The organism is Amycolatopsis sp. ATCC 39116 (genome assembly GCF_000231075.2).
Lineage (GTDB): Bacteria > Actinomycetota > Actinomycetes > Mycobacteriales > Pseudonocardiaceae > Amycolatopsis_E > Amycolatopsis_E tucumanensis.
The window spans coordinates 1-54,672 of the sequence record NZ_AFWY03000036.1 but is presented as its reverse complement, the minus strand read 5'-3'; the positions used below and the strand labels follow the sequence as shown (position 1 = coordinate 54,672).

Here is a 54,672-nt window from a genome sequence, read left to right as displayed (position 1 = left end):
CCTCTGCGGTCTGACCGGGACCATCGGCGTGACGTCGCTCAACATCACGCTGCCGCTGCTCCCGCTGCCTGCGACCGAGCTCCCGGAGAGGTGCAAGCCGTCATGAAGGCGCTCAAGGACCGCAACCAGGCCGCCGTCGGCGCGGTGACGCTCGTGCTCGTCGTGCTGGTGACCCTGGTGTCCTACTTCTCCGACGAGCTGCCGCTGCTCGGCACCGGGACCACCTACCAGGCCTACTTCGCCGAGTCCGCGGGCCTCGCGGCGGACAACGAGGTGCAGGTGGCCGGTGTGAAGGTCGGCCAGGTCACCGACGTGTCGCTGGCCGGCAGGAAGGTGCTCGTCAAGTTCAAGGTGGAGAACACCCGCGTCGGCGACGAGTCGACGGCCTCCATCGAGATCAAGACGCTGCTGGGGGAGAAGTACCTCGCGCTCAAACCCAAGGGCGAGGGCGCGCAGGACCCGGACGAGCCGATCCCGGTCGAGCGCACCACCACCCCGTTCCAGCTGCAGGACGCCTTCCAGCAGCTGAACACGACGGTCGGCCAGATCGACACGAACCAGCTCGCGCAGAGCTTCGACGCGGTCGCCGACGCGCTCAAGGACACCCCGCAACCGTTGCGGGACACGCTGTCCGGCCTGTCCGCGTTGTCGCGCACGGTGTCCTCGCGGGACCAGGAGCTGGCGAACCTGCTGGCGAACACCAGCCAGGTGTCGCGGACGCTCGCCGACCGCAACGCCCAGCTCACCGCGATCATCAACGACGGCAACCTGCTGCTCGGCGAGCTGCAGCGGCGCCGGGACGCGATCAAGGCGCTGCTCACCGGCACCCAGCAGCTCGCGGCCCAGCTGTCCGGACTGGTCGCCGACAACCGCGCGCAGCTGCGGCCGACGCTGGAACGGCTCGGCGAGGTCACCACCATCCTGCAGAACAACCAGGACAACCTGAACCGCAGCCTCGAGCTGCTCGCGCCGTTCACCCGCGTCGGCGCGAACGCGACCGGCAACGGCCGCTGGTTCGAGGGCTACATCTGCGGGCTGCTGCCGCCGGTGATCAAGGCGGGCGGGCTGTCCATCAACCCCGAGGGTTGCACGCCGCCGATCTCCGCGCCGGACCAGGGATTGGGGGGCGGATGACGCTCGACAGCCGTGCCTCGCGCGGCGTGTACCGCTGGATCGCGACCGGATGCGTGCTCGCGCTGCTGGTGACGGCCGGCCTGTATCTGGTGCTCCGGGACAGCGGCGGCACCCGGATCTCCGCGTTGTTCGACCGGACCGTCGGCCTCTACGCCGGATCGTCGGTGCGCGTCCTCGGCGTGCCGGTCGGCGAGATCACCGGCGTCACGCCGGAAGGCGCCGTGGTGCGCGTGGACATGCGCGTCGACGACGACGTGCGGATCCCCGCCGACGCCGGCGCCGTGGTGGTCGCGCCGAGCCTGGTCAGCGACCGGTACGTGCAGCTCACCCCGGCCTACGACAGCGGGCCGGTGATGGCGTCCGGCACGCTCATCCCCCAGGACCGCACCGCGACGCCGATGGAGCTGGACGACCTCTACGGCACGCTCGACAAGCTGTCGACCAGCCTCGGGCCCACCGGCGCCAACGCGAACGGCGCGCTGTCGAACCTGCTGGACACCGCCGCGGCCAACCTCGACGGCAACGGGCTGAACCTCAACAGCACCGTCACCGAGCTGGCGAACCTGTCGCGCACGCTGGACAACTCGAAGGACGACCTGTTCGGCACCGTGCGGAACCTGCAGTCGTTCACCACCGCGCTCGCGGACAGCGACGCGCAGCTCAACGAGTTCTACCAGCGGCTGGGGAACGTGACGGGCTTCCTCGCCGAGGACTCCGACGACGTCAGCGCCGCGCTGGCCGCGCTCGGCTCCTCGCTCGGCGATGTGCAGAGCTTCGTCGCCGAGAACAAGGACCTGCTCACGTCCAATGTGGACCGGCTGGCCGGCATCACGCAGGTGCTCGTCGACCAGCGCGCCGCGCTCGCCGAGGTGCTCGACGTCGGGCCGACCGGCATGACCAACTTCATCAACTCCTACGACGCGGCGTCCGGCAGCATCGCGATCCGCTACAACGCCAACGAGTTCACCAACCCGCTGATCACCACGCTGTGCCGGCTGATCAAGGCGTCCACGCCGGTCGGCCTGCCGACGACGGTCAGCGACGTGTGCGAGGCGATCGCCCCGGTGGTCGAGGGCATCGCGAAGGTCCCCTCGATCCCGCAGCTGCTCGCCGACATCAACAGCGGCAAGCTCCCGCCGCTGCCGTTGCTGCCGCTGGTCGACATCCCGGAGGCCGGATCGTGAGGCGGCTGACCGGGGCGCTGTGCGGGGTGCTGCTGCTCGTGGCCGGCTGCGGCACGGCCGGGTTCTCCGGGCTCTACAACACGCCGCTGCCGGGCGGGGCGGACCTCGGCGACCACCCGTACCGCATCACCGCGCAGTTCGCCGACGTGCTCGACCTGGTGCCGCAGGCCGCGGTGAAGGTCAACGACGTGCCGATCGGCCGGGTCGACAGCGTCGAACTGGCGCCGGACACCAGGTCCGCGATCGTGCACATGAGCCTCAACGGCGACCTGAAGATGCCGGAGAACTCCTTCGCCCAGCTGCGCCAGTCGAGCCTGCTGGGGGAGAAGTTCGTGCAGCTCGCCGAGCCCGCCGGGGAACCGGCCGCGGCGCCGCTGCGTGAGGGCTCGGTGATCCCGCTGGCGCGCACCAACCGCAACCCCGAGGTCGAGGAGGTGCTGGGCGCGCTGTCGCTGCTGCTCAACGGCGGCGGGGTGAACCAGCTGGCCGACATCACCCGCGAGCTGAACCACGCGCTCACCGGCAACGAGGCGGAGATCCGCGCGCTGCTGGCGCGGGTGGACCGGATCGCGACCGAGCTGGACGGGCAGAAGTCGGAGATCATCCGGGCCATCGACGGGCTCAACCGGCTGTCCGGCACGCTCGTCGCCCAGACCGCGAACCTGACCACCGCGCTGGAGGACCTCGCGCCCGGCATGGCCGTGGTGACCCAGCAGCGGGACCAGCTCGTCGGGATGCTGCAGTCGCTCGACCGCTTGTCCGGCGTGGCCGTGGACACGATCGACGCGAGCCGGGAGTCGCTGCTGGCGGACCTGCGGGCGCTGGCGCCCACACTGTCCAAACTGGCCGAAGCGGGCACGAACCTGCCGGAGGCGCTGAAGATCCTGCCGACCTACCCGCTGCCCGACGTCGCCGGGGACGTGGTGAAGGGCGACTACGCGAACGTGACCGCGCGGATCGACCTGAACCTGGACGCGATCTTCCAGAACATCGCCAACTCCGGGAAGTTCCCGTCGATCGAGCTGCCGAGCAACAACCAGACCAGCACGCAGGTCGCAGCGCCGCCACTGCCGATCCCGCAGCCCGCGACGCCGCAGGCGCAGACCCAGCCGGACCCGGTGACCGGTCTGCTGCCCGGACTGAGCGACCTGCTCGGCAACCTGCTGGGAGGGACGCCGTGATCACCCGCAAGCACCGGATCCAGCTGATCGCGTTCCTGCTGATCGCGCTCGCGTCCGTCGGTTACGCCGGTGGCCGGTACGCCGGGCTGGACCGGCTGTTCGGCACCAGCGGGTACCTGGTCACCGCGAACCTGACCGAGTCGGGCGGGATCTTCGAGGGCGCCGAGGTGACCTACCGCGGCGTCGCGGTCGGGCGGGTGTCCAAGCTGCACCTGACCGACGAGGGGGTCGCGGTCGACCTGGACATCACCTCCGACGAGAAGATCCCGGCCGACACCGAAGCCGTGGTGGCGACCCGGTCGGCGGTCGGCGAGCAGTACGTCGACCTGCGGCCCAAGCACCAGGACGGGCCCTACCTCGCGGACGGGTCGGTGATCACCAGCGACCGCACGGCGATCCCGCTCTCGCCGGACACCGTGCTGGCCAACCTGGACCGCCTGGTGTCCAGTGTGGACACCCAGTCGCTGAAGACCGTGGTGGACGAGACCTACGACGCGTTCGCGGGCAGCGGCCACGACCTGCAGCAGCTGCTCGACACGGCGAACTCGTTCACCACGGCGGCGACGGAGAACCTGCCGCAGACCACGCGGCTGCTGGCCGACGGCCGGGTCGTGCTGGACACCCAGCAGCGGCAGGCCGACACGATCACCTCGATGGCCACCGGGCTGCGCACGATCGCCGAGCAGCTCAAGGGCGCCGACCCGGACCTGCGGAAGGTCATCGACACCACGCCCGGACTGGCCCGGGACCTGGACACGATCCTCGCGACCTCCGGCACCGACCTCGGCGTGCTGATCGCGAACCTGCTCACCACCGCGCAGATCACCTCGGTGCGCACGGACGCGATCGAGCAGCTGCTGGTCGCCTACCCGGTGATCTCGGCCTTCACGCGGTCGGTGTGGTCCAACGGCGAAGGCCACCTCGGGCTGGTGCTGAACTTCTTCGACCCGCACTCGTGCACCAAGGGCTACGAGACGACGCAGCAGCGCCCGGCGAACGACACCCGCGAGGTGCCCGCCAACCGGCAGGCCTACTGCGCGGAGCCGCCGGGCAGCGCGACCGGGGTGCGTGGCGCGCAGAACGCGCCGTACGCGGGCAAGCCGGTCAACCCGGCGAAGCCGAACGACCCCACGCCGGCGCCCGCGCAGTCCACGTCGGCGCAGATGCCCGGCGTGCTGGGGCTGGTCACCGGTACCGCGAGTTCCCTGGGGCAGCTGCTGGGGCTGCCGGGATGACACGGGTGCTGGGCGCGCTGGCCGCGGTGGCGGTGCTGGCGGCGGCGTGGTTCGGGTGGAGCTGGTGGAGCGCGGCGCACGACGACGGGCTGGTCCGCGCCCGCGACCGGGACGCGGTGATCGCCGCCGCTGGTGACGCGCTGGTCGCGTTGAACACGATCGACTACCGCGAGGCCGGGGCCGCGCTGGACCGGTGGATCGCGGTGACGAGCGGCCAGCTGGGCTCGTCGTTGAGCGGGGACCGGCAGGGGCAGGTGGACCGGGCCACCGCGGGGAAGCTCGTCGCCACGGCGTCGTTGCGGCAGATCGCCGTGACCGAGCTGAACGGCGACGCGGCGCGGGTGATCGCGGTGCTGGACGTGTCGATCGCGTCCGGTGGCGGTGAGCCGAAGCCGGGCCGCAGCCACCTGACCGCGGACGTGGCGCGGGCGGACGGGACGTGGAAGATCACGGCCGTGCAGGGGGCTTCGTGACTTCCCGTGTGGCGACGTGGGTTTCGGTGCTCACGGCGGTGATCGTGCTGGCGGGCGGGTTCGCCGGGTGGGCCGCGGTGCAGGCCGGCCAGTGGCGCACCTCGAACGCCACGCTGGCGGACCCGGCGGCGACCGCCGAGGCCTCGGAGCAGATCAGCGCGGCCCTGAAAGCGGTCTTTTCCTACGACTACGGCAACCTGGCGCGCACCGAGCGGGCGGCCGCGTCGGTCCTGGTGGACGACGCGGTGACCCAGTATCGCGACACCTTCGCCGCGGCGCAGGAGCAGGCGGTGTCGCAGAAACTGATCCGCACCACGACGGTGGCGTCGCTCGGGCTGCAGGACCTCGACGGCGATTCCGCGCGGGCACTGGCGTTCCTGGAACAGCAGACGCTCAACACGACGAGCGGACAGCAGACGTCGTCCTCGGCGGCTCTGTCGGTGGTGGCGCGCAAGGTGGACGGGGCGTGGAAGATAGCGGCGCTGACGACGCTGTGATCACAGGCGCAGCAGCGCGTACTGCGTCGTCCGGCCCGGTTGCGTGTACGTGCGCACCAGGTCGGCCAGCTGGTGCACCAGCAGCAGCCCGCGCCCGCCCAGCGCGCCCGGCGGCTGCGGGCGCCGCCCGGCCAGCGGGTCCGCCAGGAAACCGTCGTCGTGCACGGCGCAGCACAGGTGGCCGTCCGCGGGCCACAGCTCGACCCGGCACGAGCCGCCGGCGTGGCGCAGGCTGTTGGTCACCAGCTCCGTGACGATCAGCTCCAGATCGGGCACCCGGACCTCGCTCAGGCCGAACACCCGCGCCTGCTCCGCCGCCCAGTGGCGGGCCTCGCGGACGCCCCAGTCACCGGTCACCGCGAAGTCCACCGGGGCCGCGGCCGGCACCGGCTGGTTGTAGCGCGCCACCACGTCGTCCGGCGCGTACTGCTCGCTGGCGTACCGCCGCGACGCCTCCCACACCTCCGGGTGCGTCTCGCGGGCGTCGGCGACCACGGACGGCTCCAGTGCCGCCGTGTCGTAGGGGCACACGATCGTCACGTCCCGGCCGTCGAACGCGTGGTTGATCAGCGCCTCGTGCTGCGCGCACGCCGGGTACTCGGTGGCCGAGCGGCCCGCCCAGATCGGCTCGCCGATGATGCGCACGTGCCGGTCCGGGTGCGCGTCGGCGAACCTGCGCAGCACCGTCGGGATGATCCGGCCCGGGTTGCGGCCCGCCTCGGTCATGTCCAGCCACAGCACGTCGTCCGAGCCGACCGCGGGCCGCAGCACGGACAGCCGGTCACCGGGCACGGCGACCGCGACCGGTTCCCGCCGCGCGAGGCCGTCCGTGACGAAGGGCACGAGGGCGTCCAGGTACTCGTCGTCGGAGCTGTAGAACAGCGCGGGGTGCACGAAGGCGGTCACGCAGCCCCCTCCACCCGCACCGTCGGCAGCCCCAGCACTTCGACCAGGCGGGAGACGGCCGGCGAGGGATCACGCAACACCAGTGTCGCACCACGGTTCGCGGCGTGCTCGGCCAGCCGTGTCAGGCTGCGGTGGTCGGCGAACCGCAGGCCACGCACGTCGAGCACGATGTTGCCGTCCACCGGCCGCGGATCCGCCCGCCGCAGCGCCTCGACGAGCAGCTCCTCGGTCGACAGGTCCAGCTCCCCGGCGAGCGCGGCCGACGCCGACGCCGAGCCGAACAGCCGGAACCCGGGGTCGGCGTTCGTCGCCGGATGCATGGACGCCACCCTCGCCACCACCTCGTCACCCACCTGCCCGCGGTCGTACCCGCACATCGCGGAGAACGGCCGCACGGCCGCGTACCGGTCCACCCTGTGCTCGTAGCGCGCGAACGCGTCGAGTTGTTCGGCCGTGCTCACCAGGGACGTGCAGTCCGCGGCGACCCGCAGGCCCGTGTAGCCCGCGGCGAGCGCCGCCTCGGTCGCCTCGGCGTAGTTGCGCACCTGCTCGTCCGGATCGACCACGGCGCCCACCGGGTACGTGTCGTCCAGCGACACCGCTCGCGCCGCGCCGGTGCGCAACGCGTCGTCCAGCCCGTCGAGCGCGGGGTCGCCGGGCGCGACGTACCAGACCTGTCTGCCGCGGGCGAGCCCGTCGCGCAGGAACTCCCGCGCGCGGGCCCGGAAATCCGCCGTGGACTCGAAGGCCCAGCACCGGTGATCGTGAAGCACCGACACAGCGTAGTTGCCTCGTTACTTCTGGTACAGACCTTCGATGAAGGTCGCGTAGTTCTTCGTCACCACGTTGCGCTTGAGCTTCAGGCTCGGCGTGATCTCGCCGCCCGCTTCGGTGAAGTCGTTGCCCAGGATGACGAACTTCTTGATCGACTCGGCCTGCGAGACCTGCTTGTTCGCCTCGTCGACCGCGCCCTGCACGGCCGCGATCAGGTCCGGGTCCTGCGCCAGGTCGGCGACCGTGGCGTCGGCCGGCTTGCCGTTCTGCGACTTCCAGGCCGGGAAGAACTCCTCGTCGATCGTGATCAGCGCGGCGATGAACGGGCGCTGGTCGCCGACCACCATGGCCTGGGAGATCAGCGGGTGGGCGCGCATGGTGTCCTCGAGACCGGACGGGGCGACGTTCTTGCCGCCCGCGGTCACGATGATCTCCTTCTTGCGCCCGGTGATCTTCAGGAAGCCGTCGTCGTCGAGCTCGCCGAGGTCGCCGGTGTGGAACCAGCCGTCCTCCAGCGCCTCCTTGGTGGCGGTCTCGTTGTTGAAGTACGCGCCGAACACGACGTCGCCCTTGAGCAGGACCTCGCCGTCTTCGGCGATCCGCACGGACGTGCCCGCCACCGGGCGGCCCACGGTGCCGACGCGGAACGCGTCCTGCGTGTTCACGTTCGCCGCGGCCGAGGTCTCGGTCAGGCCGTAGCCCTCGAACACCGGCACGCCGATGCCGCGGAAGAAGTGCGCCAGCCGGGCGCCCAGCGGCGCGCCGCCGGAGACCGCGGCGATGCAGCGGCCGCCGAGCGCGGCCCGCAGCTTGCCGTAGACCAGCTTGTCGAACAGCAGGTGCTGCGCCTTCAGGCCCAGCCCGGCGCCGCCGGTGTCCTGCGCCTCGCTGTAGGACACCGCGACCTGCTCGGCCCGGTCGAAGATCTTGCCCTTGCCCTCGGAGTGCGCCTTCTGCTTCGCGCCGTTGTAGACCTTCTCGAACACGCGCGGCACGGCCACCACGAACGTCGGCCGGAAGGTGCCCAGGTCGGCCACCAGGTTCTTGACGTCCGGGGTGTGGCCGAGCGTCACGCGCGCGGTGACGGCGGTGACGGCGATCGCGCGGGCCAGCACGTGCGCCAGCGGCAGGAAGCACAGCAGCGAGTTGCCCTGCTCCATCAGCTGCGGGAAGGCGTTGATGTCGGCCCGGATCTCGGCCAGCAGGTTGCGGTGGGTCAGCTCGACGCCCTTGGGACGGCCGGTGGTGCCCGAGGTGTACACGATGGTGGCCAGGTCGCCCGCCTGCACGATGCGGCGCCGCTCGTGCACGGTGTCGTCGGCCACGTCGGCGCCCAGCGTGGTCAGCTCGTCCACCGCGGGGCGGGCCGCCTCGATCTGCCAGGTGTACTGCAGGCCGGGCAGCCGGTCGCGGACCTCGTCGACCGCGGCCAGGTGCTCGCTCGTCTCCACGAAGACGCCCTTGGCGCCGGAGTCGGACAGGATCCAGGCGACCTGCTCGGGCGAGGACGTGTCGTAGATCGGCACGGTGACGGCGCCCGCCGCCCAGATGGCGAAGTCGATCAGCGTCCACTCGTACCGGGTCTTGGACATCAGGCCGACCCGGTCGCCGCGCTCGATCCCGGCCTCGACCAGGCCCTTCGCGACGCCGATGACCTGGGCGGCGAACTCGCGGGCCGTGACGTCCAGCCACGAGCCGTCCACCTGGCGGCGGAAGCTGATCGCGTCGGGGAACCGCTCGGCGTTCGCCCACACGATGTCGGCGAGGTTCTCGTCATCGGCAACCGGCTGCACTGCCGGGGCGCTGTACTCGCGCACGGTGGACCTCCGTGGTTCAAGGGTGTTACTCGCCAGTCACAACTTAGCGTCGGTGACACCTTACGACCAAGGGGGCGGACCGCCGGTAACACGGGCATGACATTCTCACTCGCGTGAGCACGCTCAACGGTGCGCCGCCCAGCATCGACATCGTCGACGAGACCTTCCTCGCGGTGCCGCCCGGCACCGTGGCGGCGGTGTTCGCCGACCCGGCCGCGTGGCGGCGGTACTGGCCCGACCTGGTGCTCGAGGTCTACACCGACCGCGGCGAGGAGGGCCTGCGCTGGACCGTCCGGGGCGCGCTGGTCGGCACGATGGAGGTCTGGCTCGAGCGCACGCTGGACGGCACGCTGCTGCACTACTTCCTGCGCGCGAGCCCGGCCGGGGAAATGAGCCCCCGGCAGCTGCGCCGCGAATTCGACCGCAGGGCCCGCGCGGCCAAGGCCGTGGCGCTGGGCCTGAAGGAGATCCTGGAGGACGGTCGGGAGCCCGGGATTCCCCCGCGCACTTCTTAGCGTCGCTAAACTAGGCAATCATGCGCGTTCATGTCGTGTCGGACGTCCACGGGAACACGGAAGCCCTGGCCAAGGCCGGTGATGGGGCGGACGCGCTGATCGTCCTCGGCGACCTGCTCGACTTCGTCGACTACCACCAGCACGACCAGGGCATCCTCGGCACGCTGTTCGGCCCGGAGAAGGTCGCCACGTTCGCCCGGCTGCGCCGCGAGGGCACCCGCGAGGAGTCGATCGCCTTCTCGAAGTCGCTGTGGTCGAGCCTGGACGACCCGGCCGCCGCCGTCGAGGAGGCCGTCCGCGAGCAGTACGCGGCGATGTTCGCGGCGATGACAGCGCCGACCTACGCGATCGCGGGCAACGTCGACTCGCCGGACCTGTGGCCCGAGTTCGCCGGTGACGACGTGCGGCTGGTCGAGGGCGAGGTCGTCGAGATCGGCGGCCTGCGGTTCGGCTTCGCGGGCGGCGTGGTGCTGCCGGCCGGGGCCACGATCCGCCGGTCCAACCCGGTGTGGCGGCCCTACCTGCGCACGCAGGAGGAGTTCGACGAGGCGGTGGGCAAGCTCACCGACATCGACGTGCTGTGCACCCACCAGCCGCCCGCGCTGCCGGAGCTGACCTACGACGTGGTCGCCCGGCGGCACGAGCTGGGCTCGTCGGCCCTGCGCGGGCTGGTCTACGCGGAGCAGCCGCGGTGGTCGCTGTTCGGCCACGTGCACCAGCCGCTGTCGGCCCGGCTGCGGGTGGGCCGCACCGAGTGCCGCAACGTCGGCCACTTCAAGGTCACCGGGCGCCCGTACGTCCTGCGGTGGTGACGCGGGCCAGGCGGTAACCTCTCCGCCATGGCCGACCAGTCCACGCAGTCCATCGAGGTCGACGCGCCGCCGGAGAAGGTCATGGCGGTGATCGCGGACTTCGCGTCGTACCCGGAATGGGCCAAGCAGGTCCGGGAGACCGAGGTGCTCGCGACCGACGACGCGGGCCGTCCCAAGCAGGTCAAGCTGACCCTGGACGCCGGCCCGATCAAGGACGTCTACACGCTGGAGTACGACTGGGCCGCCGACGGCCGGTCGGTCAGCTGGCACCTGGTGCGCGGCCAGATGCAGAAGGCGCAGGACGGCCGCTACGAGCTGGAGGCGGTCGGGAACCGCACGCGGGTCACCTACACGCTGTCGGTCGAGCTGGTGCTGCCGATGATCGGGCTGCTGCGCCGCAAGGCGGAGAAGATGGTCATGGACACCGCGCTCAAGGAGCTCAAGCGCCGCGTGGAGGACCTCGCCTGAGGGCGGGACGGCCCATGACCCGGCTGCTGCTGTTCACCGGCAAGGGAGGCGTCGGCAAGACGACGCTCGCCGCGGCGACGGCGGCGGGCCTGGCCGCCCGCGGGTACAAGACGCTGGTCGTGTCCACCGACCCCGCGCACTCGCTGGCCGACGCGTTCGGCAAGCGCCTCGGCCGCGAACCGTCCGACGTGGACACCCGGCTGCACGGCGCGCAGGTCGACTCGCGCGGCCTCGTCGACGACATCTGGCAGGACCTGCGCGGCAGGCTCAAGGGCGCGCTCGCGGGCGCCGGGGTGGACGCGCTGGACGCCGAGGAGCTGAGCGTCCTGCCGGGCGTGGACGAGCTGCTCGCGCTGACCGAGGTGCAGCGGCTGGCCGAGGCAGGCCGCTGGGACGTCGTGGTGGTCGACTGCGGGCCGACGGCGGAAACGCTGCGGCTGCTCGCGCTTCCCGAGGCCGTGGCCGGGTACCTGGACAAGGTGTTCGGCTGGCAGCTCACGCTCACCGGCTCGCGGGGACTGGCCCGGTCGGTGCGCGACCTCGCGGCGCACGTCTCGGCGCTGCGTGACCTGCTGACCGATCCGGCCGTCACCACCGTGCGGCTGGTGCTGACGCCGGAGCGGGTCGTGGTCGCCGAGGCGCGCCGCACGCTGAGCTCGCTCGCGCTGCGCGGGATCCGGGTCGACGGGCTGATCGTGAACCGGCTGATGCCCGCGCCCGGCATGTGGCGCGGGGCGGCCGCGAACTGGATGCGCACCCGCCGCCGCCAGCAGGACGAGGTGCTGAACGAGCTGACCTGGGAGCTGGCCAGGGTGGAGCACCGCGCCGCCGAGCCGGTCGGGCTGCCCGCGCTGCGGGAGATCGCCACCGAGCTGTACGGCGAGCGGGATCCGCTGGAGGGCAAGGGATCCACTTCCGCGCCGCTGCTGCACGTGACCGAAGTGGACGGTGGGTACCGGCTGCGGCTGGCGCTGCCGCTGGACCGCGGGGCCGAGCTGGACCTGGCGCGGGTGGACGACGACCTGGCCGTCACCGTCGACGGGTTCCGCCGCCTGGTGGCTCTGCCGGAGTCGTTGCGGCCATGCCGGATCACCGGCGCCCAGTCCGATGCGGACGGTCTCGTCGTCTCGCTCACCAAGCCGGGGGAGGACCGATGACGACCGAAGGCGTGACCGCGGCGAGCCTGGCCGAGGAGATCCGGCTGCTCGTCGAGATGGTCGTCGAACGCGCGGCCCCCTGGCTGGACGGCGTGGTCGCCGCCGGGCACGGCACGGCCGAGAAGCCCGATGGCGACAGCGACTGCGGCTGGTGCCCGCTGTGCGCCGTGGTCGCCGTGGTGCGCGGTGAGAAGCCCGAGTTCGTCGCCCGCGTGCTGGAGCAGGCGGCGCAGATCATCGCGTTGCTGCGGGCCGTGCTGGCCGACCGGTGGGAGCCGCAGGAGGGCGTGCACATGCCCGGGTTCCAGCCGCCGCCGCGGCCGCAGCCGGACTCCGGCCGGGTGCAGCGCATCCCGGTGCAGTGGCGGGAGGGCTAGTGCACGCGATCGGCCTGGACGTCGGCGGCACGAGCGTCCGTGCCGGAGTGGTGGACGAGCACGGCTCGATCCTGGACACCGCGCGGGCGGGCACGCCGGCCGCCGAGGACGCGCTCGAAGACGCCATCACCGCCGTGATCGACGAGCTGCGCAACCGGCACGAAGACGTCGCCGGGGTCGGGCTGGCGGTCGCCGGGTTCGTCGCCAACGACCGGCGCACCGTGATGTTCGCGCCGCACCTGGCCTGGCGGCACGCGCCGGTGGCGGACCGGATCGCCAAACGCGTCGGCCTGCCGGTGACGCTGGAGCACGACGCGAACGCCGCCGCGGTCGGCGAGCACCGCTTCGGCGCCGCGCGCGGAGCCGGGGTCGCGGCGCTGGTGGCGATCGGCACCGGGATCGGCGCGGGGCTGCTGCTGGACGGCGAGCTGTACCGGGGCGCGAACGGGGTCGCGCCGGAGCTGGGGCACCTGACGGTGGTGCCGGACGGGCGGGCGTGCCCGTGCGGCAAGTACGGCTGCTGGGAGCGCTATTGCAGCGGCACCGCGCTGGCCGCGACCGCGATCGAGCTGCTGGCCAGGTACCCGGGCACGTCGACGGTCCTGTCCAGGGACATCGCGCTGGACCCGGGCGCGCTGACCGGGCGGCGGGTGGCCGGGGCGGCGCGCGACGGCGACCCCATCGCGCAGCGGGCGGTGGCCGAGCTGGCGAAGTGGCTCGGCGAGGGGCTGGCGCTGGTCGCGGACGTGTTCGACCCGGAGATCGTGGTGATCGCCGGCGGGGTGTCGGAGTCGGCGCCGCTGTTCCTCGACGAGGCCCGCGAGCACTACGCGGCGGCGATCACCGGCGGCAGGCACCGGCCGCTCGCGCGCATCCGCACCGCGCAGCTGGGCGACGACGCCGCGCTGGTGGGGGCCGCCGCGCTCGCGCTCGAAGCCACGGCGGTATGACAAGCTGGAACGATGACCCCTGATGACGGCGACGGCTTCGTGTACTGCGAGCGCGGCCACCGGCATTGGGGCCTCTTCGGCGCCGCGGGCCTGCTGCTGACCGATCCCGAGCGGGGTGTGCTGCTGCAGCACCGGGCCTGGTGGACGCACCACGGCGAGACGTGGGCGCTGCCCGGCGGCGCGCGCCGCGGTCACGAGTCCGCGCGCGAGGCCGCGACCCGTGAGGCGGAGGAGGAGGCCGCGGTGCCGTCCGCCGCCCTGCGGCTCACCGCGGAGTCGGTGGTCGACCACGGCGGCTGGAGCTACACGACGGTCCTGGCGAACACCCGGCACCCGGTGCGGGAGCGGGTGGTCAACGAGGAGAGCGCCGAGCTGCGGTGGGTGCCGCCGGACGAGGTCGGCTCGTTCCCGCTGCACGCGGACTTCGCGGCCGCCTGGCCCGCGCTGCACGCCGAACTCGGCCGGGAGCTGGTGCTGGTGGTCGACGCGGCCAACGTGGTCGGCTCCCGCCCGGACGGCTGGTGGCGGGACCGGGCAGGCGCGGCGGAGCGGCTGCGGGACCGGTTGTCCGGGCTGGCGCGCGACGGGGTGCGCAGCGCGGACGTCGGGCTCGGCGGGGCGGACTGGTCGTGGTGGCCGCGGGTGCAGATGGTCGTCGAAGGCCAGGCGAGGGACGTGCCACCGGCCGACGAGGTCGAGGTGATCGCCGCGGTCCGCGACGGCGACTCCCAGATCGTGGAAAGCGTCCGCAAAACGCGCGACGCCCGCCCGGACGACCACGTGGTGGTGGTGACGGCCGACCGCGAGCTGCGAGCACGCGTGACGGCGGAGGGCGCGAAAGTCCTCGGCCCGGCGACGCTGCTGAACCTGGTGGCCGACTGAGGAACCGGCGCGAGAGCGCGGAACTCGCGCGCTGCCGCCGAGTCCGCTTTCGCGGGTGAATTCCGCGCTCGTGCCGCGCGCGTGAGCGTGGAACTCGCGCGCTGCCGCCGAGTTCTGCCGTTCGGGTCCGCGAGTGGCGCGGTCGTGGGCAGTCCCCTCAGGTCAGCGCTTCCGTCAGTTCGTCCACCCCGGCGGCCATCAGCTCGGCGAGGTCGGCGCGCGGGTCGCGCAGCCACTGCTCGTACGCGGCCAGCGCGATGCCCAGCGCGGTGTAGGCCACGGTCTGCGGGGCGAGCGCCGACGCGGGCACCCCGAGGCGTCCCCCGACGAACTCCGCGATCACCTGCCGCCAGTCCGCGTAGCGCAGCGTCGAGTGTGCCTGCAGCGCCGGCGTGGTCAGGATCAGCTCCATCCGCTGCCGGTGCCACACCGCCTCGGACGGGTCCACCCGGTTGAAGTCCACCAGCGCCTCCCGCAGCACGCCGGGCAGCGGGCGGTCCGGCGGGTACGACGCGAGGCGCTTGCGCATCTTGTCCAGCTGGCCGTCGAAGTCGCCCCAGGCGATGTCGTTCTTCGACGGGAAGTAGCGGAAGAACGTGCGCCGCCCGATGCCGGCTGCCTTCGCGATGTCGTCGATCGTCGTGCGGTCGAACCCGCGGCTGGCGAACAGTTCGAACGCCACGTGCTCGACCTCCGCCCGCGACGTGATCGGCTTGCGTCCCGCACGGGGCGCCGGATCCGCCTTTTCGGTCATCCCTCTTCCATTCGGCACTCGGTGCCATTATTGTCCGAGAAGCGCGGCCGCACCGGAGCGGCCCATCGCCGAAGGGAGCATCCCATGTCCGAGGCCAAGAGCGTCGCCCCCGCCGTGGAAGACTCGCTCGTCGAGGAGGACCTGCTCGTGGAAGAGGTCTCCATCGACGGCATGTGCGGCGTCTACTGACCGTGTTCGATCCGGACCAGGCCTACCGGTGCTCCCCGCGGGTCGCGTTGCGACCGGAACCGTTCGGGGCGCTCGCCTACGACTTCGGCACCCGGAGGCTTTCGTTCCTGAAGACGAAGATCCTGGTCGAGGTGGTGCGCACGCTCGGGGAGCAGCCCGACGTGCACACCACCCTCGACGCCGCCGGCGTCCCCGGCGACCAGCGCCCGGCCTACCTGAAGGCGCTGGCCGGACTCGCCGAGAACGGCACGATCGAACCGCGCTGAACCACTGAGAAGGGCGTGCGATGAAGCTCGTCGAACACTTCAAGCAGGGGCTGAACTCGCCCATCTGCCTGACCTGGGAACTGACCTACGCCTGCAACCTCTCGTGCGTGCACTGCCTGTCCTCGTCGGGCCGCCGCGACCCGCGGGAGCTGAGCACCGCGGAGTGCAAGGCCGTCATCGACGAGCTGCAGCGCATGCAGGTCTTCTACGTCAACATCGGCGGTGGCGAGCCCACCGTCCGCGCCGACTTCTGGGAGCTCGTCGAGTACGCCGTGGACCACCAGGTGGGCGTCAAGTTCTCCACCAACGGCGTCAAGCTCACCCCGGAGCGGGCGCGGTGGCTCGCCGCCACCGACTACGTGGACGTGCAGATCTCCTTGGACGGCGCCACCGCCGAGGTCAACGACTACGTCCGCGGCCCGGGTTCCTACGACACGGCGATGCGGGCGATGCGGAACCTGAAGGACGCCGGGTTCCGCGACTTCAAGCTCTCCGTCGTGATGACCCGGCACAACGTCGGCCAGCTCGACGAGTTCAAGGCCATCGCCGACACCTACGGCGCCCAGCTGCGCATCACGCGGCTGCGCCCGTCCGGCCGCGGCGCGGACACCTGGGACGAGCTGCACCCGACGGCCGAGCAGCAGCTGCAGCTCTACGACTGGCTGATCGCCAACGGCGAGAAGGTCCTCACCGGCGACTCGTTCTTCCACCTCAACGCGCTCGGATCGGACCCGCTGCCCGGCCTGAACCTCTGCGGCGCGGGCCGGGTGGTGTGCCTGATCGACCCGGTCGGCGACGTCTACGCCTGCCCGTTCGCGATCCACGAGGAGTTCCTCGCAGGCAACGTCCGCGACGAGGGCGGGTTCGCGGGCGTGTGGAACACCTCCGAGCTGTTCGAGCGCCTGCGCGGCCCGCAGACCGGCGGCGCGTGCACGTCGTGTTCGGCCTACGACGCCTGCCAGGGCGGGTGCATGGCGGCGAAGTTCTTCACCGGCCTTCCGCTGGACGGTCCCGATCCGGAATGCGTCAAGGGGCACGGGGAACTGGCGCTGGCCGGGGTCAGCGGGGCGCCGCGGTCGCACATCGACCACTCGCACCGCAAGACCCGCCAGAGCCGCAAGGCGGGCAAGGTGCCGGTCAGCATCGGGTTCGGCCCGCCCGAGGGCAGCGCCCGGCCGGATCGGGCCTGCGACACCAGCCCGCTCGCGGGGTTCCAGCCAGGACGATGACCAGGCTCGCCGGCCCCGTCCGGGTCGGCGGCCGCACCGCCCCCAGCCGGGTCCTCTTCGGTCCGCACGAAACGAACCTGGCTCGGGGGCGGGCGCTCGCCGACCGGCACGTCGCCTACTACCGGCGGCGAGCCGAGGGCGGCGCCGGGATCGTCGTCACCGAGACGGCGAGCGTGCACCCCTCCGACTGGCCGTACGAGCGCGCGCCGCTGGCCGCGGAATGCGGTCCGGGGTGGACGTCCATCGTGGACGCCTGCCGTCCACACGGGACGCTCGTGGTCGCGTCGCTCGGGCACGCCGGCGGGCAGGGTTCGTCGGCCTACCACCAGTCGGCGTTGTGGGCGCCGTCGCGGGTGCCGGATCCGGTGAGCCGCGAGCTGCCGATGGAGGTGGACGGCCCGGAGATCGCGGAGCTGATCGCCGGGTTCCGCGCCGCCGCCGCGCTCGCTGCCGAGTCCGGTGTGGACGGTGTGGAGATCGACGCCGGGCAGTACTCGCTGCTGCGGCAGTTCTGTTCTGGGCTGACCAACCGGCGCACGGACGCCTACGGGGACCGGGGTCTGCTGCTGCGTGAGGTCGTCGCGGCGGTCCGGGAGGCGATCGGGGACCGCATCCTCGGGCTGCGCCTGGCGTGCGACGAAGGCGCGCCGTGGGGCGGGATCACGCCGGAGACCGCGCCCGTGCCCGGCGGGATCGACTACCTGGTGCCGGTGCGGGGTTCGGCGTTCGCCGACTCCCGGCCGGACGCACGCACCGAACCGGGCTTCAACGTCGATCTGTGCCGGGCGTTCTCCGGGCGCGCCTTGACGGTGTTGCAGGGCAGTGTGGTGGATCCTGAGCTCGCGGAGCGGGCACTGGACTTCGCCGGGCTGGTCGAGATGACCCGCGCGCAGATCGCCGATCCGGACCTGGTGCGTCACGTGCGGGCCGGGACGCGGCCGCGGCCGTGTGTGCTGTGCAACCAGAAGTGCCGGGTGCGGGACCCGCGGAACCCGCTGGTCAGCTGCATCGGCGAGCCACGCAGCGGGCACGAGACCGAGGATCCGCTGCCGCGCCCGGGCGCCGGGGAGGTGCTGGTGGCCGGCGGTGGCCCGGCCGGGCTGGAAGCCGCGCGGGTGCTCGCCCTGCGGGGTTTCGACGTCGAGCTGACCGAGCGCGACGCCCGGCTCGGCGGGATGGCGCGTGTCGCGGCGCGGCTGCCCGGCCGGGACCGGCTGGGGCGGCTCGTGGACTGGCTGGAGGCCGAGGTCCGGCGGCTGGGCGTGCGGATCTCGACCGGGGTGGAGACCGTCGCGGCGGACGGGCGGCCGGTGGTCGTGGCGACCGGCAGCAGGCCCGGCCCGCGGGACTACTCCGTCGAGGGCGGCCGGGTGCTCGACGTGGCCGCGGTCTTGGGCGGCGCGGAGCTGCCGGACGGGCCGGTCGTGGTGCACGACCCGCTCGGCGACTGGACCGGCGCGGCTGTCGCGGAGCTGCTGACCGCCGGACGCGCGGTGACGATCGTCAGCCCTGATCCGGTGATCGCGACCCAGGTCCGGGACGTCGCCGCGGTGAACGCGCGCCTGCAGCGGGCCGGGGTGGAGCTGGCGAAGCGGTCGCGCCTGCGGGTGGCGCGGCGGGACCACGTGGTGGTGGAGGACGTGCTCACCGGGGAGTGCCGGGAGCTGTCGTGCGCGGTGCTGATCCACTGTGGACACCGGCTCCCCGAGGTCGCGCTGCCGGGGGTCGCGGTCGGCGACGCGGTGGCGCCCCGGACGATTCACGAGGCCGTCCTGGACGGTCGTCGCGCGGCGGTGGCGTTGTGAGCCTGCTGTTCGAACCGTTGCGGCTGGGGCCGGTCGAGGTGCGCAACCGGATCGTGTTCGCCGCCCACCTGACCAACTACGCCACCGGCAACCTGCCCACCGAGCAGCACGCGGCCTACTACGCCGCGCGGGCGGCGGGCGGCGCCGGGCTGATCATCTCCGAGGAGCACGTCGTGCACCCCTCGGACTGGCCCTACGAGAAGGTGATCCACGGGTACAGGCCGGAGGTCGTGCCCGGCTACCGCCGCATCACCGCCGCCGTGCACGCGCACGGCGTGCCGATCTTCGCGCAGCTCAACCACAACGGCGGGCAGGCGTCGTCGATGTACTCGCGGCGGGCGGTGTGGGCGCCGTCCCCGGTGCCGGACCCGCTGTTCCGCGAGGTGCCCAAGGCGATGACCGTCGCGGAGATCGCCGAGGTGGTCGCCGGGTACGGGCGCGTCGCGCGGCACTGCGCCGAAGGCGGCTTCGACGGCGTGGAGATCCAGTGCTCCCAGTCGTCGCTGCTGCGCGGGTTCCTGGCGCCCGCGGCGAACCTGCGGACCGACGACTACGGCGGCCCGCTGCCCAACCGCGCGCGGTTCCTGCGGGAGGTCGTCGCGGAGGTGCGGGCGGCGATCGGGCCGGACCGGGCGCTGGGGGTGCGGCTCTCCGGCGACGACCTGGTCGAGGGCGGCATCACGCCGGCCGAGGCGGCCGAGGTGGCGCGGCTGATCTCGCCGGACATCGACTACCTGAACACCTCGATCGGGGTCGCGACCTCGACGCTGTACATGGTCGAACCGTCGATGGCGGTCCCGCGCGGGTACGCGCTGCCGGTGTCCGAAGCGTTGCGGCGCGCGGTGTCCGTGCCGGTCGTGGGCATCGGACGGATCAAATCGCCGGAGGAGGCCGAGCGGGCGCTGGCCGAGGGGCGGTGCGATCTCGTCGGTGTGGTGCGCGGGCAGATCGCCGACCCGTCGTTCGCGGCGAAGGCGCGGGCCGGACGGGAGGTGCGGACCTGCCTGTCCTGCAACCAGGAGTGCGTCGGGCGGATGGGTCTCAACCGGTGGCTCGGGTGCGTGGAGAACCCGAGCGCCGGGCGGGAAGCGGTGCCGCTGCCGCCGCCCGGGCCGCGCCCCAAGCGAGTGCTGGTCGTCGGCGCGGGCCCGGCCGGGCTGCAGGCGGCGGCGACGGCGGCCGGGCGGGGACACCGGGTCACGGTGTTCGAGCGCTGCGAGGTGGGCGGGCAGATCGCGCTGGCCGCGACCGCGCCGGGCCGGGGCGAGCTGGGTGACCTGGTGCGCAACCTGCTGACCGAGTGCCGTCAGGCCGGTGTCGACTTGGCGACCGGTGTCGCGGTGACGGCTTCGTTCCTGCTGGACGAGGCGCCGGACGCCGTGGTGCTGGCGACGGGCGCCCGGCCGGTGCTGCCGGAGTGGGCGGTCCCGCCGCGGGTGGTGCACGCGCGGGAGGTGCTGGGCGGTGTCTCGCCGTCCGGCGCGGTGGTGGTGATCGACGAGGTCGGCTTCCACCCGGCGACGTCGGTGGCGGAGCTGCTGGCGCGGCGGGGCTGCCGGGTGACGTTGTCGACGCCCGGGATGGTCGTCGGGCAGGACCTGGGGCTGACCCTGGACCGGGAGCTGTTCGGGCGGCGGGCGCACGAGCTCGGGATCGCGGAGCGGACGGACGAGATGGTGCTCGGCGCCGCGGCGACGGAGGATGGGGGCGTGGCGTTGCGGATGTTGAAGCACACGACCGGCGAGACCACGGAGGTCCGCTGCGACTGGGTGGTGTGCGCGACGCACCAGGAGCCGGAGGACGAGTTGTGGCACGCGCTGCGGGAGGCGCCGTTCCCGGTGCTGCGCGCGGGGGATTGCGTGACCCCGCGGCGCGCGCACGCCGCGGTGGTGGAGGGGCATCGAGCGGGGGTGTCGTTGTGAGCGACGCGGCTGGACGCGGGGCAGCGGCCGGGCGGTCGGTCACCCCGCCTCCGGCGGGACCATGGCAGCTGCCGGTCGGGAGTCCCGCGACCGCTCGCTGCGGCACCGGGTGGGTGATGGGTTCGGCGCTGGTGGTTGCGCTCCCGCGGCTGGGCGGTGTGCGAGCGGGGGGTGGCGGGAGCTGGTTGGCGAGTCGTGTGGCTGCCCGCGGCCAAGTTGTCACCGGGTGGGTGGTGTCGTCGTGAGCGGGCAGCTGGCACGCTCCGCTCGTGGAGATGATCACGTGACCCCGCGCGTCGCCGTGGTGACGGGGGCCGGGCGGGGCATCGGGGCGGCCGTCGTGCACCGGCTCGCTGGGGAGGGGTGGCGCGTCGTCGCCGTGGACGTCGCCGCGGATTCCCCGGGGCTGGGTTATCCGCTGGCGCGGCGGGAGCAGCTCGCCGAGGTCGCCGCGAAGTGGCCGGGCCAGGTGCTCGACTTCGTGGCCGACGTGCGGGACCAGCAGGCCCTCGACGAGGCCGTCGCCATCGCCGAGCGTGAGTTCGGTGGGCTGGACGCCGCTGTCGCCGCAGCGGCGGTCATGGCGGGTGGGCGGCCGCTCTGGGAGACCACCGATTCCGAGTGGGAATCGTTGTTCGGCGCCGGCGTGGACGGCGTCTTCCACCTCGCCCGCGCCGCGGTGCCCGCCCTGCTGCGGCGCCCGCAGCCGCGCACCGGGCGGTTCGTCGCCCTCGCCTCGGCCGCCGCCCACACCGGGCTCTGGCGGCTGGCCGGCTACAACGCCGCCAAGCACGCCGTCGTGGGGCTGATCCGCGGCCTCGCGACGGACCTGCGCGGCACCGGCGTCACCGCGACGGCCGTCTCACCCGGCTCCACCCGCACCCCGATGCTGCAGGCCACCGCGGAGCTCTACGACCTGGACGACGTCGAGGAGTTCGCCCAGCACCAGCTCACCGAGCGCCTGCTCGAACCCGAGGAGGTGGCGGCCGCGGTCTGCTGGCTGTGCGGCCCGGACGCGAGCGCCGTCACCGGCACCGTCGTCCACGCGGACGGAGGCTTCACAGCATGACTGTGCTGCGCCTGGACCCCTCCACCAAGGCCGTCGCCTGCGGGCGCGTCCTCGTCGGCGGCTCGCCCTTGCGGATCATCAAGCTGTCCGCCACCGGGGCGCGCCTGTTCGCCCAGTGGGCAAGCGGCACACCCGTCGGCGACAAGCCCCACCACCGCCGCCTGGCGGAAAAGCTCACCCTGGCCGGGATGGTCCACCCCACCCACCCCGACTCGAGGCTGACGCCGCAGGACGTCACCGTCGTGGTCCCGGTCCGCGACCACGCCGACCGCTTGGCCGGGCTCCTGCCCCGCCTGACCGACGTGCGCGAGACGCTCGTCGTCGACGATGGGTCGGCGGTGCCCGTGCCGCACGCCGTCGACCGGCACCCCGTCGCCCGCGGACCGGCCGCCGCCCGCAACACCGGCTGGCGCAAGGTGACCACCGAGCTGGTCGCCTTCCTCGACGCCGACACCCGCCCCGAACCGGGCTGGCTCGGGCCGCTGCTGGCGCAGTTCGAGGACTCGGCCGTGGTGGCCGTCGCGCCACGGGTGCGCAGCGCGCCCGGCGACGGCACGCTCTCCCGGTACGAACGGCTGCGGTCCTCTTTGGACATGGGCACCACCCCGGCGCAGGTGCGGCCGCGCGGCCGCATCACCTACCTGCCCACCGCCGCGCTCGTCGTGCGAACCTCGGCGCTGCAGGCGATCCACGGCTTCGACGAGGACCTGCGGTTCGGCGAGGACGTCGACCTGATCTGGCGCCTCGTCGACGCCGGCGGCTCGGTGCGGTACGAGCCGGAGTCCGAAGTGGTGCACGAACCACGCACGACGTGGCGCGCCTGGCTGAAGCAGCGGTACAGCTACGGCACGTCCGCCGCGCCGCTCGCGAAACGCCACGGGCGGCAGGCGCTCGCGCCGGTCCGGGTGTCCGGCTGGACCGCGCTGGCCTGGCTCGCGGTGGCCGCCGGACGGCCGAAGACCGGTGTGGCGATCGCGCTCGGCACCGCGGCCCTGTTGCCACGCAAGCTGAAACCCCTTGACGTCCCGGCGAAGGAGGCGCTCGGCATCGCGCTGGGCGGGCACGTCGCGGCGGGCCGGTTCCTGGCCGACGCGCTCACCGGCGCGTGGGGCCCGGCCGCGGTCCCGGTGCTGGCGCTGTCCCGGCGTGGCCGCCGCGTGCTGGCGCTGGCCTATGCCCGGCACCTCGCCGACTGGGCCCGCACCCGGCCGGACATCGACCCGCTGCGGTGGCTGCTGGCTCGTGCCGCGGACGATTTCGCTTATGGCACCGGGGTTTGGCGTGGCTGCCTGCGCGAGGAGGAACCGGGGCCGCTGATCCCCGACCTCTCAAGTTGGCCCACCCGTCGCCCACCAGCACCCTCAACGGAGCCGCTGCGCGGCACTGCCTCGATCCGGAAAAGGTCATGAACCTCGCCGACCTCGCCTGGCCCGAACTCGGCGAGCGCCGCCTGCTGGCCGTGCCGCTGGGCGCCACCGAGCAGCACGGTCCGCACCTGCCGTACACGGTGGACACCGAAATCGCCGTCGAGTTGTGCCGCCGCCTCGCCGAGGCTCGTCCGGAGGTGGTCGTCGCGCCCCCGCTGCCCTATGGCTCCAGCGGGGAGCACGCCGGTTTTCCCGGCACGCTGTCGATCGGTCAGGAAGTCACGGAACTCCTCGTGGTCGAGCTGGTGCGCTCCGCCGACGCGTTCGCCGGGGTGCTGCTGGTGTGCGCGCACGGCGGCAACGCGGCCCCGCTGCGCCGGGCGGTCGCGAAACTGCGTTACGAGGGCCGGAACGTGCGCGCCTGGTGCCCGGACGGTCCGGCCGACGACACGCACGCCGGACGGCTGGAGACCTCGGTGATGCTCGCGCTGCGGCCGGAAGCCGTGCGGGTGGACCGGTTCGAGGCCGGCGCGACGCGGCCGATGCCCGAGCTGATCGGCCGGTTGCGTGACGAAGGTGTGCGCGGGGTGAGCCCGAACGGGGTGCTGGGTGACCCCGCGGGGGCGACCGCGGAAGCGGGGCGCGCCACCCTCCGTCGATGGGCGGACGCTCTACTTGAAGCTGCCGCGGCGGTGGCCAAAGATGGCATCATGTAGCAGTCCGTGCATGAGACCCCTGTCACAAAGAGGTGATCGGTGTGAAGACCAAGGCCGCTGTCCTGCACTCCGCGGGCAAGCCGTTCGAGATCGAGGAACTCGAGCTCGACGGTCCCCGCGACGGTGAGGTCCTGATCAAGTACACGGCCGCCGGGCTGTGCCACTCGGACCTGCACCTGATCGACAACGACCTCGTGCCGCGGTTCCCGATCGTGGGCGGGCACGAGGGCGCGGGCATCATCGAAGAGGTCGGGCCGGGCGTCACCAAGGTCAAGCCCGGTGACCACGTGGTCTGCTCGTTCATCCCGAACTGCGGCACGTGCCGCTACTGCGCCACCGGCCGGTCGAACCTGTGCGACATGGGCGCCACGATCCTGGACGGGCACATGCCCGACGGCAGCTTCCGCTTCCACCGCGGCGGCACCGACTACGGCGCCATGTGCATGCTCGGCACGTTCTCCGAGCGCGCCACGATCTCCCAGCACTCCGTGGTCAAGGTGGACGACTGGCTGCCGCTGGAGACCGCGGTGCTCGTGGGCTGCGGTGTGCCGACCGGGTGGGCGACGGCCAACTACGCCGGCGGCGTGCGCGCGGGCGACACGTGCGTCGTGTACGGCATCGGCGGGATCGGCATCAACGCGGTCCAGGGCGCGGCGCATGCGGGTGCGGCGAACGTGATCGCGGTCGACCCGGTCGCGTTCAAGCGCGAGAAGGCGCTGGAACTGGGCGCCACGCACGCGTTCGCCTCGGCGGACGAGGCCGCGGCGAAGGTGGCGGAGCTGACCTGGGGCCAGATGGCCGACCAGGCGCTGATCACCGTCGGCACGGTGGACGAGCAGGTCGTGACCGACGCGTTCAACGTGATCGGCAAGGGCGGCACGGTCGTCATCACCGGCCTGGCCAACCCGGAGAAGCTGACGGTGCACCTGTCCGGCGGCGTGATGACCCTGTTCGAGAAGACGGTCAAGGGCACGCTGTTCGGCTCGGCCAACCCGCAGTACGACATCGTCCGCCTGCTGCGCCTCTACCAGGCCGGGCACGTGAAGCTCGACGAGCTGGTGACCAAGCGGTACTCGCTCGAAGAGGTCAACGAGGGCTACCAGGACCTGCGCGACGGCAAGAACATCCGTGGCGTGATCATGCACTCGGCGGACTGAGCGCGCACCCGTGAGGGCGGGGGCTGCCCGCCCTCACGGGTCGATCAGCGGCTGGAACGCCGCGCGCACGTCGGCGTCCGACGGCGTCACGTACACCTGGCTCGGCGGGATGTCCACGGCCAGGTCGACGTAGGTGGTGTAGTGCAGCACCGGCGGGCAGGACGCGCCGCCGATCTCCACGCGGGTGTCGGTGACCAGCCGCCCCGTCTTCACCTCGTACACGCGCACCGGGATCGCGATCTTCCGGAAGGACACGTCCTGGTAGCCGTACAGGCTCAGGCCCGACTCGTAGGGACACGACCGGACTTCGGCGCCGTAGTCCGTGGTGCCCGCGCAGATCACCGCCATCGCGTCGGCCGGGCCGCCCGCCCGCCACTCCGCGGGGAACCGGCCGAGGTGCTCGTCGTCGCCGAAGACCAGCGCCCGGTTCGGCCCGTCCCCGTAGGGCGCCGCGCCGCTGTAGGGCGCCGGGTGGTCGCAGTACTCCGGTTCCGCGCCCGGGTAGGAGACTTCCAGCAGGTCACGCACGTTCGCCAGCTCGATCGCCTGGGTCGCCCTGGTCGCGCCGTCGCCGGCGCGCGCGGTGAGTTCGTGGCCGGGGTACTGGTCGAGGATCTGCTGGTACCGGTCGCGGGCGCGGGGCCAGTCGTCCGCCGCCATCAGCCGGTCCGCGCACCCGGCGAGCGCGGCGGGCGCGACCCGTGGCACCACACGGGCGGCGTGGTCCAGCACCGGGCCGCGCGCGCCCTGCCGGAGCCAGTCGGTGATCGCCGCGGTGCCGCACGGGTCGGGGACGGGCAGCCGGCCGGTGAAGCGGTCCAGCACCTCCCGGATCCGCTGGTCCTGGCCGGGGATCGCGCGCACGTCGGCCAGTGTCGCGAACGCGCGCTCCAGGTTCGCGGGGTCGCCGCCGAGGGCCTTGCCGAGCTGCGCTTCGGCCGCCAGCAGCAGACGGCAGGCGCGGACGGTGTCGCCGGTGTGCGCGGTCAGCGGCGCGTCGGCCACCGCGTGCCCCGCCCACAGCCCGTCCAGCGCGGCCAGCGCCCCCGGGCAGTCGCCGCGGCCGTGGGCTTCGATGGCGTCACCCTCGATGCGGGCGGCGTCGAAGCGCAGCAGCCCGACGGCCAGCAGCACCGGGAGCGCGACGGCGAGACCGGTCAGCCGTTGCCTGCCGGTGTGCGCCGGGCGCTCGGTGTGCCGGGCCAGGTGCCAGCCGTGTGCGGCCAGAGCCGCCCACCAGACGAGCACGACGATCTCGAACCACAGCGTCCGCACCGCCAGGGCGAGCACCGTGACCAGTGCGATCGTGACCAGGCCGGTGAGGACCGCGAGCCGTCGGCGACCGAGCAGCAGGTAGCCGGCGCCGAGCAGCGAGGCGTTGCCGAGCGCCGCGGCCAGTGGGTCGGCGGCCTTCGTGTGGGGCTGGACCATGATCGTCAGTGTCGGGGCGGGAACCGGTCCCGGGGGCTGCCGCGGCATCAACCTGCCAGCCGCCCGATTGATCGACTGTCGCGATCAGTGGGCCGTCCGGCGCAACCAGATACGACGTTCGGCTGTGTCCGCGTCACAGTTGTGTGGCATGAGACTGTCACCCCGTCACAGAGATGCCCCGGCACGGCTACGGATCGTTGACCACCGCCGAACCCGATTCCTATCGTGACCGCGATCAACGTGGATCTCGGAAGGACACTCTCGATGGCGCATCAACGGCGATCGCCCGCGCCCGGGGACGGTGCTCCGTCCCTGGAACGGCGCCGGTTCCTCGGCTACCTCCTCGCGGCGCCCACCCTCGCGGTGGCGGCGAAGCTCGGTGGTGATCTGGCGTCCCCGTCCCCGGCCGAAGCCGCGATCCCCACCCTCCCCGGCGCCGCCGACATCCTGGACCTCGGCGACGCGCTGACGCTCGCCGCGATGCCGACCTCCAACCTCATCGCGATCCAGCTCAACCGCGACGGCACGGTCTCCTTCGCGGTGCCGCGCGCCGAGGTCGGCCAGGGCATCACCACCACCATCGCGATGCTCATCGCCGAGGAGATGGACCTGCCGTTGAGCAAGGTGGGCGTCAACCTCGCCGACGCCCGCCCCGAGCTGGTCTTCAACCAGCTCACCGGCGGCTCCAACTCGGTGCGCTCGCTCTACACCCCGGTCCGCACCGCGGCCGCCATCGCACGCGCCCGTCTGCTGGCCACCGCCGCCGAGCAGTGGAAGGTCGACGCCGCCACGCTCACCACCCGCGACGGCGTCATCCGCAGCGCCACCGGCCGCACCGCGACCTACGGCTCGCTCGCCGAGGCCGCCGCCAGCGCCCGCACCGCGGAAACCAGCGCGACGCTGAAGAAGACCTCCGAGTTCCGCATCATCGGCAAGCCCACCGGCCGCATCGACGCGCTCGAGGCGGTCACCGGGCGCAAGCAGTTCACGATGGACCTCCAGGTCCCGAACGCCAAGCCGACGATGGTCTGCCGCCCGCCGACGATCAACGGCACGGTCAAGGCCGTCCGCAATCTGGCGGAGGTGAAGGGGATGCCGGGCGTCACCGACGTCGCCACCGTCTCCACCGGTGTCGCCGTGCGGGCCGAGACCTTCGGCCAGTGCATCGACGCGATCCGGGCGCTGAAGGTGGACTGGGGACCGGGCACAGTGGACGGTGAGACCGACGCCTCGGTCGAGCGGAAGCTGCGCGCCGCCGCGCTGCCGATGACCGTGCCGCCGGTGCTGACCCAGTCGATCGACGCCGAGTTCGTGTTCGCCTTCGCCAGCAACAGCGCGCTGGAGACCAACTGCGCCATCGCCGACGTGCGCGCCGACCGCGCCGAGATCTGGTCCGGTCTCAAGTCGCCGATCACCACGCAGGAGCAGATCGCGCTCAAGCTCGGCCTGCCGATCCCGGCGGTCAAGGTGCACGTCGTCACCGGCGGTGGTTCCTTCGGCCGCAAGCTGTTCGGCGACGCCGCGCTCGAAGCGGCGGAGATCTCGAAGAAGATGGGCAAGCCGGTCAAGCTCATGTGGCACCGCGCCGACGACGCCCGCCACGGCCGCACGCACCCGATGTGCATCTCCCGCGTCCGGGTCAACCACGCGCTCGGCAACGTCGTCAGCTACGAGCAGCGGCACACCAGCGTCACCACCGACTTCGGCCACGGCCTCGGCGAGATCCTCACCGCCGTCGCCGCGAAGCTCCCGGTCGGCGACATCGGGTTCTCCCAGACGGTGTTCATGCTGTCCACGCAGATGCCGTACAACTTCGGCGCCGCCACGCAACTGCTCAACGAGGTGCCGCTGAAGTTCCACACCTCCAGCATGCGCAACGTCTACTCGCCCAACGTGGTCTGCGCGCGCGAGCTGATCGTCGACCAGCTGGCCGCGAAGATGGGGCAGGACCCGCTGACGTTCCGGCGGAACTTCCTCAAGGACGACCGCATCCGCAAGGTCCTGGACAAGGCCGCCGAGGTCGGAAACTGGGGCCGCAAGATGCCCGCAGGCACCGCGCAGGGCATCGCGCTGCACTACGAGTACAAGAGCGTCAGCGCGGTCCTGATGGAGATCGACTGCCGCCCGGAGACGGTCAACCGCAAGATCCGCAACGGGGTCGCCGGCCCACGCGTCACCAAGGCCGTCGCGGTCGTGGACGCCGGACTGCCGATCAACCCGAAGGGCCTGGAGGCGCAGACCATCGGCTGCGTCAACGACGGCATCGCGATGGCGCTCACCTCCAGCCTGCACATCGACAACGGCCTGCCGCTGGAAGCGAGCTGGGACAACTACTTCTACACCCGGCAGTGGAACACGCCGCCGGAGATGGAGGTCGTGGTCATGCCCGCGACCACCGGCGAGCCCGGTGGCGCCGGGGAGCTCGCCGTCGCCAGCTCGTTCGCCGCGGCCGCCTGCGCCTACGGCCGCGCGGTGGGGAAGATGCCGACCCGCTTCCCGATCAACCACGGCACGCTGAGCTTCGAGCCGAAGCCGAAGGTGCCGCCGGTGCCCGAATCGCCGGTCGACGGCCTGGCCTACACGTTCTGAGGAGCCTTCGTTGTCCCAACACACATTCCTGGTCAACGGCACGCGGGTCACGGTCGACGCCGACGACAAGGTCCGGTTGCTCTGGGTGCTGCGCGACCTGCTCGGCATCACCGGTCCGAAGTACGGCTGCGGCATCAACGTGTGCAAGGCGTGCACGAGTCACATCAACGGCAAGGCGTTCAACCCGTGCTCGGTGCCGGTGTCGGCGATCGGCCCGGACGACGAGATCACCACGATCGAAGGCCTGGCCGACCCGGCCACCGGTGAGCTGCACCCGATGCAGCAGGCCTGGATCGACCGGGACGTCGCGCAGTGCGGCTACTGCCAGCCGGGCCAGATCATGGCGGCCATCGCCAAGGTCAAGCAGGCCCGCGCCGAGGGACGGGAGATCAGCGACTCCGACTTCGAGGAGATCCGCAACATCTGCCGCTGCGGCACCTACTCCCGCATCCGGGAGGCGGTGAAGTCCGCGGCCAGCCAGATGTGAACCGCACTTGCGGCACCAGAGCCCCGCAACCCGCCGCGGTTGCGGGGCTCTGTCATGCCAATGCGCAACGTTGGACACTTTCGTGTTAGATGTCCACTCGCGAGCCCTCGACGGGGAGGACGGACATCTCATGAGGTACACGGGCGCCGAACCCGCGGTGGCCGGTCTGGCCGGCCGGGCACTGACGCGGTTGCCGGAGATGACCAAGGCGACCTACGAGCAGATCGTCGAGGAGATGGCCGTCTACCGCGAGGAGCGGTTCGTCTCGCACGCCGACCTGTTCGCCTCGTGCCGGGACAACTTGCAGTTCCTCGTCCGCGCACTGGCCGAGCCCGGCGCGCCCGACCTGTCCAAGGCGCGGGCGACCGGGCGCGAGCGCGCGCTGGCGGGGGCGCCGTTGCCGGAGATGCTGCGCGCGTTCCGCATCGGGTTCACCGAGGTGTGGCAGTGCTTCGTCGAGCTGACCGCGCCCGCGCAGGACGTCGCGACCCTGGTCTCGGCGACCACCGCCATCTGGGACCTGATGGACGACTACATCGAGGAGCTCACCTCGACCTACCGCGCGACGGTCGCCGAGATCAGCCGCACCAGGCAGAACCGCAGGCTGGCGCTCGTCGAGGCCCTGTTCACCGGCGGCAGCACGACCGAGGGCACGCTGTGGGACATCGCGCGGATGCTCGACCTGCCGCTGGAGGGCTCGTTCGTCGTCGTCGCCGCGGAAACCCCCGGGCTCGGTCAGGAAGCGCTGCCGCTGATCGAGGTCCGGCTGCGGGAGCGGCACCACGCGTCGGCGTGGCGGCTCACGCCGGAGCTGCAGATCGGGGTCGTGTCGGTGCGCGATCCGGACCAGGTGCTGGAGCTGCTGCGGGAGAACCCGCGCGGCCGGGTCGGGATGAGCCCGGTGTTCACCGGCCTCGGCGACACCGCGCGTGCCCTGCACCTGGCGCGGGTCGCGTTGTCCAGCCTGCCCGCGGGGACGAAGGAGGTGGCGCGGTTCCACGAGTCGCCGCTGGCCGGGCTGGTGGCGAGCGACCCGGAGGCGTCGGCGCAGCTGGCCGGCCAGGTGCTGCGGCCGATCCTGGAGCTGCCCGGCGAGGAGAGCAACGTGCTGCTGCTGACGCTGCGCGCCTGGTTCGACTGCGGCGGGTCGACCAAGCAGATCGCCGAGCGGGTCTACTGCCACCCGAACACGGTGCGGCACCGGTTGAAGCGGATCACCGACGTGCTGGGCCGGTCATTGAGCGACCCGTCGGACATCGCGGAACTCGGCACGGCCCTGCGGGCACTCGCCATGTTCGGCGACTCAGCCCGCAGAGCCGTGCGGAGCTAGTCCAGCTTCTTGCCGGTGGCCTTGGTGTACGCCTTGGCGCCGGCCCGGTCGACGGCCGCCTTGACGCCGCCGAAGATCGCTCCCTGCAGCACCGCCGCGAGGAGCACCTCCTTGGTGGAGTAGTCGGACGACGTGGCCTCCGGCGCGTCGTCCTCGCCGGTCGCCGCCTTCCAGGCCTGCTTGAACAGCATCCCGGCGAGCACCCCGCCGAGCGCGCTCACGGCCAGGCTCAGCGGTTTGTACAGCAGTTTCATCCCGTCACCTCTCCACAGTGGACCCGGCTCCACCCGTCCGGGTACCCGGAGTTCCGTTCCGTGACACTTGCACGTTGTGCAGGCGCGGCCAGGGGCGTACTTTGGCGCGATACTTCGCCGGGAGGGTGGCTGGTGGTAAGGGGCAAGGTCGTCCGCTTCGACGACATGCGCGGGTACGGTTTCGTGGCGCCGGAGGGGGGTGGCGAGGACGTCTTCATGCACGTCAACGACCTCGACGTGGACAAACGCCTGATCGCCCCCGGCGTGGTCGTGGAGTTCACGGTCGAGGACGGCGAGCGCGGGCTCAAGGCGTCGGGCATCCGGCTGGTGCGCCAGGCCGGCGACGACGACGGCGAGGACCCGTACGTGACCCGCGACTTCCGCGGCGAGCTGACGGAGGCGCTGCTCACCGGCGTCCCGACGCTCACCGCCGAGGAGGTCCTGCGGGTCCGCCGCGTCGTCCTCGAACTCGTCCACGACCACGGCTGGCTCGGCGGCTAGATGTTTTCCCGCCCGTCGTGCGGGCACACGAACGGGCATGAAGGCTGTTACCTGGCACGGCAAGCGTGACGTCCGCGTCGACGAGGTCCCGGACCCGCGGATCGAGGAGCCCACGGACGCCATCGTCCGCATCACCTCGACCGGCATCTGCGGCTCCGACCTGCACCTGTACGAGGTGCTCGGGCCGTTCATGGGGGAGGGCGACATCCTCGGCCACGAGCCGATGGGCATCGTCGAGGAGGTCGGCTCCGGTGTCACGAACATCAAGCCGGGCGACCGCGTCGTGGTGCCGTTCAACATCTCCTGCGGCCACTGCTTCATGTGCGACCAGGGCCTGCAGTCGCAGTGCGAGACCACCCAGGTGACCGAGAAGGGCAAGGGCGCCGCGCTGTTCGGCTACACCAAGCTCTACGGGCAGGTGCCCGGCGGCCAGGCCGAGTACCTGCGCGTGCCGCAGGCCCACTACGGGCCGGTCAAGGTGCCCGAGGGCCCCTCCGACGAGCGGTTCGTCTACCTCTCCGACGTCGTGCCCACCGCCTGGCAGGCCGTCGAATACGCGGGGATCCCGGACGGCGGCAGCGTGGTGGTGTTCGGCCTCGGCCCGATCGGGCAGATGTGCTGCCGCATCGCCGCGCACCGCGGCGCGGGCAAGGTGATCGGCGTCGACCTGGTGCCCGAGCGGCTGGCGCTGGCCGAGCGGTACGGCTTCACCACGGTGGACGCCAAGGCGGTGAAGGACGTGCCGGGCGTGGTGCGGGAGATGACCGGCGGCCGCGGCGCGGACTCGGTGATCGACGCGGTGGGCATGGAGGCCCACGGCGCGCCGCTGGGCAAGCTGACCCACCAGATGGTGGGGCTGCTGCCGGACCAGATCGCCGCGCCGCTGATGGAGAAGGGCGGCGTGGACCGGCTCGCGGTGCTGCACCAGGCCATCGCCACGGTGCGCCGCGGCGGCACGATCTCGCTGTCCGGCGTCTACGGCGGCATGCTCGACCCGCTGCCGATGATGGACCTGTTCGACAAGCAGATCCAGCTGCGAATGGGCCAGGCGAACGTGCGGCGGTGGATCGACGACGTGCTGCCGCTGGTGAGCGACGACGCCGACCCGCTCGGCGTCGAGGACCTCGCCACCCACAAGCTGCCGCTGGAGGACGCGCCGCGCGCCTACCGGATGTTCCAGCAGAAGCAGGACGGCGCGATCAAGATCCTTCTGCAGCCTTCGGCGTGACGAACGCGGCACGCGAGGATTTCCGGACAGCGGAGCGTAGCCCCGGATGATCACCCGGCTATGATCTGGCTCCCTGGGATTGTCCAGCAGCGTGGCACCCGTGTTCGATCAACTCCACTGCAGGAGCCGTACACGCATGTCCACGCCCCGGAAGCCGGACCCCTTGTCCGACCTGCCCGCAGGCCAGAGCGCCGATCAGGTCGGGATGTACCACTGGGACATCCGCGCCGCGAAGTGGACCTGGTCCTCGGAGATCCACCTGATGTACGGCTACCAGCCCGGCTCGGTCGAACCGGGGCTGGACCTGGTCACCAAGCACGGCCACCCGACCGACCGGCGCCAGCTGGCCGAGGTGTTCGACGAGGCCCGCCGCACCGGTCAGCCGTTCAGCGCGCAGCAGCGCATCCTGGCCGCGGACGAGAGCACCCGCGCGGTGGTCGTGGTCGGCGACGTCGAGGAGGAGGACGGCGAGGTCGTCGGCGTGCACGGGTACTACGTCGACCTGACCACGGCCCGGATCCGCGAGGCCGAGCAGCTGTCCGAGCTGGCGGGCGAGGCGGCCGGGCTGCAGCGGGCGATGGCCTCGCGCGCCACGATCGAGCAGGCCAAGGGCATGATCATGCTCGCGTACGGGCACGACTCGGCGGGCGCTTTCGAGCTGCTCATCCGCGTGTCGCAGCAGAGCAACGTCAAGCTGCGCGACCTGGCCGACCGGCTCGTGGAGGCCGTGCACGCGTCCGGCCAGCCGCCCGCGCAGGCCCGTGCCCACCTTGAAACGATTCTGGCGCGCTTGTCGGCCGCGGAGGACGTGTAACCGGCGAGTCTCGAGGTACCCGGAACGTGACACGGGTGAAAGGAGACATGCCGAAATGAGCACGATCACCGAGTCCGTTGACGTGAACGTCGACGTCCGCACCGCCTACAACCAGTGGACCCAGTTCGAGTCCTTCCCTGAGTTCATGGAGGGCGTCGAGGAGATCCGCCAGCTCGACGACACGCACACGCACTGGGTGACCAAGATCGGTGGCGCGAAGCGCGAGTTCGACGCGACGATCACCGAGCAGCACCCCGACGAGCGGGTCGCCTGGCGGTCCGACTCCGGCCCGAGCCACGCCGGCGTCATCACGTTCCACCGGCTCGACGACCACAAGACGCGGGTGACCGCGCAGATGGACATCGACCCCGAGGGCTTCGTCGAGCAGGCCGCCGACAAGCTCGGCATCCTGGACCGCCGCGTGCACGGCGACATGGAGCGCTTCAAGGCGTTCATCGAGAAGCGCGGCGGTCAGGAGACCGGCGCGTGGCGTGGTGACGTGGACCGTCCCGGCAGCTGATGGCCACCAAGACGCAGCGGACCGCCGCCGAGTTCGTGCCGGACAGCCGATCGCTGGACCGGCTCCGCTCGGCGGCGCTCGGCTGTCAGGGATGCGACCTGTACCGAGACGCCACCCAGACCGTGTTCGGGGACGGGCCCGCGCCGGCGAAGGTCATGATGCTCGGCGAGCAGCCCGGGGACCGCGAGGACGTCGCGGGGGAGCCGTTCGTCGGGCCGGCGGGCCGGTTGCTGGACCGGGCGCTGGAGGAGGCCGGGGTCGACCGGTCGCAGGTCTACGTCACCAACGCGGTCAAGCACTTCAAGTTCGTGCGGGCCGAGCGGGGGAAGCAGCGGATCCACAAGAAGCCCTCACGCGGGGAGATCGTGGCGTGCCGGCCCTGGCTGGTCGCGGAACTGGAGGCCGTGCAGCCGTCGGTGGTGGTCCTGCTGGGGGCGACCGCGGCTTCGTCGCTGATGGGCCCGTCGTTCCGGGTCACCGCGCATCGTGGGGAGTTGCTGCCGGCGCCGGAGGAGTTCTCCGGGCGGCCGGAGCGGGTGCTGCCTACCGTGCATCCGTCGTCGGTGCTGCGGGCTCCGGATCGGGACGAGGCGTTCGCCGCGTTGGTGAAGGATTTGCGGGCTGTGCCGTCGGTGATGTGACCTGGGGTGGGCTGGGGTCGCCTCGCTTCGCATCGGCGGGGATTTTGGCTGGGCGGGCCCTTCGTTTTTCAGCGTCTTACGGTGCGGTGGGCGCGTCAAGGGCGCCTTCGGCGTCGCTGCGCGATGGGGCTTCGCCCCACCCTTGACCCGCCCACCGCACCGCAAGGGATGGCGGGGACGAAGGGGCAGGGAGGGGTTTAAGGGTCTTGGTGGGCGTTGGGTGCCTTGGGTCGCTGTTGCTTGCTCAGAAGCAAGGCCCCTCGCCTGTTGGTGAGGGGCCTCTTCGTTCGGCTGTCAGGTGTTGCGCTTGCTCAGGCCGTCGCGGATCTTGTCGATGAAACCGGCCCCGGGGTCGAGGATGAGGTTCATCGGCGGGCGGTCCGGCGCGGCCGGGTGCGGGCGGGTCGGCGCCATCTTCTTCGCCTTCGCCACCTTGTCACCCAGGTCGCGCAGCTCGTCCGGCGAGCAGGCGGACTGCAGCTTCGGCAGCAGGTCCTTCTCCTCGTCCTCGATGTGGTGCCGGATGTCGTCCATCAACTGGCGCATCAGCTCGTCGAACCGGGGGTCGGTCGCCGGCACGTCCTCCAGCTGCTTCATGACCTCCTCGGCCTCCGCGTGCTCCTCCAGCTCGTGGTCGGCCAGCTCGTCGCCGTTCTCCAGGTACTTCCGCGCCGCCGGGTACATGAACTGCTCCTCGGCGACCGAGTGGCGCACCAGCTCGGCGATGACGTGGTCGGCCAGGTCCCGGCGGTGCTCGGGAGTGCCCGCGCCCGCCTCCAGTTCGGTGAAGACGCGTTCGATATGGCGGTGATCGGAGATGATCAGCGCGATCAGATCGGGTTTCTCTGCGGCAGTCATGCGACTGCGGTACCCGTACGGGTGGAACCTAACCTCACGGATGCCCGGTCAGGCGCAACGAAAAGTTGTCGAACGTCGCGGGCAGCGGGCGGCCGGGGCCGGGCTTGGGGGAGGAGTCCACTGTGTAGTCCCGGTCCCGGATCATCGTGGCCAGGACCGTCGCGCTGGTGAACAGCACGAGGTTCTTCGCCGGGCACTCACCCGGCCCCGCGCTGAACGGCACCAGCGACGGCTCCTCCTGCGCCCGCCCGTCCAGCCAGATCTCCGGCACGAAGCTGTGCGCGTAGGACAACCGGGAGTCGTCCCGGTGGAACAGCGGCGCGAACACCAGCAGACCCGTCCCCGCGGGCACGCGGTGGCCGTGCCAGTCCAGCTCCTTCGTCGTGTCCCGCAGGATCGCCGGCGTCGTCGGCCACAGACGGACCGTGTCCAGCACGCACGCGCGCAGGTAACCCAGCTCGGCGCCGGACGCGAGGTCCTGCCGCGCCTTCTGCCGCTGGGCGGGATGCGTAGCGAGCAGCGCCAGGGTGCGGAAGGTGACCATTCCGGCGGCGTCGAACGCGAACAGCCAGTGCCCGATCTGGCTGGCCACCTCGTCGTCCGCCGCGAGCCCGCCGGCCAGGCTGTCCTCCGGCGCACGGGCCAGCAGCGCACGCACCCGGCCGAGGAACTCCTCCCGCAGCCTGCGCCGCCGCGGCAGCAGGTACGACCAGTTCGCCGCCAACCGCAACCGCTCCAGCAGGTCGGTCGTCGTCTGGTCGTCGCGGGCGTGGTCGCCGAACACCACCCGGCGCACCATCCGCCACCACACCGGCGCGAACGTGTCCCAGTCGAGCGGACCCGGGCCCAGCGCCGCGAACTCGTCCGCGACCTTGGCCTGCACCGACGGCGCCAGGTGGTGGGTGGGGCGGCTCGTCTCCAGCGCGCGCTCGGTCCACGCCCGGCGGCGGTCGCGTTCCGGCCCCTCGGAGATCAGCACCCCGTGCGGCTGGAACTGCGACAGCGCCTTCTTCTTCTCCAGGTTCGCCGGGGTGAACGGCTCCGGCGACTCCGCCAGCACCCGGCCGACGTCCTCGGGGGAGAGCACCAGCGCGAACGATCGGCCGGGCACCGCCAGCCGCAGCAGGCCGTCACCGTGGCGGGCCCGCAGCTTCTGCAGCGTCTGCACCGCAGAGGCGTCGGCCTGCATCTTCTCCAGCAGGGTCATGACCCGCGGCCGCCGCTTGATCACCCCGCCCGCGAGCGTGGGTCCGACCACGCCGGCGAACACCTTCGCCGTCTCCGCCACCGAGGCCGTGGGCAGTCCGTTCATCGGGTCACCAGCTCCGCGATCCGGTCCAGCGCGTGCTTCGCCTCCGGGATGTTCGCGATCATCCACGCGTGGAACATGCCGCCGTACTCCCAGTACTCCAGCGGCACACCCTGCTCCTTCGCCTTGTCGTAGAGGTTGCGCGCGTCGGCCAGCAGCACGTCGCGCGTGCCGATGAAGCAGCTCAGCGCGCCCAGCCCGCGCAGGTCCCCGTTGATCGGGCTGACCAGCTCGTTCGCCGGGTCCAGGCCACCGGCGTACAGCCGCCCGGCCTCCCGCAGGCCGGTGACGCCCAGGTACGGGTCGTGCCGGTCGTACTCGGGCAGCGCAGGGTCGGTCATCGTGATGTCCAGCCACGGCGACAGCATCACGACCTCCTTGGGCTGCGGCCTGCCCTCGTCACGCAGCGCCCGCGCCAGCACCAGCGACAGGCCGCCGCCCGCCGAGTCGCCCATCAGGACCTGGTCGCGCGGGTCGACGTCGCCCAGCACCTCCTTGTAGGTGGCGTGAATCGTCGACAGCGTGTCGTCGTAGTGGCTGCCCGGCGCCAGCGGGTACAGCGGCGCGGTGACCGCGCAGCCGGTCCTGGCGATCAGCCGGGCGAAGAACTTCCAGTGGTCACCCTGGATCTGGTGCACGTACGCGCCGCCGTGGAAGTACAGGACGTGTTGGCTGGTGGCGTTCGCCCGCGGGCGCAACGTGTACACCGGGTGACCGTGCACCTCGGCGCGGTCGACGTCGACCTGCTTGCGCACCGCGGGGGGCGGCAGCGCGTTTTCCCGCTGCTGCCGCGGCCCCATGCTCTTGTGCAGCGCGTCCACGTCGGTGAACGTGCGTTTGCGCCCGGTCAGGAGCATCTCGGCGATCAGCAGTTTGGCGTGCAGGCTCGTCTTCCCGATCACCGGTTCCGGTTACCCCTGCTCCTCCGGCGCGAAACTAGACCAGGTCGCGGGGGAACCTGCGGTGCCAGTTGCGGGAGAACACCCGGTTCGCGCCCTCGTAGCCGTCCAGCGTGGCGTGCAGCACGAACTCCTCCGGCGTGCACGACAACACGGTGTGCGTCTCGGTGCGTGCTTCCCAGTCGCCGCGCGCGAACGTCATGCTCCACTTCGTCTCCCCGCGCACCGAGGCGAAGTCGTCGGCCACCGAGCTGTAGCGCTCGTAGGCGCGCCGGGAGATCTCCAGGTCGTGGTCGTCCAGGCGCACCGTGCCCGAGTCCTTCACGATTTCCAGCGCCGAGCGGTATTCCACCAGGTCACGGGACACCGTCCAGCGCTGCTCGCCCGGCTGCAGCACGGTCGTGGTCATCGGCGGCGATCCCTCGGGCTCGCCGAACACCGGCCCGGTCACCTCGTCCGACTCGCGGATCGGCCGCACCGGCAACGTCAGGGAGCTGCCCGGCGTGTGGACGGTGAGCCGCGCCGGTTCCGGGGCCGGCCACGCCAGCGGCCAGTACGAAGTGGACAGTGAGAGCCGGATGCGGTGGCCGGGCGGGAATGCCTGCGCGACACCGTTGAGTTCCAGCTCCACCTGGTAGCGCTTGCCCGGCTCCAGCGGCCGCGGCTCGTGGTTGCTGTCGCGGTGGGTCAGGTTCAGCAGGCCGTAGGTGATGCGGGTGGCCCGCCCGTCGGGGTGCACGTCGGACAGCCGCGCCGCGACCATCGCGACCGGTTTGTCCACCGACAGTTCCAGCCGCACCTTCGGCGCGCCGAGCACCTCGCACGTCTCGGTCAGCTCGTCGCCGTCGAACACCAGCGAGCCGCCGTCCTCCTCGCGCTGGTCGTAGGGCAGGTCCGGCGGGGCGTTGTAGGAGGCCCACTTGCCGGCGAACTGCCCCACCGACAGCGGCGACTCGACGTGCAGCGCGCTCTCCGGCACCTCCTCGTCCGGGCGCGCGATGCGGTGCTGCGCCAGCGGGTAGGTGCGCCAGTCGATGTGCGGCGAGGGCCACTGCGGCTCACCGACCCAGCGGCCGGGGCGCTCCTCGTAGGACGTCGACGGCGGCACGCTGTCCTGCATCCAGGTCAGCAGCATCGGCCCGTCCATCGCGCCGTTGTCGCGGTCCTTGAGCCAGTGGTCCCACCACTTCACGACCTCCTGCAGGTACCCGATCGCGGGGCCGGGCTGGCCGAGGTGCGGGTACTTGTGCGACCACGGCCCGATCAAGCCCTTGCGCGGCACGGACAGGTTGGCCAGCAGGCGGGTCACGGCGTTGGAGTAGCCGTCGGCCCATCCGCTGGAGGCGAGCACCGGCACCTGCACGTCGCTGTAGTTCTCGCACACCGAGGCGTGGCACCAGTACTCGTCGCGGCGCTGGTGTTCCAGCCAGGTGTCCACCCACGGGCCGACGCCCTCGGCGCGTTCCAGCCACATGTCGCGCCAGCGCTCGCCGACCAGCGCCGGGTCGGGCGGCAGGGTGCTGTAGGCGAACATCGTCCCGGCCTCGCCGAGGTTGTCCGACAGCATGCAGCCACCCATGTAGTGGAAGTCGTCGGAGTAGCGGTCGTCGGTGAACGACGAGATGACGATGGCGCGCAGGCTGGGCGGTTTCCGCGCGGCCACCTGGAGCGCGGCGAACCCGCCCCAGGAGATGCCCATCATGCCGGTGCGGCCGTCGCACCACGGCTGATCGGCGATCCAGGCCAGCACGTCCTCGGCGTCCTGCTGCTCCTGTTCGAGGTACTCGTCGGCCAGGACGCCCTCCGACTCACCCGTGCCCCGCAGGTCCACGCGCACGCACGCGTACCCGTGGCCGGCGAGGTACGGGTGGTGGACGGAGTCCCGGACGGCGGTCAGGTCCCGCTTGCGGTACGGGATGTACTCGAGGATCCCGGGGACCGGTTCGTCGTCGGCCGACACCGGTCGCCAGATCTTCGCGGCCAGTCTCGTGCCGTCCGACACCGGTATCCAGACGTGCTCTTCCTGAGTGATCTCGTACGGCAGGGAGCGGACCTCCCGCATATCCGATCAAACCTCCTCGAACTCGAACTTCAGCGAGTCGATCGTGCGCTGGTACTTGTCCTTCAGCTCGGCTTCGCTGTCCGCGCCGACGTAGACGAAGGCGAGCTCGAAGCTGTAGCTGTCCTGGGCGTCCATTTCGGACAGCCGCTGGCCCTCGGCAGGCACGATGTCGACCTCGACGCCCGGGATGTCCCGCTGCAGCTGCTGGATCTCCTCCTCGGTGGGGATCCGCTTGACGACGCCGTCTTCGAAGCGGCGGTGGTACCACTTGGCCGCGATCTTGTACTTGCCCTTGTCGTGCGGCATGTTCGGGCGGCGGCCGAGGCCGAGCTCGATCATGTTGTAGTGGTCGGGCACGCCGTCGACGTCTTCGAAGATCTCCGCGTGCGACTGCGAGTGCCGCGGGTTGATCTCCAGCAGTTTCACGTCGCCGGTTTCGGGCTGGCAGAAGAACTCGATGGAGAACGTCGAGTTGTTCAGACCGATCTGCTCGATGACCTTCTTGGAGACGTCGAGCATCTTCTCCACGATCGGCTCGGGCAGCTGCGAGGGGTACTGGTGGCGCAGGAACGACGAGCTGTCCGGGTAGTTCAGCGAGTCCAGCGCGCCGTAGACGACGACCTCGCCGTCGTGGACGTAGCCCTCGGTGGCGGCCTGCTGCCCGGTCATCTCCTCTTCGGCGAGCGCGGCGAGCGCTCCGGCGTCGGCGATCTCCGGCGGGATGTCGACACCGGTCACCTGGTCCAGGATGTACTGGAACGGTTTGCCGACGCGCCCGATGCCGGCGCGGATCTCCTCGACGGCCTCGGTGAAGTCGTCCTCGTCCTTGACGTGGAAGGCCAGTTCGGAGGAGAACGACTTGACCGGCTTGAGCCACATCGGGAACGACAGGCCCTCCGGCGGTTTGGGGTCGCCGTCGAGGTCGACCAGCGCGAACTTCGGGATCGCGTCGGTGGCCTTCTGCTGTTCGAGGCGGCTCCAGTACTTGTGCTCGCACTTGAGCACGCCTTCGAGGTTCGGGGTGGGCAGGTCGAAGCGGCGGCCGAGGATCGGGACCATCGTGGTCACCGGGAAGTCCCAGTAGCCCACCACGGCGCCGATTTCGCCGTCGAAGGCCTCCAGTTCGGTCACGGCTCTGTCGATCAGGTCGGCGATGGGGATCTCGCCCTCCTGCACGTCCGCCTGCGTGAGGAGCTGGTGGTAGCGGTAGTTCCCCGCCCCCGGCACGCGTCGCAGGGTACGCAGGTTCGCGTCGTCGAGTCCCAGCACGAAGATGTTGGTTTCGCTCACCACGAGTTGATCCCCGTTGTCGGGAATCGGTAAACACCGGCGGGTGACGGGGGTAACCTCGCGACGTGCCCGATCTCAGCGAGTACCGGCGGAAACGCGATCCGCAGCGGACGCCGGAACCGATGCCCGACCGGGTGGTGCCGAAGGGTGACGACGACGTGTTCGTGATCCAGGAGCACCACGCCCGCCGGCTGCACTGGGACGTGCGTTTCGAGCGTGACGGGGTCCTGGTTTCGTGGGCGGTGCCGAAGGGGCTGCCGCAGCGCCCCGGACCGCCCCGGCTGGCGGTGCACACCGAGGACCACCCGCTGGAGTACGCGACTTTCGAGGGCGAGATCCCGAAGGGCGAGTACGGCGGCGGGAAGATGTTGATCTGGGACCGTGGCACGTACGAGGTGCTGCACTGGAACGACCACAAGGTCGAGGTCGACATGCACGGTTCCCGGGTGCGGGGCCGGTTTCTGTTCGTGAACAGCCACAAGGCGGATTCCCGGGACTGGCTGGTGCGCCGGATCGACAGGGGTAGCGGCGAGGAGCTGCCGGAGTTCGTGAAGCCGATGCAGCCGCGACCGGGTTCGCTGCCACCGGACGAGGACGGCTGGGCGTACGAGTTCCGCTGGCAGGGGGAGCGGGTGCAGGTCCGGGTGGAGGGCGGCAGGATCACGGTGCGTGACCGGACGGGCGAGGACGTCACCGTGTTGTTCCCGGAGTTGCGCACGCTGGGCGAGTCGCTGGGGGCGACGGAGGTCCTGCTGGACGGGGAGCTGATCGTGCTGGAGGAGGGCAGGCCGAGCCGGAAGGCGCTCAAGACGAGGGTGACGGCGGAGCCCCGATCGGTGAAACGACTGGCCGAGCGCTCCCCGGTGCTGTTCCTGCCGTTCGACGTGCTGCACGTGGATGGGAAGTCGCTGCTGGACCAGCCGTACCGGAAGCGCCGGGTGAGGCTGCGGAAGCTGAAACTGGCCGGAGAGTACTGGCGAACGCCGGATTCCTATGACGGCGGCGGGGCGGACGTGCTGGCGGCCAGCCTGGCGAACGGCCTGGGCGGAGTGACCGCGAAGCGCCTGGATTCGGTATATGAGGCCGGAAAACGAAGCGAGGCCTGGCGAACGATCGCCAAGTAGCAGCAACCCTCACCACAAATGCCGCCCGGCCACGAAACAAGACGGACCACCCCACCCCACAACCGCCAGCCGGCAACGGAAAGCAAGCGACTACTCCAACCAGACCTCCCCCGCCCCCGATCCACAGCCGATCTTTAGTCGCCGACCAGGGTTGTCAAGGCACGCTTTCCCGCCTTGACAACCCTGCTCGGCGACTGAAACGCAATCAGGCATCGGGGGCGGGGGTGGTCGGAAGGTGACCTTTCGAGCGCCGTGAGGCGCACCGCCCGCAGGGCGGACTCCCCGCCGCGCGAAGGCGCGGCTCTAAAGATCAAAAGAGTCCTCGCCGGACGGGCAGGCTCCGGGATGACCAGGGGACCGTTGTCGTCTCGCCTCGGGTGGGTGGTCGCCGGGTGGCCATCCCGTCGCCTTCCGGTTTGTGCATATCACCTTGAGCCAGGGCCGCAAGGTTGGCATGTCATCTCACGCGAGCGCGGATGTTGCGGCCCTGGCTCAAGGTGATCGCGCCGGTGTCAGGCGACGGGATGACCACCCAGCTACCTTGGGTTAGGGCACGGCGTTTCGCGCCGCTCTACCTGGGGCAATCTGGGCCGTGAGCATCGAGCTGCCTGAACCGCGTTCCCTGTGGGTGGACACCGCGCCGGCGCCGGACCGGGCCGGGCGGGATCTGCCCGCCGAGGCGGACGTCGTCGTCATCGGGGCCGGTATCGCGGGTCTCACCACCGCCTACGGGCTCGCTCGTGCCGGCAAGTCGGTGGTCGTCCTGGAGGCGGCCCAGGTCGCGTCGGGCGTGTCCGGTCACACCACCGCGAAGCTGTCCGCCCAGCACGCCCTCAAGTACGCCACCCTCACCTCCCGCAAGGGCAAGCCCGCCGCCACCAGGTACGGGCGCGCCCAGCTGGAGGCGATCGAGTGGGTGGCCCGCACGTCCTCCGAACTGGGCATCGACTGCGGCTTCCGCCGGCGGGACAGCTTCGTCTACTCCACCGACAGCTCCCAGCTCGGCAAGCTCCAGCAGGAGGCCGACGCAGCCGCCGAGGCCGGGCTGCCCGCGGACTTCGTCGAGCACGTCGACCTGCCGATCACCACCGTCGGCGCCGTCCGGTTCGTCGATCAGGCCCAGTTTCACCCGCGCCACTGGCTGCTCGGCCTCGCCGACCACATCGAGCGGCTCGGCGGGCGCATCGTCGAGCGGGTCCGGGCCCGCAAGCTCGACGAGCGGCCCTCGCCGGTCGTGCACACCGACCGCGGCGAGGTCAAGGCCCGCGACGTCGTCGTGGCCACCCACTACCCGATCTTCGACCGCGGCCTGTACTGGGCGCGCCTCGACATCACCCGCGACCTGGTCGTCGCAGGCGAAGGGGAGGCGCCGCCCGGCATGTACCTGGACGCGGTGACGCACCGGTCCATCCGCGGCCACACCGAGGGCGACCGCCACTACGTCATCGTCGGCGGCGAGCACTACCGCACGGGCGAGCCGGTCGACGTCGAGGCCCGCTACCGGCGTCTCGCCGAGGCCGCCACCACGTTCGGCGTCACCAAGGCCACCCACCGCTGGTCCGCGCACGACATGACCACCCTCGACAACGTGCCCTACATCGGCCGCTACCACCCGGCCACCCACCACGTGTGGGTGGCGACCGGCTTCGGCCAGTGGGGCATGACCGGCGGCACCTCCGCCGGCCTCGTCCTGACCGAGCTGATCACGGGCGGCGACCACCCCGCCGCGAACCTCTACGACCCGAACCGCTTCGACCTGAAGTCCTCGGTCACCCTCGCCGAGGACGGGGCCAAGGTCGGCAAGCAGTACGTGACCGGGTACACCCGCGCCCTCACCTCCACCGCAGGCGACCTCGCCCCGGGGACCGCCAAGGTGTCGCGCCGCGGCGCGGACGTCGTCGCCTCCTACCGCGGCGAGGACGGGCAGCTGCGGGAGGTCAGCGCCCGCTGCACCCACCTCGGCTGCGTCGTCGGGTTCAACAACGCCGAGAAGACCTGGGACTGCGCATGCCACGGATCGCGATTCGCCACGGACGGCTCGGTGATCCAGGGCCCGGCGACCCGCCCGCTGCCGCCGGCCTGACCGTCGGCGTCGAGGAGGAGTTCCTGCTCCTCGACCCCGCCACCGGCGCGACCCTGCCGCGGGCGGCCGCGATCCTGGCCGCGGACCCGCCGCTGCCGCCCGGCGCCAAACTGCACCGCGAGCTGCGCGCCACCCAGGTCGAGACCGCGACCGGCGTGTGCACTGGCGCGCGGGAGCTGCGCGAACAGCTCGTCCGGAGCCGCAAGGCCCTCACCGACGCGGCCCGCGTGCACGGAGCGGTCGTCGCCTCCTGCGGCACCCCTGTCCTGTCCGGTCCGTCCACATCGGACAACCAGGACGGCCGGTTCGGTGACATCGACCGGATCTACCGCGGCATGGTCGCCGACTACGAGGCGTGCGGCTGCCACGTCCACGTCGGCGTGCCGGACCCGGAGACCGCGGTCGCGGTGATGAACCACCTGCGCCCGTGGCTGCCGACGCTGCTGGCGCTGTCGGTGAACTCGCCGTTCGACCACGGCCGCGACACCGGCTACGGCAGCTGGCGCATGGTGCAGCAGTCCCGCTTCCCCGGCGCCGGAATCCCGCCGCACTTCCCCGACCACGCGGCCTACCGCGCCGAGGTGCGGCGGCTGGTGGACTGCGGCGCGCTCGTCGACGAGTCCATGTCGTTCTGGCTCGTGCGGCCGTCCACGGCGTTCCCGACGCTGGAGTTCCGCGTCGCCGACGCGGCGTCCACTGTGGACGAGGCGGTGCTGCAGGCCGTGCTGTCCCGCGCCCTGGTGCGGCGCGCGCTCGCCACGGAAACCCCGCCGCCGGAGATGTCCGAGCAGGTCGGCGCGGCCGCGTTGTGGGCGGCGGCCCGGGACGGCATCGACGGCGAGGGAGTGCACCCGTTGCGTGCCTGCCGGGTGCCGGCCTGGGAACTGGCCGAGGAGCTCGTCGAGTTCGTCGCGCCCGCCCTGGACGAGACCGGGGACCGGGACCTGGTGGCGATCGTCCTGGAACGCCTGCGCCACGAGGGCAGCGGCGCCCGTCGCCAGCGCAAGGCCGTCGCGGCGGGCCTGCCCGCCCTGCTCGCCACCCTCACCCACCAGGGTTGATAGCCGGCCGCCAGGGGTAACCGTGCGTCGTGACGACTGCCATGACGCTTTCGGCTGCCCTCCCGGCGGCCAGAGGACCGCTGTCGGAGGCCGTGATCGACGCACTCGGCCGCGACGAGCGCGGGGACTTCCCGGAGCTGCCGGAGACCGCCGACGCCGACCCGTTCGGCGAGGACCTGCAGCTCGCCCTGCACGTCTGCTACGAACTGCACTACCAGGGGTTCACCGGGGTCGACCCGGACTGGGAGTGGGACCCCGACCTGCTGCGCCTGCGTGCCGCCATGGAGCGGGTGTTCCTGGCCGCGCTGCGCGCGCACACGCCCGGCGGCGACGACGTCGAAGAGGCGCTCGCGCCGCTGCTCGTCGAGCCGGTCAACGGCGCCGGCCTGTCGCACTTCCTCGCCGCCGACGGCACCTGGGACCAGGTCCGCGAGTACTTCGTGCTGCGCTCGATCTACCACCACAAGGAGGCCGATCCGCACGCGTGGGTGATCCCGCGGCTGCGTGGCAAGCCGAAGGCGGCGCTGGTGGCCGTGGAGTTCGACGAGTACGGCGGCGGCCGCGCCGACCAGGTGCACGCCCAGCTCTACGCGGACCTGCTCGACGGCGCCGGGCTGAACTCGCAGTACCTGCACTACCTGGAGCACGCCCCGGCGTGCATGCTCGCGGTGGTCAACATGATGTCGTTGTTCGGCTTGCACCGGCGGTTCCGCGCCGCGCTGGCCGGGCACTTCGCCGCCGCCGAGATCACCACCGCGCCGAGCGCCCAGCGCATGGAGAAGGCGTTGCGGCGCCTGGACGCCGACGAGCGCTGCCGGTACTTCTACACCGAGCACATCGAGGCCGACGCGGTGCACGAGCAGGTCATGCGCCGGGACGTCCTCGGCGGACTGCTGGCGACCGAACCGGAACTGGCCGGCGACATCGTGTTCGGCATCCAGGCCACGGACCTGGTGGAGCAGCGCTTCGCCGACCACGTGCTGGGCGCGTGGCAGCAGGGCCGCAGCGCGCTCCGCAAGCCCCTGTAGACAGCGGAGGAGCGGCGGACCTGTGGCCCGCCGCTCCTCGTCAGTTCCGGACGCGCTTGCGGTGGCTGGTGTCGCAGAAGGGGTACCGCTTGCTGCGGCGGCACGCGCACAACGCCACCATGAACCGGTCGGAGCGGGCGACCGTGCCGTCGGGCATCTCCAGCTCGACGGGCCCCTCCACGAGCACCGGCCCGCCGTCGACGAGCGTCACCTTGCGGGGTTCAGCGTTCCGTCCGGTCGGCACGGATCACCACCAGTTCCTCGTGTCGCTGGCCGGGCGCGATGAGCCCGGCGCGTTCCAGGAAGTCGGCGCGGCCGCGCAGCACCGGGCCGAACGGCTCGATCGCCCGCGCCACCACCGAGGTCTTCAAGCCGTTGTCCCGCAGCATTTCCACCGTTTGGCGGATCCCGCAGAGCGACGAATGGACCACCAGCATCGTCCCTCCGGGGGTGAGCAGGTCGTGGGCCCGGTCGCACAGGCAGTCCAGGTGCTTGCGCCCGTCCGCGCCCGCGTCCCAGGCCAGCGCGGCGCCGTCCGGGTCCTCGTCGGACTCGCACGGCACGTAGGGCGGGTTGGCCAGCACGACGTCGAACGGCGCGCCCTCGATGGTCTGCGAGAGGTCGCCGTGCCGGACCTCCACGGGCAGGCGGCGCACCCGCGTGTTGAACCGCGCGCTCAGCACGGCGGGCAGGTACCGGTCCACGGCGGTCACGCTCGCCGCTCCATTGCGGACCGCGGCGATCGCCAGCGCGCCGGTGCCGGTGCACACCTCGAGAACCCGTGCGCCGGCCGGCAGGCGCGCTTCCCGCATCGCGCGCATCAGCAGCCAGGTGTCCGCCTGCGGCCGGTACACCCCGGGAAGTCTCAGCAGTTTCACCTGTTGCAGGTACCACCGGCGGGAGAAGTCAAACTCCGCCCAGCAGACGGATGACGGCCCGCTCCAGCACCTCGCGGTCCTCGTCGCCGCGGACCCCGCCGATCCGGCGCACGGCGGAGGCGATGGTCTTGCCGTTCGCGTGCGCCTCCACGATGCGTGGATCTACATAGGACTTGCGGCAGACCGCCGGTGTGTTGCCCAGTTCCTCGGAAACCTGGCGCATCACCGCGGCCTGCGTGCGTTTCAGCCCGCGCTGGGACTTCACCTCGTCGGCGACGGCGAACGCGGTGGCGGCGAGGACGGTCGCGTTCCACGTCCGCAGGTCCTTGACGGTGAACTCGTCACCGACCATCTCCTTGAAGTGCTCGTTGATCTCGTCGGCGTGGACCTCGTGCCACCCGTTGGGCGTGCGGTAGACGAACAAGCGGTCGCTGCCGGTGCGCGACCTGCGCAACGCCTTCACCACGGCGGCCAGGTCGGGGTCGGTCAGCGTGATGTCGCGTTCGATCCCGCCCTTGGCCGGGTAGCAGAAGTTCAGTTCGTCCCGCTTCACGGTGACGTGCTCACGCAGCAGCGTCGCGGCCCCGTAGGTGCCGTTGTTCTCGGCGTACTCCTCGCTGCCGACCCGGAACACGCCGCGGTCGATCATCCGCAGCGCGGCGGCCAGCACGCGCTCGCAACCCAGGCCCGGCCTGGCCAGGTCCTCGGCGATGCGCAGACGCCACTTCGGCAGCCGTTTCGCCAGTTCGACGACGCGTTCGTGCTTCTCCTCGTCCCGCGCCTGGCGCCAGCGGTCGTGGTAGCGGTACTGGCGGCGGCCGGCGTCGTCGGTGCCGACCGCCTGGATGTGGCCGTTCGGGTGGGGGCAGATCCACACGTCGCGCCACGCGGGCGGCACGGCGAGGCTCTTGATCCGCTGCAGGGTTTCCTCATCGCGGAGCGGCTCCCCCTCGGGGGTGAAATACCGGAAGCCGCGGCCGCTGCGCTGCCGCCGGATCCCGGGTTCGGAGAGCTTGCTCTTGCGCAGGCGCATCGGCGTCAGGTGATCCGGGTGCAGGCGCTGGTGACGGCGTCGAGGTCCGGGTAGGTGGAGTCCGGGATCGCGCCCAGGTGCCCGAGTGTGCTGTCGTCCGCGCCGTGCGCGGTCGCCTGCCGGATCAGCTCGGCCCGGTCGCACGGGAAGTCCACTTCGGACAGAAGGGTGCGGAGGCGGTCGGGGTCGGGCGTGGTCATGGTCGCCGGATACCCCCGGTCCACCCCGGCAAACGGCCGATCAGACCGGTCTGTCCGACGGTACCGAACACGGTTCTGCCGGGTTATCATCGGCGCGCCATGACCACCACCCTGCCAGCCGGTGCCCGTGAGCGGATCCTGGAGACCGCTTACCAGCTCTTCTCGCGCCGCGGCATCCGCGCGGTGGGGGTGGACGAGGTGATCGCGCGGTCGCAGGTCGCCAAGGCGACGCTGTACCGGCACTTCCCGTCCAAGGACGACCTCGTGCTGGCCTTCCTCGACCGGCGTGAGCAGCGGTGGACCGTGGGGCTCATCGAACGGCAGGCCCGCGCCCGCGGCGAGACGCCGGAGGACCGGCTGCTGGCGATCTTCGACGTGCTCGACGACTGGTTCCGCTCGCCAGCCGACTTCGACGCCTGCGCGTTCGTCAACGTTCTGCTCGAAATGGGCGCCGACCACCCGCTCGGCCAGGCCTGCATCCGGCACCTGGACACCATCCGCGGCATCGTGGCCGGCCTGGCTCGGGAGGCCGGCCTGGCCGAGCCGGAGGACCTCGCCCGCTCCTGGCACCTGCTCATGAAGGGCGCGATCGTCTCCGCCGCCGAAGGGGACGCCGACGCCGCCGTGCGGGCCCGGGAAATGGCGCGTGACCTGCTGGCCCGGCACCGGAAATAAGCCCGCGCCCGTCGTGGTTGCGACCGGTATGACAACCGATGGTCGTGGCCGGGTCCGGACCGAGCCGGGCACCAAGCGGGTACGGGCGGTCTTCGGCGGCCAGGTCGTCGCCGACACGCTGCGCCCGCTCATGGTGTGGGAAGTCCCGTACTACCCGGTCTACTACGTCCCGCGTGAGGACGTGCGCACCGAGTACCTGGTCGCCACGGGGGAGACGGCGCATTCGCCGAGCCGTGGCGACGCCGACGTGTTCACCGTCCGGGTGGGCGACCGCGAGGTGGCGGGCGCGGCGCTGGAGTACCAGGACTCGCCGCTGGACGCGCTCAAGGGGCACGTGCGGCTCGACTTCGCCGCGATGGACGCGTGGTTCGAGGAGGACGAGGAGATCTTCGTGCACCCCCGCGACCCGCGGACGCGCGTCGACATCCTCGCCAGCTCGCGGCACGTCCGCATCGAGATCGACGGCGTGACGGTGGCCGAGTCCCGCAGCCCGCGGCTGTTGTTCGAGACCGGCCTGCCGACGCGGTACTACCTGCCCAAGACCGACGTCCGGCTCGACCTGCTGGAGCCCAGCGACACGATCACCCGGTGCCCGTACAAGGGCGAGGCCTCGTACTACTCCGTCCGCGTCGGCGACCGGCTGCACGAGGACGTGGTCTGGTACTACCGGTCGCCGCTGCCGGAGAGCCAGAAGGTGCAGGGGCTGGTCGCCTTCTACGACGAGAAGGTCGACGTGTACCTGGACGGGGTGAAGCAGGAGCGGCCGAAGACGAAGTTCTAGTCTTCGGGGCATGTCCGACCGCTTGTACTTCCGCCAGCTGCTGTCCGGCCGCGACTTCGCGGTGGGCGACCCGGTGGCCACCCAGATGGTCAACTTCGCCTACCTGATCGGCGACCGGGAGACCAGGGAGGCGGTGGTCGTCGACCCGGCGTACGCGGTGGGGGACCTGCTCGACGTGCTGGCCGCCGACGACATGCGGCTGACCGGGGTGCTGGCCACGCACCACCACCCCGACCACGTCGGCGGCAGCATGATGGGCTTCACGCTGGCCGGGCTGCCCGAGCTGCTGGCCCGGGAGAGCGTGCCGGTGCACGTCAACCGCAACGAGACGGAGTGGGTCCAGCGGGTCACCGGCGTGTCGGCGACGGACCTGACGGGACACGACCACGACGACGTCGTGGAGGTCGGCGCGGTGTCGATCAGGCTGCTGCACACGCCCGGCCACACCCCGGGCAGCCAGTGCTTCCTGGTCGACGGCCGTCTCGTCGCCGGGGACACCCTGTTCCTGGAGGGCTGCGGCCGGACGGACTTCCCCGGCGGCGACGCCGAGGCGATGTACCACAGCCTCCGGTGGCTGGCGGACCTGCCGGGCGACCCGGTGGTCTACCCCGGGCACCAGTACTCGGCCGCGCCGTCGGCTTCGCTGTCGTCGGTGAAGGAGAACAACTTCGTCTACCGCCCCCGCAACCTCGACGAGTGGCGCACCATGTTCGGTGGCTAGGAGAGCCGGGGCGGCCTGCTCGGCGATGTGTTCGAGGAGGCGAGGGGCTTGGTCCGGGTCCGGGCCGTGGTCGGTGCCTGGCAACGCAGGCCCGCGGCTGGCCGGCCTCACCGATGCCCGACAGCTAGAGGCACTCCCGCGCCACGCGCTCGGCGAGTCGCTCCAGCAGGGGCGCCGGTTCGGCCAGGCAGCGCTGCACGTCCGGCTCGATGTCCGTCAGCCCGTACGCCGCGGTGAAGCCCGCCGACCGGAGGGCCTCCGGCGACAGCGTGTTCCGCCCGGCCAGCGCCACCACCGGGATCCCGCGCTCGGCGGCCGCCGCGGCGATGCCAGCCGGGCCCTTGCCCCGCAGGGTCTGCTCGTCCAGGGAGCCCTCGCCGGTGATCAGCAGGTCCGCGCCCGGCAGCTTCTCGGTCAGCCCGGTCAGCTCCAGCACCACGTCGATGCCCGGCCGGAACGACGCCCCGAGCATCGCCAGCGCGTAACCCGTCCCACCGGCCGCGCCCGCGCCCGGCACGTTCGCCACGTCGACCCCGGACCCCCGCACGACCTCCTCCAGCCGCCGCAACGCTGACTCCAGCAGCTCGACGTCCTCTGGCGAAGCGCCCTTCTGCGGCCCGTACACCGCCGCCGCGCCGTGCGGGCCCAGCAGCGGGTTGTCGACGTCGCTCGCCACCAGCAGCTCGACCTCGCGCAGCCGCGGGTCCAGCCCGTCCAGGTCCACCCGCGCCAGGCGCTGCAACGCGGCCCCGCCGGGCGGCAGCTCCGCACCGTCGGCGTCCAGCAGCCGCGCGCCGAGCGCCCGCAGCAGCCCCGTCCCGCCGTCGGTGCTCGAACTTCCGCCGAGGCCGAGCACGAGCCGGGACGCACCGGCGTCCAACGCGGCGCGCATCAGCTCGCCGACCCCGAGCGTCGTCGCGGTGAGCGGCGCCAGCTCGTCCAGCAACGCCAGCCCGGACACCGCCGCCAGCTCGATCACCGCCGTGCCCTCCCGGCGCGCGTAGCCCGTGTCGACCGGCTCGCCGACCGGTCCGCTCGCCCGCGCCGGCACGAACTCGAAGCCCGCGGCCACCGCGGCGGCCACCGTGCCGTCGCCGCCGTCGGCGATCGGGCACTCCAGCACCTCGACCTCGGCCCGCCCGCGCCGCAGCCCGGCCGCGATCGCGGCGGCCACCGCGTCGGCGGGCAGCGTGCCCTTGAACTTGTCCGGCGCGACGACGACCCGCGTCACACCTGCGCCCCGTCGCCGTCCGGCGGGCCCTGCTTCACGCGCAGCAGCAACAACGCGATCGCGGTGGCCAGCGCCAGGATCCCAAGCGGGGTCGCGACGGTGGTGCTAACGCCGATCACGCCGGGCACGATCAGCAACAGCAGCCCGACGACGAAGAACAGCAGCACGACGAACGCGCCCTTGCCCGGCCGCGGCAGTGGCGGCGGCTCCGGCGGCACGTAGTGCTCGTCGTCCCCGGAACCGGCCGGGTCGTCGCCCAGCACGGTGTCCTCCCACGGGGTGCCGCCACCGCGCCAGCTCGCCTCGGCGGCCGGTTTCTCCGGTTCGGCAGGCTTCTCCGGCTCAGCCGGTTCGGGCCGCGCGGGCGCCCGTTCGGCCTCGACGTCGTCGTTGATCAGGCCGACCCCCTCGGCCCGCAGGTCCGCGACGATCGCCGCGAACGTGGCGTCGACGTCCTCGGGGTCGGGTACGCGTGAGTTCATCGGGCCCCCACCTGCCCCGGGTCACGGACCGCTTCCACGAACTCGACACTACGCCGGAAGATGAGCGGCGCGTCGTGGTCCAGGGTCGCGACGTGGAAACTCTTCTCCAGCACCACTTCCGTCACGTCCCGGCTGCGCACGTTGTCCAGCACGATGCGCGCGTTCTCGGGTTCCACGACGTGGTCAACGAGCGAGTGCAGCAGGAGCAGCGGTTGCGTCACCAGCGGCAGGTCGGCCCGCACGAGCTTCCACAGCCGCGCCAGGCTCGCCGCCGCCCGCACCGGCACCCGGTCGTAGGCCAGTTCGGTGACGCCCGGCTTGGCGATGTCGTTGGCGACGCCCCGCGACCACGGCACCACCCGGGACAGCACGGGCAGCAGCTTGGTGTCCCAGCTCAGCCGCGTGACGGAGGGGTTGACCAGCACCAGCCCGGCGACCGCGCCCCCGTGCCGCTGCGCCAGCCGCAGCGCGAGCGTGCCGCCCATCGACTGGCCGAACACGAACACCGACTGGCAGCGTTCCCGCAGGTCCAGGAACTCGCGCTCGACCGCGCCGTACCACTCGGGCCAGCCGGTCTTGTTCATCTCCTGCCACGTCGTGCCGTGTCCCGGCAGGCGGGGCAGCCGCACGGTGAAGTCCCGCGCGGCGAGGTGCTCGGCCCAGCCCCGCAGGCTCTGCGGGGTGCCGGTGAAACCGTGGCACAGCAGCACCCCGACCTCGGCCGAACCGGTGTGCGCGAACGGTTCCGCACCGGCGAGCACAGGCATGGCATCCGCCCTTCTCCTCCAACGCGGCCCCATCGTCGCATGCCCCGGGCCGCTCCGGGAGCGCCCGCCGGACGACGTCCCCCGGCTGTGACCTCCCGCCCACTGCGGGTGCGGCCGTTGTGCGGTTGGACGGCGTTTCCTACTCTGGTTCCGGCAGGCTGTTCGGGCAGGTTGGAGGGCGTCCCGGTGCTTTACCGGTTGCTGAAGTACGTGCTGCTCGGGCCGTTGCTCCGGCTCCTGTGGCCCACGAAGGTGACCGGGGTGGAGAACGTCCCGGAGACCGGTGGCGCCATCCTCGCGAGCAACCACCTCGCGGTCGCCGACTCGTTCTTCATGCCGCTGCGCGTCAAGCGCCGCGTCACCTTCCCGGCGAAGCAGGAGTACTTCACCGAGAAGGGCGTCAAGGGCACCCTCAAGAAGTGGTTCTTCACCGGCGCGGGCCAGATCCCGATCGACCGCTCCGGCGGTTCGGCCGCGCAGGCCGCGCTGGACACCGCGATCCGGCTGCTGCGCGAGGGCAACCTGCTCGGCATCTACCCGGAGGGCACCCGCTCCCCGGACGGCCGCCTGTACAAGGGCAAGACGGGTGTCGCCCGCGTCGCGCTGGAGGCCGGTGTCCCGGTCGTCCCGGTCGCCATGATCGGCACCGACAAGGTCAACCCGATCGGCTCGAAGATGTGGATCCCGCGGCGGCTGGAGATCCGGTTCGGCAAGCCACTGGACTTCTCGCGGTACGCGGGCCTGTCCGGCGACCGGTTCGTCGAGCGCTCGATCACCGACGAGATCATGTACGCCCTGATGGAGCTCTCCGGCCAGGAGTACGTGGACATCTACGCGGCGAAGGCCAAGGAGCTGATGGCCGCGGAGGCCGCCGGGGTGCGCGCGGTGGTGCCTGCGCAGAGTGGCCTGCCCGACGCCGACCGGGTACCGGAGACCAAGGCCGGTTGATCCCTGACTAAGGTGCCACGGTGCGTTTCTTCTACGACACCGAATTCATCGAGGACGGCGTGACGATCGACCTGGTGTCGATCGGTGTCGTGGATGAACGGGGACGCGAGTTCTACGCGGTCTCCACCGACTTCGACCCCGCCAAGGCCGGCCCGTGGGTGCGCGAGAACGTCCTGCCGAAGCTGCCCTCGCCTGCCGACAAGGCGTGGCGGAGCCGGGCCCAGATCCGGGCCGACCTGCTGGAGTTCTTCGGCCGCCCGCCGGGTGGGATCGAGCTGTGGGCCTGGTACGCGGCCTACGATCATGTCGCGCTGGCCCAGCTGTGGGGCACGATGCCCGAGTTGCCGCGCCAGCTGCCCCGGTTCACGCGCGACCTGCGGCAGCGGTGGGAGGACGTGGGCAAGCCCAAGCTGCCCCTGCCGCCGCAAAACGCGCACGACGCCCTCGCCGACGCACGCTTCAACCTGGAGCGGTGGCGCATCATCGACGAAGTGCGGCGACGCAAGGGCTACCCCGCCTGACGGCCACGCCGCAGTCGCGCCCGGCGATGCGGGGCGGCCGCCCTCGGATCCAGGCCGTAGCCGCGCCCGGCGATGCGGGGCGGCCGCCCT

Annotated in this window: 58 protein-coding genes (1 of these 58 only partly in view); 40 read left to right on the top strand and 18 right to left on the bottom strand. The window is 71.9% G+C overall.

The features are described 5' to 3' along the window. The 7 genes in view from AMY39116_RS0328725 to AMY39116_RS0328695 are tightly spaced (each overlapping or abutting the next) and all read left to right on the top strand, a layout consistent with a single transcriptional unit that may run on beyond the window. On the top strand, window positions 1-106 hold the 3' end of the coding sequence (locus AMY39116_RS0328725) for an MCE family protein (RefSeq protein WP_020421057.1). Its footprint begins 938 nt before the window's first position; 106 of the gene's 1,044 nt are visible here — the last part of the coding sequence; the start codon falls outside the window, past its left edge; it ends in the stop codon at window positions 104-106. After that, window positions 103-1,134: an MCE family protein gene (locus tag AMY39116_RS0328720; protein ID WP_020421056.1), complete on the top strand. Its 1,032-nt coding sequence runs from the start codon at window positions 103-105 to the stop codon at window positions 1,132-1,134. The genes AMY39116_RS0328725 and AMY39116_RS0328720 overlap by 4 nt, the downstream gene beginning before the upstream one ends. After that, window positions 1,131-2,318 (top strand): MCE family protein, encoded by a 1,188-nt coding sequence (locus tag AMY39116_RS0328715; protein ID WP_020421055.1) that lies wholly within the window; start codon window positions 1,131-1,133, stop codon window positions 2,316-2,318. Before AMY39116_RS0328720 ends, AMY39116_RS0328715 begins: the two co-directional genes overlap by 4 nt. Beyond that, window positions 2,315-3,499, top strand: coding sequence for an MCE family protein (locus AMY39116_RS0328710; RefSeq protein WP_020421054.1), 1,185 nt, complete (start codon window positions 2,315-2,317; stop codon window positions 3,497-3,499). The genes AMY39116_RS0328715 and AMY39116_RS0328710 overlap by 4 nt, the downstream gene beginning before the upstream one ends. Beyond that, a complete protein-coding gene (locus AMY39116_RS0328705) occupies window positions 3,496-4,734 on the top strand; it encodes an MCE family protein (RefSeq protein WP_020421053.1) in 1,239 nt (412 codons plus the stop codon). The genes AMY39116_RS0328710 and AMY39116_RS0328705 overlap by 4 nt, the downstream gene beginning before the upstream one ends. Next, complete coding sequence (locus tag AMY39116_RS0328700) at window positions 4,731-5,207, top strand: hypothetical protein (protein ID WP_027936306.1); 477 nt, start codon at window positions 4,731-4,733, stop codon at window positions 5,205-5,207. The genes AMY39116_RS0328705 and AMY39116_RS0328700 overlap by 4 nt, the downstream gene beginning before the upstream one ends. After that, the gene (locus tag AMY39116_RS0328695; RefSeq protein ID WP_020421051.1) at window positions 5,204-5,704 is read left to right on the top strand and encodes a nuclear transport factor 2 family protein; all 501 of its coding nucleotides are present in this window, start codon (window positions 5,204-5,206) and stop codon (window positions 5,702-5,704) included. Before AMY39116_RS0328700 ends, AMY39116_RS0328695 begins: the two co-directional genes overlap by 4 nt. On the opposite strand, the gene AMY39116_RS0328690 is transcribed toward AMY39116_RS0328695, so the two are convergent. Genes AMY39116_RS0328690 through AMY39116_RS0328680 form a run of 3 tightly spaced genes read right to left on the bottom strand, consistent with a single transcriptional unit; the run spans window position 5,705 to window position 9,201 of the window. Beyond that, the gene (locus AMY39116_RS0328690; RefSeq protein ID WP_020421050.1) at window positions 5,705-6,610 is read right to left on the bottom strand and encodes a sensor histidine kinase; all 906 of its coding nucleotides are present in this window, start codon (window positions 6,608-6,610) and stop codon (window positions 5,705-5,707) included. After that, window positions 6,607-7,383 (bottom strand): MEDS domain-containing protein, encoded by a 777-nt coding sequence (locus AMY39116_RS0328685; protein ID WP_157358714.1) that lies wholly within the window; start codon window positions 7,381-7,383, stop codon window positions 6,607-6,609. The genes AMY39116_RS0328690 and AMY39116_RS0328685 overlap by 4 nt, the downstream gene beginning before the upstream one ends. A gap of 21 nt (window positions 7,384-7,404) precedes the next feature. Then, the gene (locus AMY39116_RS0328680; protein WP_027936305.1) at window positions 7,405-9,201 is read right to left on the bottom strand and encodes a long-chain fatty acid--CoA ligase; all 1,797 of its coding nucleotides are present in this window, start codon (window positions 9,199-9,201) and stop codon (window positions 7,405-7,407) included. Window positions 9,202-9,314: 113 nt separating this feature from the next. On the opposite strand from AMY39116_RS0328680, the gene AMY39116_RS0328675 reads away from it, so the two are divergent. Genes AMY39116_RS0328675 through AMY39116_RS0328645 form a run of 7 tightly spaced genes read left to right on the top strand, consistent with a single transcriptional unit; the run spans window position 9,315 to window position 14,362 of the window. Further along, complete coding sequence (locus tag AMY39116_RS0328675; RefSeq protein WP_020421047.1) at window positions 9,315-9,716, top strand: hypothetical protein; 402 nt, start codon at window positions 9,315-9,317, stop codon at window positions 9,714-9,716. A 20-nt stretch (window positions 9,717-9,736) separates the two neighbouring features. Then, window positions 9,737-10,528: a metallophosphoesterase gene (locus AMY39116_RS0328670; protein ID WP_027936304.1), complete on the top strand. Its 792-nt coding sequence runs from the start codon at window positions 9,737-9,739 to the stop codon at window positions 10,526-10,528. Window positions 10,529-10,555: 27 nt separating this feature from the next. Then, the gene (locus AMY39116_RS0328665) at window positions 10,556-10,996 is read left to right on the top strand and encodes an SRPBCC family protein (protein WP_017983871.1); all 441 of its coding nucleotides are present in this window, start codon (window positions 10,556-10,558) and stop codon (window positions 10,994-10,996) included. 14 nt (window positions 10,997-11,010) lie between these two features. Continuing rightward, a complete protein-coding gene (locus tag AMY39116_RS0328660; RefSeq protein WP_020421045.1) occupies window positions 11,011-12,153 on the top strand; it encodes an ArsA family ATPase in 1,143 nt (380 codons plus the stop codon). After that, window positions 12,150-12,530, top strand: coding sequence for a hypothetical protein (locus AMY39116_RS0328655; RefSeq protein ID WP_020421044.1), 381 nt, complete (start codon window positions 12,150-12,152; stop codon window positions 12,528-12,530). The genes AMY39116_RS0328660 and AMY39116_RS0328655 overlap by 4 nt, the downstream gene beginning before the upstream one ends. A 14-nt stretch (window positions 12,531-12,544) precedes the next feature. Continuing rightward, window positions 12,545-13,480, top strand: coding sequence for an ROK family protein (locus AMY39116_RS0328650; RefSeq protein ID WP_027936303.1), 936 nt, complete (start codon window positions 12,545-12,547; stop codon window positions 13,478-13,480). A 12-nt stretch (window positions 13,481-13,492) separates the two neighbouring features. After that, the gene (locus tag AMY39116_RS0328645; RefSeq protein WP_020421042.1) at window positions 13,493-14,362 is read left to right on the top strand and encodes an NUDIX domain-containing protein; all 870 of its coding nucleotides are present in this window, start codon (window positions 13,493-13,495) and stop codon (window positions 14,360-14,362) included. A 157-nt stretch (window positions 14,363-14,519) separates the two neighbouring features. On the opposite strand, the gene mftR is transcribed toward AMY39116_RS0328645, so the two are convergent. Further along, window positions 14,520-15,116, bottom strand: coding sequence for a mycofactocin system transcriptional regulator (mftR, locus tag AMY39116_RS43675; protein ID WP_020421041.1), 597 nt, complete (start codon window positions 15,114-15,116; stop codon window positions 14,520-14,522). Between the two features lie 84 nt (window positions 15,117-15,200). On the opposite strand from mftR, the gene mftA reads away from it, so the two are divergent. The 9 genes from mftA (at window position 15,201) to AMY39116_RS0328595 (ending at window position 24,836) form a co-directional block, all read left to right on the top strand. Then, a complete protein-coding gene (gene mftA / locus AMY39116_RS0328635; RefSeq protein WP_020421040.1) occupies window positions 15,201-15,305 on the top strand; it encodes a mycofactocin precursor MftA in 105 nt (34 codons plus the stop codon). Further along, window positions 15,290-15,571, top strand: a complete 282-nt coding sequence (gene mftB / locus AMY39116_RS0328630) for a mycofactocin biosynthesis chaperone MftB (protein WP_020421039.1) — start codon at window positions 15,290-15,292, stop codon at window positions 15,569-15,571. Before mftA ends, mftB begins: the two co-directional genes overlap by 16 nt. 20 nt (window positions 15,572-15,591) lie before the next feature. Continuing rightward, window positions 15,592-16,800: a mycofactocin radical SAM maturase gene (gene mftC / locus AMY39116_RS0328625; protein WP_020421038.1), complete on the top strand. Its 1,209-nt coding sequence runs from the start codon at window positions 15,592-15,594 to the stop codon at window positions 16,798-16,800. Then, window positions 16,797-18,605 (top strand): mycofactocin system FadH/OYE family oxidoreductase 1, encoded by a 1,809-nt coding sequence (locus AMY39116_RS0328620; RefSeq protein ID WP_020421037.1) that lies wholly within the window; start codon window positions 16,797-16,799, stop codon window positions 18,603-18,605. Before mftC ends, AMY39116_RS0328620 begins: the two co-directional genes overlap by 4 nt. Beyond that, the gene (locus AMY39116_RS0328615; protein WP_020421036.1) at window positions 18,602-20,527 is read left to right on the top strand and encodes a mycofactocin system FadH/OYE family oxidoreductase 2; all 1,926 of its coding nucleotides are present in this window, start codon (window positions 18,602-18,604) and stop codon (window positions 20,525-20,527) included. The genes AMY39116_RS0328620 and AMY39116_RS0328615 overlap by 4 nt, the downstream gene beginning before the upstream one ends. A gap of 283 nt (window positions 20,528-20,810) precedes the next feature. Next, window positions 20,811-21,596: a mycofactocin-coupled SDR family oxidoreductase gene (locus tag AMY39116_RS0328610; protein WP_020421035.1), complete on the top strand. Its 786-nt coding sequence runs from the start codon at window positions 20,811-20,813 to the stop codon at window positions 21,594-21,596. Then, window positions 21,593-23,005 (top strand): mycofactocin biosynthesis glycosyltransferase MftF, encoded by a 1,413-nt coding sequence (mftF, locus tag AMY39116_RS0328605; protein WP_020421034.1) that lies wholly within the window; start codon window positions 21,593-21,595, stop codon window positions 23,003-23,005. The genes AMY39116_RS0328610 and mftF overlap by 4 nt, the downstream gene beginning before the upstream one ends. Further along, on the top strand, window positions 23,002-23,679 hold the full coding sequence (gene mftE, locus AMY39116_RS0328600; protein ID WP_020421033.1) for a mycofactocin biosynthesis peptidyl-dipeptidase MftE: 678 nt from the start codon (window positions 23,002-23,004) through the stop codon (window positions 23,677-23,679). Before mftF ends, mftE begins: the two co-directional genes overlap by 4 nt. A 41-nt stretch (window positions 23,680-23,720) precedes the next feature. Then, the gene (locus tag AMY39116_RS0328595) at window positions 23,721-24,836 is read left to right on the top strand and encodes an NDMA-dependent alcohol dehydrogenase (RefSeq protein WP_027936302.1); all 1,116 of its coding nucleotides are present in this window, start codon (window positions 23,721-23,723) and stop codon (window positions 24,834-24,836) included. A gap of 33 nt (window positions 24,837-24,869) precedes the next feature. On the opposite strand, the gene AMY39116_RS0328590 is transcribed toward AMY39116_RS0328595, so the two are convergent. Then, on the bottom strand, window positions 24,870-26,267 hold the full coding sequence (locus tag AMY39116_RS0328590; RefSeq protein WP_020421031.1) for a hypothetical protein: 1,398 nt from the start codon (window positions 26,265-26,267) through the stop codon (window positions 24,870-24,872). 264 nt (window positions 26,268-26,531) lie between these two features. On the opposite strand from AMY39116_RS0328590, the gene AMY39116_RS0328585 reads away from it, so the two are divergent. The 3 genes from AMY39116_RS0328585 to AMY39116_RS0328575 all read left to right on the top strand — a co-directional run bounded on the left by AMY39116_RS0328585 (window position 26,532) and on the right by AMY39116_RS0328575 (window position 30,673). Further along, a complete protein-coding gene (locus AMY39116_RS0328585; protein ID WP_027936300.1) occupies window positions 26,532-28,856 on the top strand; it encodes a molybdopterin cofactor-binding domain-containing protein in 2,325 nt (774 codons plus the stop codon). Between the two features lie 10 nt (window positions 28,857-28,866). Beyond that, window positions 28,867-29,343, top strand: a complete 477-nt coding sequence (locus tag AMY39116_RS0328580) for a (2Fe-2S)-binding protein (protein WP_020421029.1) — start codon at window positions 28,867-28,869, stop codon at window positions 29,341-29,343. A 130-nt stretch (window positions 29,344-29,473) separates the two neighbouring features. After that, window positions 29,474-30,673, top strand: coding sequence for a CdaR family transcriptional regulator (locus AMY39116_RS0328575; protein ID WP_020421028.1), 1,200 nt, complete (start codon window positions 29,474-29,476; stop codon window positions 30,671-30,673). Here the strand turns inward: AMY39116_RS0328575 and AMY39116_RS0328570 are convergent. After that, on the bottom strand, window positions 30,670-30,927 hold the full coding sequence (locus tag AMY39116_RS0328570; RefSeq protein ID WP_020421027.1) for a DUF4235 domain-containing protein: 258 nt from the start codon (window positions 30,925-30,927) through the stop codon (window positions 30,670-30,672). The two genes, AMY39116_RS0328575 and AMY39116_RS0328570, sit on opposite strands and share 4 nt — an antisense overlap. A gap of 132 nt (window positions 30,928-31,059) precedes the next feature. On the opposite strand from AMY39116_RS0328570, the gene AMY39116_RS0328565 reads away from it, so the two are divergent. From AMY39116_RS0328565 to AMY39116_RS0328545, 5 genes are all read left to right on the top strand, one after another. Continuing rightward, window positions 31,060-31,428, top strand: a complete 369-nt coding sequence (locus tag AMY39116_RS0328565; protein WP_020421026.1) for a cold-shock protein — start codon at window positions 31,060-31,062, stop codon at window positions 31,426-31,428. A gap of 37 nt (window positions 31,429-31,465) precedes the next feature. Then, the gene (locus AMY39116_RS0328560; protein WP_020421025.1) at window positions 31,466-32,656 is read left to right on the top strand and encodes a zinc-dependent alcohol dehydrogenase; all 1,191 of its coding nucleotides are present in this window, start codon (window positions 31,466-31,468) and stop codon (window positions 32,654-32,656) included. 136 nt (window positions 32,657-32,792) lie between these two features. Then, the gene (locus AMY39116_RS0328555) at window positions 32,793-33,470 is read left to right on the top strand and encodes a PAS and ANTAR domain-containing protein (RefSeq protein ID WP_020421024.1); all 678 of its coding nucleotides are present in this window, start codon (window positions 32,793-32,795) and stop codon (window positions 33,468-33,470) included. Between the two features lie 55 nt (window positions 33,471-33,525). After that, on the top strand, window positions 33,526-33,990 hold the full coding sequence (locus AMY39116_RS0328550; protein WP_020421023.1) for an SRPBCC family protein: 465 nt from the start codon (window positions 33,526-33,528) through the stop codon (window positions 33,988-33,990). Continuing rightward, entirely contained in the window at window positions 33,990-34,631 is a 642-nt protein-coding gene (locus AMY39116_RS0328545) for a UdgX family uracil-DNA binding protein (protein ID WP_020421022.1), read from the top strand. The genes AMY39116_RS0328550 and AMY39116_RS0328545 overlap by 1 nt, the downstream gene beginning before the upstream one ends. 294 nt (window positions 34,632-34,925) lie before the next feature. Here the strand turns inward: AMY39116_RS0328545 and AMY39116_RS0328540 are convergent, their stop codons facing one another. From AMY39116_RS0328540 to AMY39116_RS0328520, 5 genes are read right to left on the bottom strand one after another with little or no spacing between them, the layout of a single operon-like run. Next, window positions 34,926-35,489 (bottom strand): hemerythrin domain-containing protein, encoded by a 564-nt coding sequence (locus AMY39116_RS0328540; RefSeq protein WP_020421021.1) that lies wholly within the window; start codon window positions 35,487-35,489, stop codon window positions 34,926-34,928. Window positions 35,490-35,523: 34 nt separating this feature from the next. Continuing rightward, on the bottom strand, window positions 35,524-36,801 hold the full coding sequence (locus tag AMY39116_RS0328535; protein ID WP_020421020.1) for a cytochrome P450: 1,278 nt from the start codon (window positions 36,799-36,801) through the stop codon (window positions 35,524-35,526). Beyond that, on the bottom strand, window positions 36,798-37,700 hold the full coding sequence (locus AMY39116_RS0328530) for an alpha/beta hydrolase fold domain-containing protein (protein WP_020421019.1): 903 nt from the start codon (window positions 37,698-37,700) through the stop codon (window positions 36,798-36,800). The genes AMY39116_RS0328535 and AMY39116_RS0328530 overlap by 4 nt, the downstream gene beginning before the upstream one ends. 34 nt (window positions 37,701-37,734) lie before the next feature. Then, window positions 37,735-39,759, bottom strand: coding sequence for a CocE/NonD family hydrolase (locus tag AMY39116_RS0328525; RefSeq protein WP_020421018.1), 2,025 nt, complete (start codon window positions 39,757-39,759; stop codon window positions 37,735-37,737). Window positions 39,760-39,765: 6 nt separating this feature from the next. After that, window positions 39,766-41,049, bottom strand: coding sequence for an acetyl-CoA carboxylase biotin carboxylase subunit family protein (locus AMY39116_RS0328520; RefSeq protein WP_027936299.1), 1,284 nt, complete (start codon window positions 41,047-41,049; stop codon window positions 39,766-39,768). Window positions 41,050-41,114: 65 nt separating this feature from the next. Between AMY39116_RS0328520 and AMY39116_RS0328515 the strand changes: the two genes are divergently transcribed. The 4 genes from AMY39116_RS0328515 to AMY39116_RS0328500 all read left to right on the top strand — a co-directional run bounded on the left by AMY39116_RS0328515 (window position 41,115) and on the right by AMY39116_RS0328500 (window position 46,345). Beyond that, complete coding sequence (locus AMY39116_RS0328515; protein ID WP_020421016.1) at window positions 41,115-42,173, top strand: DNA polymerase ligase N-terminal domain-containing protein; 1,059 nt, start codon at window positions 41,115-41,117, stop codon at window positions 42,171-42,173. Window positions 42,174-42,765: 592 nt separating this feature from the next. Further along, window positions 42,766-44,256, top strand: a complete 1,491-nt coding sequence (locus tag AMY39116_RS0328510) for an FAD-dependent oxidoreductase (protein WP_020421015.1) — start codon at window positions 42,766-42,768, stop codon at window positions 44,254-44,256. After that, on the top strand, window positions 44,181-45,317 hold the full coding sequence (locus tag AMY39116_RS0328505) for a glutamate--cysteine ligase (protein WP_020421014.1): 1,137 nt from the start codon (window positions 44,181-44,183) through the stop codon (window positions 45,315-45,317). The genes AMY39116_RS0328510 and AMY39116_RS0328505 overlap by 76 nt, the downstream gene beginning before the upstream one ends. 41 nt (window positions 45,318-45,358) lie before the next feature. Further along, complete coding sequence (locus AMY39116_RS0328500; protein ID WP_051123615.1) at window positions 45,359-46,345, top strand: iron-containing redox enzyme family protein; 987 nt, start codon at window positions 45,359-45,361, stop codon at window positions 46,343-46,345. Window positions 46,346-46,385: 40 nt separating this feature from the next. Here AMY39116_RS0328500 and AMY39116_RS0328495 read toward each other — a convergent pair whose 3' ends face one another. The 4 genes from AMY39116_RS0328495 to AMY39116_RS0328480 are packed head-to-tail and all read right to left on the bottom strand — an operon-like array spanning window position 46,386 to window position 48,456. Beyond that, window positions 46,386-46,589: a CDGSH iron-sulfur domain-containing protein gene (locus AMY39116_RS0328495; protein WP_020421012.1), complete on the bottom strand. Its 204-nt coding sequence runs from the start codon at window positions 46,587-46,589 to the stop codon at window positions 46,386-46,388. Continuing rightward, on the bottom strand, window positions 46,567-47,223 hold the full coding sequence (locus tag AMY39116_RS0328490; protein ID WP_027936296.1) for a HemK2/MTQ2 family protein methyltransferase: 657 nt from the start codon (window positions 47,221-47,223) through the stop codon (window positions 46,567-46,569). The genes AMY39116_RS0328495 and AMY39116_RS0328490 overlap by 23 nt, the downstream gene beginning before the upstream one ends. A gap of 28 nt (window positions 47,224-47,251) precedes the next feature. Further along, the gene (locus AMY39116_RS0328485; RefSeq protein ID WP_020421010.1) at window positions 47,252-48,256 is read right to left on the bottom strand and encodes a DNA topoisomerase IB; all 1,005 of its coding nucleotides are present in this window, start codon (window positions 48,254-48,256) and stop codon (window positions 47,252-47,254) included. A gap of 5 nt (window positions 48,257-48,261) precedes the next feature. Further along, window positions 48,262-48,456 carry a DUF2795 domain-containing protein gene (locus AMY39116_RS0328480; RefSeq protein WP_027936295.1) on the bottom strand — a complete coding sequence of 65 codons (195 nt, stop codon included), beginning with the start codon at window positions 48,454-48,456 and terminating at the stop codon, window positions 48,262-48,264. Window positions 48,457-48,555: 99 nt separating this feature from the next. Between AMY39116_RS0328480 and AMY39116_RS0328475 the strand changes: the two genes are divergently transcribed. The 3 genes from AMY39116_RS0328475 to AMY39116_RS0328465 are packed head-to-tail and all read left to right on the top strand — an operon-like array spanning window position 48,556 to window position 50,633. After that, window positions 48,556-49,131 (top strand): TetR/AcrR family transcriptional regulator, encoded by a 576-nt coding sequence (locus tag AMY39116_RS0328475; RefSeq protein ID WP_020421008.1) that lies wholly within the window; start codon window positions 48,556-48,558, stop codon window positions 49,129-49,131. Between the two features lie 28 nt (window positions 49,132-49,159). Continuing rightward, window positions 49,160-49,912 (top strand): DUF427 domain-containing protein, encoded by a 753-nt coding sequence (locus AMY39116_RS0328470; protein WP_020421007.1) that lies wholly within the window; start codon window positions 49,160-49,162, stop codon window positions 49,910-49,912. Between the two features lie 10 nt (window positions 49,913-49,922). Beyond that, the gene (locus tag AMY39116_RS0328465) at window positions 49,923-50,633 is read left to right on the top strand and encodes an MBL fold metallo-hydrolase (RefSeq protein ID WP_017983832.1); all 711 of its coding nucleotides are present in this window, start codon (window positions 49,923-49,925) and stop codon (window positions 50,631-50,633) included. Window positions 50,634-50,757: 124 nt separating this feature from the next. On the opposite strand, the gene AMY39116_RS0328460 is transcribed toward AMY39116_RS0328465, so the two are convergent. Genes AMY39116_RS0328460 through AMY39116_RS0328450 form a run of 3 tightly spaced genes read right to left on the bottom strand, consistent with a single transcriptional unit; the run spans window position 50,758 to window position 53,113 of the window. Then, window positions 50,758-51,864: a glycerate kinase gene (locus AMY39116_RS0328460; RefSeq protein WP_020421006.1), complete on the bottom strand. Its 1,107-nt coding sequence runs from the start codon at window positions 51,862-51,864 to the stop codon at window positions 50,758-50,760. After that, window positions 51,861-52,346, bottom strand: coding sequence for a hypothetical protein (locus tag AMY39116_RS0328455; RefSeq protein ID WP_020421005.1), 486 nt, complete (start codon window positions 52,344-52,346; stop codon window positions 51,861-51,863). The genes AMY39116_RS0328460 and AMY39116_RS0328455 overlap by 4 nt, the downstream gene beginning before the upstream one ends. Then, the gene (locus AMY39116_RS0328450; RefSeq protein WP_027936294.1) at window positions 52,343-53,113 is read right to left on the bottom strand and encodes a carboxylesterase; all 771 of its coding nucleotides are present in this window, start codon (window positions 53,111-53,113) and stop codon (window positions 52,343-52,345) included. The genes AMY39116_RS0328455 and AMY39116_RS0328450 overlap by 4 nt, the downstream gene beginning before the upstream one ends. A gap of 186 nt (window positions 53,114-53,299) precedes the next feature. Here AMY39116_RS0328450 and AMY39116_RS0328445 point away from each other — a divergent pair, with 186 nt between their 5' ends. Both AMY39116_RS0328445 and AMY39116_RS0328440 read left to right on the top strand, forming a co-directional pair. Continuing rightward, entirely contained in the window at window positions 53,300-54,061 is a 762-nt protein-coding gene (locus AMY39116_RS0328445) for a 1-acyl-sn-glycerol-3-phosphate acyltransferase (RefSeq protein WP_020421003.1), read from the top strand. A 20-nt stretch (window positions 54,062-54,081) separates the two neighbouring features. Further along, window positions 54,082-54,582: a polyadenylate-specific 3'-exoribonuclease AS gene (locus AMY39116_RS0328440; protein WP_020421002.1), complete on the top strand. Its 501-nt coding sequence runs from the start codon at window positions 54,082-54,084 to the stop codon at window positions 54,580-54,582. The last annotated feature ends 90 nt before the right edge of the window (window positions 54,583-54,672 follow it).

What these genes read in the sequence shown, in the direction of transcription:
- AMY39116_RS0328720 (WP_020421056.1), top strand. Translation starts at nt 103, where the DNA reads ATGAAGGCGCTCAAGGACCGCAACCAGGCCGCCGTCGGCGCGGTGACG.
- AMY39116_RS0328715 (WP_020421055.1), top strand. Translation starts at nt 1,131, where the DNA reads ATGACGCTCGACAGCCGTGCCTCGCGCGGCGTGTACCGCTGGATCGCG.
- AMY39116_RS0328700 (WP_027936306.1), top strand. Translation starts at nt 4,731, where the DNA reads ATGACACGGGTGCTGGGCGCGCTGGCCGCGGTGGCGGTGCTGGCGGCG.
- AMY39116_RS0328670 (WP_027936304.1), top strand. Translation starts at nt 9,737, where the DNA reads ATGCGCGTTCATGTCGTGTCGGACGTCCACGGGAACACGGAAGCCCTG.
- AMY39116_RS0328665 (WP_017983871.1), top strand. Translation starts at nt 10,556, where the DNA reads ATGGCCGACCAGTCCACGCAGTCCATCGAGGTCGACGCGCCGCCGGAG.
- AMY39116_RS0328660 (WP_020421045.1), top strand. Translation starts at nt 11,011, where the DNA reads ATGACCCGGCTGCTGCTGTTCACCGGCAAGGGAGGCGTCGGCAAGACG.
- AMY39116_RS0328655 (WP_020421044.1), top strand. Translation starts at nt 12,150, where the DNA reads ATGACGACCGAAGGCGTGACCGCGGCGAGCCTGGCCGAGGAGATCCGG.
- AMY39116_RS0328645 (WP_020421042.1), top strand. Translation starts at nt 13,493, where the DNA reads ATGACCCCTGATGACGGCGACGGCTTCGTGTACTGCGAGCGCGGCCAC.
- mftR (WP_020421041.1), bottom strand. Translation starts at nt 15,116, where the DNA reads ATGACCGAAAAGGCGGATCCGGCGCCCCGTGCGGGACGCAAGCCGATC.
- mftA (WP_020421040.1), top strand. Translation starts at nt 15,201, where the DNA reads ATGTCCGAGGCCAAGAGCGTCGCCCCCGCCGTGGAAGACTCGCTCGTC.
- mftC (WP_020421038.1), top strand. Translation starts at nt 15,592, where the DNA reads ATGAAGCTCGTCGAACACTTCAAGCAGGGGCTGAACTCGCCCATCTGC.
- AMY39116_RS0328620 (WP_020421037.1), top strand. Translation starts at nt 16,797, where the DNA reads ATGACCAGGCTCGCCGGCCCCGTCCGGGTCGGCGGCCGCACCGCCCCC.
- mftF (WP_020421034.1), top strand. Translation starts at nt 21,593, where the DNA reads ATGACTGTGCTGCGCCTGGACCCCTCCACCAAGGCCGTCGCCTGCGGG.
- mftE (WP_020421033.1), top strand. Translation starts at nt 23,002, where the DNA reads ATGAACCTCGCCGACCTCGCCTGGCCCGAACTCGGCGAGCGCCGCCTG.
- AMY39116_RS0328590 (WP_020421031.1), bottom strand. Translation starts at nt 26,267, where the DNA reads ATGGTCCAGCCCCACACGAAGGCCGCCGACCCACTGGCCGCGGCGCTC.
- AMY39116_RS0328585 (WP_027936300.1), top strand. Translation starts at nt 26,532, where the DNA reads ATGGCGCATCAACGGCGATCGCCCGCGCCCGGGGACGGTGCTCCGTCC.
- AMY39116_RS0328575 (WP_020421028.1), top strand. Translation starts at nt 29,474, where the DNA reads ATGAGGTACACGGGCGCCGAACCCGCGGTGGCCGGTCTGGCCGGCCGG.
- AMY39116_RS0328570 (WP_020421027.1), bottom strand. Translation starts at nt 30,927, where the DNA reads ATGAAACTGCTGTACAAACCGCTGAGCCTGGCCGTGAGCGCGCTCGGC.
- AMY39116_RS0328560 (WP_020421025.1), top strand. Translation starts at nt 31,466, where the DNA reads ATGAAGGCTGTTACCTGGCACGGCAAGCGTGACGTCCGCGTCGACGAG.
- AMY39116_RS0328555 (WP_020421024.1), top strand. Translation starts at nt 32,793, where the DNA reads ATGTCCACGCCCCGGAAGCCGGACCCCTTGTCCGACCTGCCCGCAGGC.
- AMY39116_RS0328550 (WP_020421023.1), top strand. Translation starts at nt 33,526, where the DNA reads ATGAGCACGATCACCGAGTCCGTTGACGTGAACGTCGACGTCCGCACC.
- AMY39116_RS0328545 (WP_020421022.1), top strand. Translation starts at nt 33,990, where the DNA reads ATGGCCACCAAGACGCAGCGGACCGCCGCCGAGTTCGTGCCGGACAGC.
- AMY39116_RS0328540 (WP_020421021.1), bottom strand. Translation starts at nt 35,489, where the DNA reads ATGACTGCCGCAGAGAAACCCGATCTGATCGCGCTGATCATCTCCGAT.
- AMY39116_RS0328535 (WP_020421020.1), bottom strand. Translation starts at nt 36,801, where the DNA reads ATGAACGGACTGCCCACGGCCTCGGTGGCGGAGACGGCGAAGGTGTTC.
- AMY39116_RS0328525 (WP_020421018.1), bottom strand. Translation starts at nt 39,759, where the DNA reads ATGCGGGAGGTCCGCTCCCTGCCGTACGAGATCACTCAGGAAGAGCAC.
- AMY39116_RS0328505 (WP_020421014.1), top strand. Translation starts at nt 44,181, where the DNA reads ATGCCACGGATCGCGATTCGCCACGGACGGCTCGGTGATCCAGGGCCC.
- AMY39116_RS0328500 (WP_051123615.1), top strand. Translation starts at nt 45,359, where the DNA reads ATGACGCTTTCGGCTGCCCTCCCGGCGGCCAGAGGACCGCTGTCGGAG.
- AMY39116_RS0328485 (WP_020421010.1), bottom strand. Translation starts at nt 48,256, where the DNA reads ATGCGCCTGCGCAAGAGCAAGCTCTCCGAACCCGGGATCCGGCGGCAG.
- AMY39116_RS0328480 (WP_027936295.1), bottom strand. Translation starts at nt 48,456, where the DNA reads ATGACCACGCCCGACCCCGACCGCCTCCGCACCCTTCTGTCCGAAGTG.
- AMY39116_RS0328475 (WP_020421008.1), top strand. Translation starts at nt 48,556, where the DNA reads ATGACCACCACCCTGCCAGCCGGTGCCCGTGAGCGGATCCTGGAGACC.
- AMY39116_RS0328470 (WP_020421007.1), top strand. Translation starts at nt 49,160, where the DNA reads ATGACAACCGATGGTCGTGGCCGGGTCCGGACCGAGCCGGGCACCAAG.
- AMY39116_RS0328465 (WP_017983832.1), top strand. Translation starts at nt 49,923, where the DNA reads ATGTCCGACCGCTTGTACTTCCGCCAGCTGCTGTCCGGCCGCGACTTC.
- AMY39116_RS0328455 (WP_020421005.1), bottom strand. Translation starts at nt 52,346, where the DNA reads ATGAACTCACGCGTACCCGACCCCGAGGACGTCGACGCCACGTTCGCG.
- AMY39116_RS0328450 (WP_027936294.1), bottom strand. Translation starts at nt 53,113, where the DNA reads ATGCCTGTGCTCGCCGGTGCGGAACCGTTCGCGCACACCGGTTCGGCC.